The following is a 41,894-nucleotide window of genomic DNA, read 5'->3' as shown; positions in this document are numbered from 1 at the left end:
CTGACCCCATGCCGAACTCAGAAGTGAAACGCTGTAGCGCCGATGGTAGTGTGGCATTCGCCATGCGAGAGTAGGACACTGCCAGGCACCCAATTAAACGGTGATGTGAAGAATCACATGGCTGGCTGCGAGGATGACACCTCACAAACAAGCAGCAAAAGATTTAGCGAAAGCTAACCGAATGCGGAGCGGTAGTTCAGTCGGTTAGAATACCGGCCTGTCACGCCGGGGGTCGCGGGTTCGAGTCCCGTCCGCTCCGCCACTACTTAAAAAGCCCAGTCTAACGACTGGGCTTTTTTTCGTTTCCGATACCGCACTCCTTTTCCCTCTCATCAACACCGCTATCATCCGATCATCGCCCCTGAGAGAGGTTGCCGCTATAATGGCCGCCCTCAAGCAAGGTGGTGGTATGAAAGCAGAGTATCTACAGCGATTCGGGGGCATTGCCCGTCTTTATGGCCAGCGTGCCCTTGGCTCTTTCAGCCAGGCGAAAGTCTGCGTGGTCGGGATCGGTGGCGTCGGCTCCTGGGCGGCCGAGGCGCTGGCTCGGGCCGGCATCAACCAGATCACCCTGATCGACATGGATGATATCTGCATCACCAACACCAATCGCCAGATCCATGCCATGCAGGGCACCGTCGGCCGTCTCAAGACGGAGGTGATGGCCGAGCGTATCCGTGCCATCAACCCGGATTGCGAGGTGATCGAGGTGGATGACTTCGTCACCGCCGACAACCTGGGCGAGCATATCAAGCGGGAGTTTGACTATGTGGTGGATGCCATCGACTCGGTCAAGGCCAAGGTGGCGCTGATTGCCTTCTGCAAGCGCAACAAGATCCCGGTGATCGTGGCGGGCGGTGCCGGCGGGCAGATGGACCCGACCCAGATCACCGTGGCCGACCTGGCCAAGACCATTCAGGATCCGCTGGCCGCCAAGGTGCGCTCCGACCTGCGCCGACTGCACAACTTCAGCAAGAATCCGGCGCGCAAATTCGGGGTGGAGTGTGTCTTCTCAACCGAGCAGCTGAGTTATCCGGATGGCAATGGCGGCACCTGCCAGGCCAAGGCGGCCAGCGACGGCAATATGAAGATGGATTGCGCCTCCGGCTTCGGTGCCGTGACGCCGGTGACGGCCACCTTTGGCTTGGTCGCGGCTTCCCGGGTATTGAAGAAGATTGCAGAGCGGGGAGCCCGTGCCGAGAAAGAGGCCGGGAATGAAGACACAGGGTCGATTGGCGCAGCCTGATCGACCACTGGACAAGGCTGGTTAGACGGCCAGCCCCCGGATTGCCAACACGATAGCTCTGAGCCCGTTGCCCCGCGACGGGCTCAAGTGTTTCTCCAGCCCCAGTTCGGTGAAATAGTCCTCCATGTCGAAGGAGTGGATCGTCGCTGCGGGTTGGTGGTTGAGTGCGGCCAGCACGATGACAATCAGACCGCGCACGATGCGGGCATCGGAATCGCAAGCAAAGTGCCAGTTACCATCCTCACCTTTCTCCCCTTTCAACCAAGCCTGGCTCTCACACCCCTTGAGGCGAAATGCCTCCTGCTGCCATTCGCCGGGCAGTGCAGGCAGCAGTTTGCCGAGCTGTATGATGAGGCGGTACTGGTTCTCCCAGCCGTTCGCCGCCGCAAACTGCTGGCGGATGGTATCGGCATCGGGCTCAAGGCCGATCCGGGTATAGGTTGCGAGGCTGTTCATTGGATTGTCTGCCTTAGAAGAAGTCACTGAGTTTGTGCAGGGCGGCCAGCAGGGCGTCCACATCGTCCCGATTGTTGTAGCAGGCCAGCGAGGCACGCATCGTGCCGCCGATACCGAGCGATTCCATCAGCGGCATGGCGCAGTGATGGCCGACCCGCAGGGCTATGCCCTGCATGTCGAGCAGGGTGGCGGCGTCCTGCGGGTGGATATCCTCCAGCAGGAAGGAGACGGCGCCGGCGCGCTGACCGGGTTCGCCGACCAGACGCAGCCCTGGCACCTGTTGCAGTCCGGCAATCAGATAGTCGGTCAGCGCTGCTTCATGGCTGGCCAGTGAGTCCCTGTCCTGCTCCATCACAAAGCCGATGGCTGCGGCCAGGCCGATGGCGCCGGCAATATGAGGAGTACCAGCTTCAAACTTGAAGGGCAGGGTGTTGAAGGTAGTGCCGCTGAAGCTGACCTTGTCTATCATCTCGCCGCCGGCCTGCCAGGGGGGCATCCGCTCCAATAGCTCAGTGCGGCCCCACAGCACGCCGATGCCGGTCGGGCCATAGAGCTTGTGGCCGGAGAAGGCGTAGAAGTCGCAGCCGATGGCCTGCACATCTACCTCTAAGTGAGCCACTGCCTGGGCACCGTCGATGAGGGTCAGGGCACCGACTGCCTTGGCCGCTGCCACCATCTCTTTGACTGGATTGACGGTGCCAAGGGCATTGGAGACGTGAGCCACGCTCACCAGTCGGGTACGTGGTCCCAGCAGGGCCAGATAGGCAGCGATGTCGAGATCGCCCCGCTCATCGAGGGGGATGACCCGGACGACGGCACCGGTACGCTGGGCGACCAGCTGCCAGGGGACGATATTGGCGTGATGCTCCAGGGTGCTGAGCACGATTTCATCCCCCGCCCTCAGCTCGCTCATCCCCCAGCTCTGGGCCACCAGATTGATCGCCTCCGTGGTGCCACGGGTCCATATCACTTCGTGGCTGCGAGGGGCATTGATAAAGCGGGCAACCGTCTCGCGGGCATCTTCGAAGGCGCGTGTGGCCCGGCCGCTCAGGGCATGGGCGGCGCGGTGCACGTTGGCATTGTCGGCCCGATAGTAGTGATTGATCGCATCCAGCACGGCTTGCGGTTTCTGGGTGGTGGCGGCGTTGTCCAGATAGACCAGAGGGTGGCCGTTGACCTCTTGCGCCAACGCCGGAAACTGGCCGCGCAGCCGGGCGTGCTGTTGCTGATTCATGCTCCCCTCATCTCGTCTGGAAAAGTCGGTCATGATCCGGAAAATGGCGGGCAAACACAAGATGAAGTGGCGGGATCCCGTGCCCGGTTTCGGCTGCCTGCGGGATCTCTGCTACAATGCCGCCCCTCATCATAAGCCAAGAGATCCGGCCCATGAAGCTCAACCCCAATCAGAATGAAGCGGTCAAGTATGTCTCCGGCCCTTGCCTGGTGCTGGCGGGTGCCGGATCGGGCAAGACCCGCGTCATCACCAACAAGATTGCCTATCTGGTACAGCAGTGCGGCTACAACGCACGCAACATAGCGGCGGTCACCTTTACCAACAAGGCGGCTCGGGAGATGAAGGAGCGGGTCGGTCAGACCCTGGGTCGCAAGGAGGCGCGGGGGCTGATGGTCTCCACCTTCCACACTCTGGGGCTTGAGATCATCCGCCGCGAGCACAAGAGCCTGAACCTCAAGGCGAACTTCTCCCTGTTTGATGACACCGATCAGCTTGCGCTGCTGAAGGAGCTGACCGAGGCGGAGCTCGACAACGACAAGGACAAGCTCTCGGCCCTCATCAGCCAGATCTCCAACTGGAAGAACGACCTCATCCTGCCTGCCCGGGCCATGCGCATCGCCCGCGGGCCGGAAGAGGTGCTGATGGCCCAGCTCTACGAGCGTTACCACCGCCAGATGGTGGCCTACAACGCGCTGGATTTCGACGACCTCATCGTGATGCCGACCCTGCTGCTCAAGAGCAATCAGGAGGTGCGCGAGCGCTGGCAGAACAAGATCCGCTATCTGCTGGTCGACGAATACCAGGACACCAACACCAGCCAGTACGAGCTGGTGAAGCAGATCGTCGGCGAGCGGGCCCGCTTCACCGTGGTGGGGGACGACGACCAGTCCATCTACTCCTGGCGCGGGGCCAAGCCGCAGAACCTGGTGCTGCTGAACGAAGATTTCCCCAATCTGCGGCTCATCAAGCTGGAGCAGAACTACCGCTCCAAGCGGCGTATCCTCAAGTGCGCCAACATCCTGATTGCCAACAACCCCCACGTCTACGACAAGGCGCTCTTCTCCGAGCTGGACGAGGGGGTGAAGCTCAAGGTGCTGTTTGCCAAGAGCGAGGAGCACGAGGCGGAGCGTATCGCCGCCGAGCTGATGGGCCACAAGTTCATGAACCGCACCCGGTTCAAGGATTACGCGATCCTCTATCGGGGCAACCATCAGTCGCGCATTTTCGAGAAGGCGCTGATGACCAACCGCATTCCCTACCGTATCTCGGGTGGCACATCGTTTTTCTCCCGCACCGAGATCAAGGACATCATGGCCTACCTCAAGCTGCTGGTGAACCCGGACGAGGACACCGCCTTCCTGCGGGTGGTCAACCTGCCGCGCCGCGAGATAGGCCCCACCACCCTCGAAAAACTGGGCCAGTACGCCAACCAGCGTGGCAAGAGCCTGTTTGCCGCCAGTTTCGAGCTGGGGCTGGAGCAACACCTCTCCGGACGCGGTCTATCCGCCCTGCAGGCCTTCACCAACTGGCTGGTGAGGCTTGGCGATCAGGCGCTGCGCGGCAATCCGGTGGAGGCGGTACGGGACATGATCAAGGAGATCCACTACGAGGAGTGGCTCTATGAGACCTCCCCCAGTCCGAAGGCGGCGGAGATGCGGATGCAAAACGTCTCCACCCTTTATCGCTGGATCAGCGAGATGCTGGAAGGGGATGAGCTGGAGGAGTCGATGACGCTGGCTCAGGTGGTGACTCGCCTCACCCTGCGGGACATGATGGAGCGTAACGAAGGGGAGGATGAGGCGGATCAGGTGCAGCTGATGACATTGCACGCCTCCAAGGGGCTGGAGTTTCCCTATGTCTACATGGTGGGTATGGAGGAGGGGCTGCTGCCGCACCAGACCAGCATCGACGAGGACAACGTGGAGGAGGAGCGGCGCCTCGCTTATGTGGGGATCACCCGGGCCCAGACCGAGCTGACCTTTACTCTCTGCAAGGAGCGCCGCCAGTTTGGCGAGTCGGTGCGGCCGGAGCCGAGCCGCTTCCTGCTGGAGCTGCCCCAGGATGACCTGGAGTGGGAAAACCAGAAGAAGGTGACGGCCGAGGAGCGCCAGCAGAAGGGGCAGGTTGGTGTCGCCAACCTGCGGGCCCTGTTCAAGAAGGATTGAGGTCGGAAGGCTTGGTCTCTCGAGAAGCCTGACCCAGCAGGGGGGGAATATCGGCTCCCGGCAGCGGGGGCGAGATGTGGCGCCCCTGCCCGAGGGCGCAGCCAAGCTCGATGAGCTTTTGCAACTGCTGCTGATTTTCGATCCCCTCGACCACCAGGGTGAAGTCGAGGTCCTGGCAGATGTCCCGCATGGCGCGGATAAGCGCCAGATCCTTGGGTGAGTTCAACATGCGATGGGTGAAGCTATCGTCCACCTTGATGTAATCCACCGGGAAGTGAAACAGGGCGTTGAGGGAAGAGAAGCCGGTGCCGAAGTCATCCAGGCTGACCTGGATCCCTTTCGCCCTCAGTTCATGCAGGGCAGTGAGGGAGTCGGCACTCTGCCGGGAGAGCTCGCGTTCGTTGAACTCAAAGATGAAACATGCGGGGATGACACCCTCCTCCTCCATGATGGTGAGCAGTTGCATGATCTGCTCGTGGCTGGCCAGGTGCTTGCCGGAGAGGTTGATGGCTATCCTGAAACGACCGACCCCGGAGGCGGGTTGCCAAAGCTTCAGTTGCTGGCAGGTGCGCTTGAGGATCTGGCGGTCCAGATCCTGAATGAGGCCGCACTGTTCCGCCAGAGGAATGAAGTCGAATGCATCCTTGAGCTCCCCTTCCTCCGTTATCCAGCGCGCCATCACCTCCAGTCCGACCAGGCGGCTGTCACACAGCCTGATCACCGGCTGGAAGTAGGGCACAATCCGCCCTTCCCGCAAGGCTCTGAAGAGCCGCTCTTCCGGTGACCCCGCCTGTTCGGTACAGGCCTCCGAATACATGACGATGCGGCTGCGGCCGTTACGCTTGGCCTGGTACATGGCGAGGTCTGCCTGGTGCAGCAGTTCACTGACATCGGCCGTTTGCTCCGTCACGCTGGCGACCCCCAGACTGACGGTGATGGTCAGTTCGTTGCCCTGGAGCCGGAACGGATGGCCGATACGGCCAATCAGGCGATTGAGCACGGGGCTGATGTCCTCTTCCCGCTGGCTGTTGTCCAGATAGATGACGAATTCGTCCCCTCCGAGCCTCGCCACCATGTCATTTTGCCGGATGCAGCCTTGCAGCCTGCTGCCCAGCTCCTGCAGCAACTGATCGCCAGCACTGTGGCCCAGGGCGTCATTGACCTGCTTGAAGTGATCCACATCGACGAAAATCAGGGTGAAGCCGGCTGTCTGGTAACGGCGGTAGCGGGTCATGGCATGATGCAGGTGATTCATCAGCAGCGCCCGGTTTGGCAACTGGGTCAGCGGGTCGTGCAAGGCATTGAACTGGAGCCGCCGCTCCAGCTCCTGATGATGCTTGAGCCGTTTCTGCAACCTCAAGTTGGTTTGGCGCAGCTGTTGGAGTCGCTGGTTGATGGACTCCTCCGAGTTGAGCTCATCGAGTTGCTGTCGCACCCTTTTGAGCTCCAGCAACAGGGTCAGCTGATGGCGCAGGAAATCGAGGAACAGCCTGTCATCGGTTTCCAGAGGCCGGGTCATGTTGAGGATGAGGTGGGCAAAGTATTGCTGCTGCTGGCGCAGGGGCATGCTGTACCAGTAAAGCCCCTCTTCATGGCGCTCTACGCTGTTGGTGCTGTGGCACATGGCCCGAATGATGTCATCGTCGTATGTCAGGTGTGGTGGATAGAGTCGCTCCAGTCGCTGGTTTTCCAGCCGGATCAGCAACATGTCGCTGACCGAGAGCATCTGGCGCAACACAGCTTCCAACTGGGCAAACAGGGCATGCTGAGGCAGGTTGTGAGCCAGGCGCATCACTCGGCCGATCTTCTCGATTTTCTCCTGCCACTGGGGATCCCGCTGCATGAGAGGGGAGGCCTGCCCCGCCAGCTGGGTACCGGTCTGGGTTTCGTGCAGGCGTTTGGCCAGGCACTCCAGCAGCAGCCTCAGGGTGGGTGCCTGCTCCGGGGTGCTGCGTGCCAGCAACCACTGCACGTCGATATGCTCCACAGGCTGCACGCACCAGCCCTGACCTTCATCGAGCCGGGTGAGCTGTTCGGTGAGGCGAGGTTCTTCCCGTCCCAATTGTTGCTTGAACACGTCGGGAAGCTGATAGGTGTAGCGCCAGTTCAGCCCCCCGTCGGCCAGCCCCAGCATGGCGAAATGTTGCAGAGGGCAGAGTGTGTCCAGCAGACCGACCAGTCGGGAGTAATCCTCGGGGGAGGCAATGCCGGGGGCGGGAAAATCCATGATGGAGGAGACGACCGCCAGCAAGGAGTGCGAGTCTGGCGGTGTGGTGGGCTGAACTGACATGCAACACTCCCGAAAAAACTTACCTTCAAGCGTAGTCGGAAGTGATGGGATTGAAAGGGCTGCAAGAGGAGCCCTTTCAATTACTTAGAGCTTGTCGATCATGTAATGAATGGCGTTCTCGATCTCTTCGTCACTGCAGGTGGCGCAGGTCCCTCGCGGTGGCATCATGCCAGCCTTGCCGGTGAAGCCTTCGATGGCGTGTTTGCGCAAGGTGTCGAAGCCCTGGGCGATGCGTGGCTCCCAGGCGGCCTTGTCACCTCGCTTGGGGGCGCCGGCGGCACCGGTATCGTGGCAGGCGAAGCAGGCACCCTTGAACACGGTCTCGCCGTCACGGGGGCCGGAGGAGGCTGCCGCAGGCGCGGCCGCCGCGGTCGCAATGCCTTCCAGATCCTTGGCGGTATAAACCTGGCCAACCGGGGCAATACGCTCGGCGATGGCCTCTGTCGACATGTCATCGGCGGCAAGGACGGCGCCGGACAGAGTGGCGGCCGCCATCCCGGCAGCCAGCAAATAGCTCAGTTTTTTCAACACGCTCATGTACTCCCAGCAGGCTCTTATTATCCCCAGAAAACGACGGGATTATAACCGAATAGTTACAGCCATTTAAACGCTTGTGTGTGAAGTGTTAAGCAATCTGCAAACAAAGTGGTAGAGCGGGAAGGGGTGATCCCACATAAAAAAACCCGGCATGCGCCGGGTTTCGTGAGGCTGAACAAAATAGGGCGCGCTGATTGCCCAGGCGCCCCTCGCGTGTCCTCAATCCCAGTTCAGGATCACCTTGCCGGACTTGCCGGAGCCCATGGCTTCGAAGCCCTGCTGGAAGTCATCGATATGGAAATGGTGGGTGATGATGGGGCTGAGATCCAGGCCAGACTGGATGAGGCTTGCCATCTTGTACCAGGTTTCGAACATTTCGCGGCCGTAGATCCCCTTGATGAAGAGTCCCTTGAAGATCACCTTGCCCCAGTCGATGGCCATGGTGGAGGGAGGAATGCCGAGCATGGCGATTTTGCCGCCGTGGTTCATCTTGTCGATCATGTCCTGGAAGGCGCTGGGCACCCCGGACATCTCCAGCCCCACATCGAACCCTTCGGTCATGCCGAGATCTTCCATGACATCGGAGAGCTTCTCCTTGGCTACGTTGACGGCACGGGTGGCGCCCATCTTGCGGGCCAGTTCCAGCCGGTATTCGTTGACGTCGGTGATCACCACGTGACGGGCGCCAACGTGACGGCAGACGGCAGCGGCCATGATGCCGATGGGGCCTGCGCCGGTGATGAGCACGTCTTCACCCACCAGATCGAAGGAGAGGGCGGTGTGCACGGCGTTGCCGAACGGATCGAAGATGGCGGCCAGCTCATCGGGGATGTTGTCCGGCAGCTTGAAGGCGTTGAAGGCCGGGATCACCAGGTATTCGGCGAAGGAACCCGGGCGGTTCACACCCACACCAATGGTGTTGCGGCACAGGTGGGTGCGACCGGCACGGCAGTTGCGGCAGTGGCCGCAGGTGATGTGGCCTTCGCCGGAGACGCGATCGCCGATGGCGAAGCCGCGCACTTCCTGGCCGACGGCGACCACCTCTCCCACATACTCGTGCCCCACCACCATGGGGACGGGAATGGTCTTCTGGGCCCACTCGTCCCAGTTGTAGATGTGCATGTCGGTGCCGCAGATGGCGGTCTTGCGGATCTTGATGAGCAGATCGTTGTGGCCGAGCTCGGGAGCCGGGACATCAGTCATCCAGATGCCGACTTCGGATTTGAGTTTGGAGAGTGCTTTCATGACAGATTCCTCACGGCGCCATGCCGGGTACAGAGGGTAATAAAATGGGGCCCAACCTTGGCCCCCGTTTTAATCAGCCAGCCATGTGATCAAATCACACCGAGCTCGCGACCGATGCGAATGAAGGCATCGATCGCCTTGTCCAGTTGCTCCCGGGTATGGGCGGCGGACATCTGGGTCCGGATGCGCGCCTGACCCTTGGGTACCACGGGGAAGGAGAAGCCCACCACGTAGATACCGGCGTCCAGCATGCGGCTCGCCATCTCGGCGGCCAGTTTGGCATCCCCCAGCATGACCGGAATGATGGCGTGATCGGCACCGGCCAGGGTAAAGCCGGCGGCGCTCATGCGCTCGCGGAAGTAGGCACTGTTCTCCTTGAGGCGGGCACGCAGGTCGTGACCCTCGGCCAGCATGTCGATCACCTTGATGGTGGCCGAGACGATGGAGGGTGCCAGGGAGTTGGAGAAGAGGTAGGGACGGGAGCGCTGACGCAACCAGTCGATCACCTCTTTCTTGCCGGATGTGTAGCCACCGGACGCGCCACCCAGCGCCTTGCCCAGGGTACCGGTGATGATGTCGACCCGTTCCATCACCTCGCAGTATTCGTGGGTGCCGCGGCCGTTCTCACCGATGAAGCCGACGGCGTGGGAGTCATCCACCATCACCAGCGCATCGTACTTGTCGGCCAGATCGCAGATGGATTTGAGGTCGGCGATGACGCCATCCATGGAGAAGACACCGTCGGTGGCGATCAGCTTGAAGCGGGCGCCGTCGGCATCGGCCTGCTTGAGCTGGGCTTCCAGTTCGGCCATGTCGTTGTTGGCGTAGCGATAGCGCCTGGCCTTGCACAACCGCACCCCATCGATGATGGAGGCATGGTTGAGGGCGTCGGAGATGATGGCGTCTTCGGCACCGAACAGAGTCTCGAACAGACCGCCGTTGGCGTCGAAGCAGGAGGAGTAGAGGATGCTGTCTTCGGTGCCGAGGAAGGCGGACAGCTTCTGCTCCAGCGCCTTGTGCTGGTCCTGGGTACCGCAGATGAAGCGCACGGAGGCCATGCCGAAGCCGTGGCTCTCGAGCCCCTGATGGGCGGCGGCAATCAGGTCGGGGTGGTTGGCCAACCCCAGGTAGTTGTTGGCACAGAAGTTCAGTACCTGCTCGCCGCCCACCGCAATCTGGGCCTGCTGGGCCGAGGTGATGATGCGCTCCTGCTTGTATAGCCCTTCCGCCTTGACCTGTTCGAGCTGTTCGGTCAGGTGACGATAGAATCCGTTAGACATCCTCGGTCCTCATTGCTGTATCGACTGTGTTATCAGGATCCCGGGCCGTGCAACCCGCACGGTTCGGCGTCGTCACGGTCGCGACGAAACGCCGACAGACCCTAGAATGGGCAACATTTTACTGTAATCCCTGCGTATAAATTCAAATTTTTATGCTGATAATCAACAATTGTGAAACAGATCTCACCCGGCTGGTTGGGCCAGTTGGTGATAATGTTGCTCCAGTTGATGTATCTGGGGGGCCACCTGTGGCTGCACGTAGGGGCGCAGCAAAAACAGCACCCGCAAGACCCCCTGGTAGAGCAGGGGTTTGGTGATGCGGGTGGCCGGGGCCTGGGCGATCTGGAACGGGATCCAGCAGGTGACGACCATCTTGATGGTCTGGCCGAGATCCGGCAGGTCTTCATCGCTGACGGCGATGATGCCGCCTTCGCGCAGGCTTCTGAGCAGCGTCTCCACGGTGGCACGGAGCTGCTCCTGTGCCTTGAGGTATTTCTGCTGCAGCAGCTCGTCGCGACTCAGGATGTCCGGCAGGTTCGCGTAGAAGAAGCGGAACTGCCACATCAAATAGAAGATGGCATCCAGGTAGCCCATCAGATCCTCCAGCCGGATCTCGCTGCTGCGGATCGGAGTGAAGCTGTCGCTCAGGTGGCGGGCGTACTGATCGAAGATGGAGTGGATGATGTCTTCTTTGTTTCTGAAGTGGTAGTAAAGGTTGCCCGGGCTGATGCCAAGGTGTGCGGCAATGTGGTTGGTGGTGATGTTGCGCTCGCCCTGATCGTTGAACAGCTCGGTGGCGCTGTGGATGATCCTGTCTCTGGTCTTCATCGCTGGTCCCTCTGCCGGGCCCGAAGGGGAAAAGTCATCGAGGTCGAATCCCCTTGCGGCCCGTGATAAACTTTTCGGCAATTTCAAATTGGCCCACTATACACAGCTTTAACAGGCAGTCACACGGGGCCACAACGTACGCGAGGCAAACTCCATGATCGTAGTAACTGGCGGTGCTGGCTTTATCGGCAGCAATCTGGTCAAGCAGCTGAACGCTCAAGGACGGACCGATATCGTGGTCATCGATGACCTGACCGACGGCACCAAGTTCGTCAACCTGGTCGACCTCACCATCGCCGATTACATGGACAAGGACGAGTTCCAGGCGCGGATCGTCTCCGGTGACGAGTTCGAGGAGTGGGATGACGGCATCGAGGTGATCTTCCACGAAGGCGCCTGCTCCGCGACCACCGAGTGGAACGGCAAGTTCATCATGGAGGTCAACTACGAGTACTCCAAGGATCTGTTCCACTACTGCATCGAGCGGGAAATCCCCTTCATCTACGCCTCTTCCGCCGCGACCTATGGCGGGCGCAACGACAACTTCATCGAAGATCCCCGGTTCGAGCAGCCCCTCAACGTCTACGGCTACTCCAAGCAGCTGTTCGATCAGTACGTGCGTCGCTGGATGCCGGAGATCAACTCCCAGGTGGTGGGTCTCAAGTACTTCAACGTCTATGGTCCCCGCGAGCAGCACAAGGGCTCCATGGCGTCCGTGGCCTTCCACCTCAATACCCAGGTGAAGCAGGGTGACAATCCCAAGCTGTTCGAGGGCTGTGACGGCTTCCCGGATGGCGGCCAGATGCGCGACTTCATCTACGTGGACGACGTCTGCAAGGTGAACCTCTGGTTCTGGCAGAATCCGCAGCACTCCGGCATCTTCAACTGCGGCACCGGCCGGGCTGAGCCGTTCCAGAACGTGGCGGAAGCCGTGATCAGGCATCACCAGAAAGGCGCCATCGAATACATTCCCTTCCCGGATCACCTCAAGGGTCGCTACCAGAGCTTCACCCAGGCGGATCTCACCAAGTTGCGCGGCGTCGGCTATGACGGCGAGTTCAAGACTGTGGCCGAAGGCGTGGCCGATTACATGGCCTGGTTGAACCGGGCTTGATCCCCCTCTGGCGGGTGGCTCTGGCCACCCGTCGATCGGATGCGCTTGCATGAACATATTGATGGCTCTCTCCCAGCTCGAAGTGACGGGCGCGGAGGTCTATGCCACCACGGTCGGCAACGAGCTGACCCGCCGTGGCCACCAGGTTTTCTACGTCTCTGACACCCTGACCAAACCGACTCTGGGACCGGTCTTTCGGTTGCGCTTCAACAAGCGCAGCATCCTGCGCCGCTTCTGGCACGTCTTCTATCTCATCTATCTGATCCGCAAGCACAGGATCCAGCTTGTACACGCCCATTCGCGCGCCTCGGGCTGGAGCAGCTACGTCGCCTGCAAGCTGACCGGCACCCCTATGATCACCACGGTGCACGGGCGCCAGCCGGTACACGCCTCCCGCAAGGCATTCCATGCGCTGGGCTATCGGGCGGTGGCAGTGTGCGAGGATATCGCCAGCCAGATCATCGACAACCTGGGGGTGGACCCGGCCATGGTGCAGGTGCTGCGCAACGGCATCGAGACCGACAAGTTCCAGCCCGTGCCGATACCGGACAACGACAAGCCGGTGATCGCCATCATTGGTCGGCTGAGCGGTCCCAAGGGGGAGCTCTGCTACCGGTTGCTGGACGAGGTGCTGGATCTGGAAGCCTGCCGGGTGCGCATCGTCAGCGGCACCCAGGTGCCGGCGCGTTTTGCCCGTTTTCAGGACAAGGTCGACTTCGTCGGTTATGTGGACGATGTGCCCGCCCTGATGGCGGGCTGCGATCTGGTGATCGGTGCCGGTCGGGTGGCGATGGAGGCGCTGCTGTGCGGTCGTCCGGCGTTTGCCATCGGCGAAGCCAGGGCCATCGGTCTGGTGACGGAGCAGAATCTGGACGAGGCGCTTGCCAGCAACTTCGGCGACATCGGCCCCAGGGATCTGGCCATCGACTTTGCCGGGCTGAAGGCGCAGATCCCTTCGGCGCTGGCCTCCAAGGTGGTGCCAGACCCAGTGCGCCAGCGGATCCTGCAAGAGTATGACTTGCAAGGCGTCGTGACCGGGCTGGAATCCGTCTATCAGGATGCCGTGGTCGAGACTCTGCGCCGGGAGATGCCGGTCATCATGTATCACCGCTTCATCGAGCACGAGAGCGAAAAGGGAGTGCATGGCACCTGGCTCCCGGTCGCCATGTTCGAGAAGCACCTCAAGCTGATGAAGTGGCTGGGCTACGAGACGCTGACATTTGCCGACCTGGCGGAGAACGGGTTCATCCACCGGCTGCAATACGGAAAGAAGTACCTGATGATCACCGTGGACGACGGCTATCGGGACAACCTCACCCGCATGCTGCCGCTGCTGGAAAAGTATGGCTACAAGGCGGTGGTCTATGTGGTGACCGGTGAGGATCACAATCGCTGGGATGTGGAGCACCCGACCCACCCCGATACCCCGGTGACCCTGATGACCCCGGAGGAGATCAAGGCGCTGGTGGCCTCCGGTCATGTGGAGATCGGGGGCCATACCCTGACTCACCCCCGCCTGAGCACGCTCCCCCCAGAGGAGCAGGCCCACCAGATCCAGGCCAACAAGGCCTGGCTGGAGCAGTTGCTCGGCCATCCCCTGATCTCGTTTGCCTATCCTTACGGGGATCTGAACGACAGTGCAAAATCCCAGGCCGTTGCCGCCGGTTATCGCTATGCTGTGGCCACCAACAGCGGCCCCAGAGCCATGCACCGGGATCCGTTCCAGATCCGCCGGATCGCCATCTTCCCCCGCACAGACATGTTCGGTCTGTGGCGCAAGATCCGTGGCAACTATGTCTTCCGAAAAACCTGACAGGGAATACACCTTGCTCCGTATGACAGATCATGACTCATCGACGAGTGACTATTTTCTCCGCATCTTTCACGGCCAGGCGTTCGGCAACTTCATCTTCCTGAATATTCTGGGTTACACCCTGTTCAAGGATTCGATTCAGCTGATCGCCGACGTCTGCCAGACCATCATAGTGTTGGCCACCCTGATGGCCTTCTATGTGGAGAGGGCCTTCTTTACAAGGAACAGGATCTTTCAACTGCTCTGTCTGGCCCTGGTGGTACAGAGCCTGAGCTGGGTCGCATCCAGACAGTTCGTGCCCGACTATGCCCTCAAATACCCTTCTGTGAAGTCGATGGCATACCTCTTCTTCTTCCTTGGTCTCGCCTACTGGCTGAAGGGGGACCCGCGCCGCATCGTCATCACCCTACTGACCTTCTGCCTCGGTGTCATTTTCACCTTTGCCTATCACTCCTCCTTCTTCTCCATCGTCGAGACAGGTCTTGATGGGGCCAGGGTTGATTTCAATTACCGCAATGCCCAGCACGGCTCCCTGATCGCGGGTGCCTGCTTCCTGTTTTTTGTGCTCTTGTTGCTTACATCGAAATTCAGGAAGCGGGCGCTGGGCAATGCCGGGATTCTGCTTGGTATCCTGTTGTTCGGGGTCTTCTCCGTCATTCTGCAGTCCCGTCAGTCCTGGCTGGCGATCTCGGCTTCGCTGGCCATCCTCCCCTTGCTGGGGGGAGGAGAGCATTGGCCAAGGCGCAAGGTGGTGTTGACCTACGCCATCTTGCTGATGACCATGCTGGCGCTGTATCAGGTTTCGTTCATCCGGGAGCGGTTGCTGGCCGGCTTCGTGCATCAGGGGGATGTGCATGCCATCCTGACGGGTAACTGGAACGAGGTACGGGACTTCAGCATCGGGGTGCGATTGAAGACCTGGCTGGAAGCCATCCAGTGGTTCCTGGCTCACCCCTTCTTCGGGACAGGCTATGGCAGCCAGTCGTTGGTGATCACCCTCTCCAAGACGCTGCCTGACTACATTACCCGGGAGTTTCGTCACCTGCACAACTCCAACATGGAAACACTGGTGTGCTGGGGGGTAGCCGGTTTCCTGGTGTTGTATGGCACACTTTTCTCGGTGCTCCGCCAGGTGCTGTGCTGTCCGGTTTCGTCCCGTTTCATCAAGATGCTGGCCATCTCCTTCATCCTCTATTGGCTCATCATCAACAACTTCGAATCATTCTTCTACATGCGTTCCGGGCAGTGGGTATTCAGCGTCTTCATGGGCGCCATCTACTCGACCGCATTGCATTGGGAACTGAACAGGCTTGGAAAGGAAGGTCATGAAAATTTACGTCATTAGTCTGGACAGGGCCGTCGAGCGGCGCAGTCGTGTCGAGTCTGTGCTCTCTGCCAGAGGCATCCCCTTCGAATTTTTCAGCGCAGTGAACGGTTTTGAGGGGCTGCCCGAGCGGCTGCAGGCCCTGCCGGATGATCAGCACAGGATCCGGTTTCGCAGCAGACCGCTGACGCCCGGGGAAAAGGGGTGCTATGCCAGCCACTATCTGCTGTGGGAGAAGTGTGTCGAACTCGACGAGCCCATCCTCATCCTGGAAGACGATTTCCTGCCCACCCAGTATTTTGAAGAGGTGGTGGGTACCCTGCCGAAGATCCATGAACAGTACGAGTACGTGAAGGTGGAACCCCAGATCGGTACCGCCACGGCCCTGACTACAGTGGACAACATGCAGCTCATGTTCTGGCACAACAACTCGTGCTGGACCACGGGATACAGCATCTCTCCCCAAGGGGCCCGCCGGTTGCTGGCCCACAGCCAGCGGTGGCTCTGTTCGGTCGACAACTTCATCGGTGAGTCCTATCGCACCGGGCTCATCTGTACCGGCCTGATTCCCTATGCCATCTACAGTCCGCGGGACATGGGCAGCGACATCCAGAATCAGGTCGTGCTGAAGAAAGTTCCGCTGGGATTCAAGTTGACCCGTGAACTCTATCGCTTCTACCGCTTCGTCAGGATGGCCCTGTGGAACATGAAACAGGCGGGGGGCAAGGCATGAGTGCGACCAACAGAACCATTCACGCCATCTGGCTCGGCAGCCGCTTGCCTCCTCTGGCGCACGTGTGTATCGATGACTGGCGCAAGCAGGGTTACGACTACAAGCTCTGGCTGGACACGGATCCGCAGGTCAAACGCTGGATACAGGAGTGCACCTTTGCCCGGGAGTGCTACCGGCGAGGCCTGCTGGCCTTCGTGACCGATTACCTGCGGCTCAAGATCCTCGCTCAGGAAGGGGGTCTGTATCTGGATACCGATGTTACCATCAACCAGGATCCCTTCCCGCTCTTCGAGTCCGTGGCCTTTGGCGTTGGCTACGAATCCGATCGGCTGATCGGCACCGCGGTCATCTACGCCAGACAAGATTCGGCCATGCTGTCCGAACTGGTGCGCTTCTATGAACAGGAGATCATGTCCTCTCCCATGTACATGGGGCCGGAGATAATGACACACCTGGTCTCGGAGAAGCTGGCATCATCAGGGGATACCGCCCTGATCGCCCCCGAGCACTATTTCTACAACTACCAGGGGGAGGCGATTCATTTCGAGCCGGCGGCAGAGCGCTACATGACCCACTGGTTCCAGCACAGCTGGAAACGCTCATCCGGTCTTGTGTTCCTGCGTGCCAAGGCCAAAGGCTGGTCAGGGTATCTCTATGAATGGCAGAAGGAGTTCTTCCGCCTGCGCAAATGACGGCGATATGGCATCACCGTGCTAGACAGTGGGCAGGGGAGCCATGTCTCCATCTGCCTGCTTGCCGGTGACGGGTGTGACTTGACTCCAGAGCTGATCCAGCTGCATCTGTACCTCGCGCACTTCCTGCTGCGGATCCTGACGACCCGTGTCGACGAAGCGGTAACGGGGATGAGAGACGGGATTGGCAATGGCGGAGTGTCCGAGGGGAGAGACGATGGTGAGCAGAGGGATATCCAGCGCCTGCGCCATGTGCCGCGGTCCGGTGTCATTGCCGACGAAGAGCTGGCAATGGGCGAAGAGCCCCACCAGCTCCCGTACCGAGCGGGTCTGAACATGGTCAAACACGCTGGCCTGCAACGCCTCTGGCAGCAGCGGCTTCAGCCCCCGGTTGTACTCCTCTTCCCCCGGTCCGCAATAGACCAGGATCTGGGCATTGTGCTCCTCGATGAGCCACTGGGCGACCTTGGCGAAGCAGTCGATGGGCCAGCGCTTGTAATGCCCGAGTGAGTTGACTCCCATGGCGATGAGTGGCCGGGTCGGGTCGACGCCAGCGGCCAGCAGGGTCTCGCGCCCCAGTTGTCTCTCCCCGTCGCTGAGCCAGAGATAGTAGTTGCGATCCTCCCTGGCGAGGCCGAGGGGCTTGAGCAGTGAAAACCGGTCGTCCACCAGGGTGCTGTTGCCCTGATGCTCGGTGTCATGGCGAAAGCGCACGATGCGGTTGTGGCCCAGGCGCCATGGGAAGGAGTCGAAGCCGATCCGCAGGCGGGCGCCGGAGATGAGGCAGGTGAGCAGACCTATCATCTGGCCCTGGCTGTTGATCACCACATCGTAGCGCTCGCGGCGAATGCCCAGCAGCAAATCCTTCATGTAGCGCCACTCGTTGCGGCGCGCCTTCTCGATGACGATCAATCGATCGATGTTGGGGTTTCCCTCTGCCATGCCCGCGCAGTAATCCATGACCAGATAGTGAACTTCCCCGGCAGGGTCGTGCTGCTTGAGGTTGTTGCACAGTGCGGTGGAGATCAGCACATCTCCTATCTGTTTGGTTTGTACTACCAGGTATTTCATGGAAAGGGCCTCGAGCGAGGTCGGGTTGAACGTCAGCGCATCAGCATATCGCACTCCCCTGTCAGATGCTGCCGCTATGGGGTGAAAATCCGATCCAACGCACTGTGTTTGCACATATTTTCGACGTTGTTCGGGCTGGTGGGGCCCGGCTGGCAGTGCGGGAAGATGAGCGGGGGCATGGCACCGCTGGCCATGCCCCCGATGGGCAAGAGTGATCAGCGTACGATGAGGCCGAGCAGGATCCCCACCACACCGAAGTCGGCATCGCTGAAGGTGGTGTTGGCAAAGCCGAGATCCCCCAGTACCGGCAGCAGGAACACCGGCAGGAAGGTGATCAGCAGGCCGTTGGCGAAGGCACCGAGTAGAGCGCCGCGACGGCCGCCGGTGGCATTGCCGAACACCCCGGCCGCCGCGCCGACGAAGAAGTGCGGCACGACGCCTGGAATGATGACGGTGAGCCCCAGCAGGTAGAGCAGCACCATGCCCACCAGACCGGCGGCGAAGCTCGACAGGAAGCCGATCAGCACCGCATTGGGGGCATAGGGGAAGACGATGGGGCAGTCGAGCGCCGGCTTGGCGTTGGGCACCAGCTTGTCGGAGATCCCCTTGAAGGCCGGCACGATTTCGGCGATGACCATCCGCACCCCCTGCAGGATCACGTAGACACCGGCGGCGAAGGTGATGGACTGCATCAGGGAGAACATGAACCAGTGCTTGCCCTTGGCGACTTCCGATACGTAATCCGCACCGGCAAACAGGGAGGTGATAAGGAAGATGATGCCCATGGTGAAGGAGATGGCCACCGGGGTATCGCGCAGGAACAGCAGGCTCTTGGGCACCTGCACCTCTTCGCTGCTGTGGGCCTTGTTGCCGAACTTGGCGCCGATCCAGCCGGCCAGTACGTAGGAGCAGGTGGAGAAGTGGCCGAGCGCCACGTCATCGGAGCCGGTGATCTGCTTCATGTAGGGGTGAGCGAGGGCCGGGAACAGCACCATGGTCACACCGACCACCAGGCTGCCCACCGCGATCAGCGGTATGCCGCTCATGCCGCCAGCGGAGAGGATGGCCGCCACCATCATCGACATAAAGAGAGTGTGGTGGCCGGTCAGGAAGATGAATTTCCACGGGGTGAGGCGGGCGATCAGGATGTTCACCAGCATGGCGAAGAACATGATCATCGCCATCTCCTTGCCGAATGACTGCTGGGCGATGGAGACGATGGCCTCGTTGTTGGGGACGACCCCCTTGATGCCGAAGGCGTGCTGGAAGATGGTGGCGAAGTCGCCCAGCGAGTTCACCACCAGGGTGGCGCCGGCTCCCAGGATGACGAAGCCCATGATGGTCTTGACCGTGCCCTTGATGCACTCGGTCACCGGTTTCTTCTGGGCGATCAGGCCGATGAGGGCGATGAGGCCAACCAGCACGGCCGGCTCCGACAGCACGTCAAACATCAGAAAATTGAAAAATTCCATGGTCAGCTCCAAGCAGATGGAAGCGGCGGCTCACCGGCCGCCCAGACAGTTGAAAGGGGTTAGAGTGCGCCCAGCTCGCGCAGGGTGATGGCGAGTTTTTCTTTCATGGCGGCCTTGTCGACCATGTTGTCCAGCGAGACCAGCCGGCCGTTGACGCCCATGCTGACCAGCTGTTCGGCGATGTCGCGGGTGGCGACAAAGATCTCGGCGCGCTCGCTGCCGGCGGAGGCGAGATCCCGGTGATCCACCTCGGCCGTCACGGCCAGCTCCTTGAGAATGCTCTTGATGCTCATCTCCATCATCAGGCTGGTGCCCAGGCCGTGTCCGCATACAACCAGAATCTTCATGTTCTCTTCCTCTGTCGGGCGCAGGGCGCCACTCAATAACGCGCCAGGATGCGCAGGATGTCGTCTTTGCTGGTGGCCGTCATGATGGCCGCCACGTCTTCTTCATTCATGAACAGTTCGGCCAGCTGGGCGATGGTCTCCACGTGGGAGTTGCTGTCGCTGGCGGCCAGGGTGACCAGCAGCCGGACCGGGTCGTTGCCCTCGGAGCCGAAGTTGACCCCCTCTTTCAGTACGGTCAGCGCCAGTCCCAACCGGTTGACGCCGTCTTCCGGGCGGGCGTGGGGCATGGCCAGGCCCGGGCCCAGCACGTAGTAGGGGCCGAGCTCCTCGTGGGAGCGATAGAGCGCCGCCACATAGGAGGGCTCTATGGTGCCGTTGGCAAGCAGGGGGGCGGTGGCCAGCTCGATGGCGTGGCGCCAGTCGCGGGCGCCCGCTTCGATGGAAATGACCTCCTCGGTCAGCAATTGGGTCAGCATGGCAATGTCCGGGCTGGATAGGATGGCGCCAATCTAGCGATCTTGCCCCTTGATAACTGTGAGCTTGATCCCGAAAGTTAGCGCTACCAGATAGCGCTAACATTGATCTGTGATAGCGCTATCATTTCTCTCACAGGAGGGATTCATCCTGCCCCTTATCGGCCTCAAAGAAGGTAAAATCCGGTTTGATAAAATAGTCAGTGCCCCGCTTTTGCCTTAAAGTGAATGCCCGCATGCCGAGGAAGGGAAAGGATGTCAGAAGCGAAAAAACGCCGCAGCACGGGTCGGGTGACCCTCAACGACGTGGCCCAGTTGGCTGGCGTGGGAGCCATGACGGTGTCGCGCGCCCTGCGCACCCCCGAGCTGGTATCCGACAAGATGCGCGAGCGCATCGAGGCGGCGGTGGATGAACTCGGCTATATCCCCAATCGGGCGGCGGGGGCGCTGGCGTCCGCCACTTCCCAGACCATAGTGGTCATCGTCCCCAGCCTGGCGGAGCGCGCCTGCGGTGACATGATTGCCGGGCTGCAGCAGACCCTGCTCGCCGAGGGCTATCAGATCATGCTGGGGGATGCCCAGCACCTGAGGCAGCAGGAGGCCAGCCTGCTCAGCAATTTCCTGCAGCACAATCCGGCCGCCGTGGTGTTGTTTGGGGGGGATCCCGGGGAGGTCATCCGGCAGCGCCTGCAGGCGGCTCGCTTGCCGGTGGTGGAGGTGGGAGCCATGGCGCGCCATCCCATCGACATGAACGTCGGGGTCTCCAACTTCGATGCCGGTTATCAGCTGACCCGCCACCTCATCGAGCGCGGTCATCGCAACATCGGCTTTCTCTGTGCCCGCCAGGAGCAGTGGATGCTGCAGCAGCGCATGCAGGGCTGGCAGAAGGCGCTGCTGGACAACTACCTCTCCCCGGACGCCATCATCAATACCTCTGAGCTGCCGAGTTTTAGCACGGGGGCGGCCATGCTGGGGGAGTTTCTGCTGCGCTGGCCCGAACTGGATGCGCTGATCTGCGTCAACGACGAGCTGGCGGCCGGGGTGCTGTTCGAATGCCAGCGCCGCCATCTGAGCGTGCCGGGCAAGCTCGCCATCGCCGGTTTCGACGATCTGGATGTGGCGCGCGCCTGTCATCCTGCGCTGACTTCGGTCAGGATCCCCTATCACCAGATGGGCAGGGAGGCGGCGGAGCTGATCCTGCGCCAACTGGCGGGCGAGGAGGTGGCCGGCATGAGCCTCGCCCTGGATTTTCAATTGCAAAAGCGCCAGAGCACCTGACGAGCGATGCCACGACAGGGCGAGGCAAGCATGTTCAAGGCGTTGTGACCGAAGGCCAGGTCGGTGCACCGTCGCCCTGCGCGGGCACTGCCAGCCGACGTGTTCGCCCGGTCTGTCACCGGGTTGGAGCAGAGCGTGGATGCCACCGGAGCCATGACTCCAGGTGGCTGGCTGCACCCTGGTCAAGCTCTGAGCGGAACCACTGGCGAGCACCATTATTCTGGATAGACTTTGTAGGCCGGTGCACTATCCAAGGAGAATGAGCATGGGTACGCAGACGCCTGATTTCGATCTCGATGATGACTGGGAGCCGGAATCCTGGGAAGACGAGCTGGAGGAGCTGGATGACGAGAGCTGGCAGGACTATGACCCTCTCGACGATCAGTGACTCCCTGTAACGCCTGAGGGCGGGCCTGGTGCCCGCCCGATTTTTTGTGTGGCGAGGGGGGCAGCCCTTGGTGAGAACGGGGCGGGCTGGTTAGAATGAACTGCTCAAATGACGCTGTACGAGGCAGGCAGCGGCTCAACAACGATTCCAACGACGCCAAGGATGAATATGCGCTCACTCGTCATCATGTTTTGTGCCGCCCTGCTCGGGGGCTGTGTTTCCAACTCCGACGACCCTTGCGAGAAGGTGTGGAGCGACGTGGGAGAGGCGGACGGCAAGCTCGGTTTTGCTGGCGATCGGGTGGCTTTTCACCAGACCCAGTGCGGGGAAAAAGTGGACGTTGCCCTTTGGGAGCTGGGTCGCCAGAAGGGGCTGGCCTGGTATTGCCGACCCGAGCATCTCTATCTGGCAGGACGGTCGGGAGAGGAGTATCGCGGCGTCTGTCCCAACGACGTGCAGGCCCGTCGCCTGTTTGAACAGGGTCGCCATGGCTGGACTGATCAATAAATCAGCCTTCCTCTCTCTTCTGAAATATTGCGTGAACCTCTTCGTGAGAAGAGGGACCTACCCTTCTTTATGCTTCAGCCGCAGCGGCTGGCACAGGTAATCCTTGTCATTGGCGCTGCGGGCACACTTGCCACACACGAATTTGGGTTTGCGCACAATCTTGCGCAGCGTCTTGAGATCGGCGGGGATCTCGTGACGGCGCCACTCACACAGCGTCTTGTGACCCATGACGTCCTCGACAGTGAATGCAACGGGTGAGAGGGGCAGGACCCCTCCCGGTGTGGTTACTGGTACAGGTATTTGGTGAAGATGAGCTCGCGGACCGCCTTCTTGCCCGTCTCCTTGACCAGCAGTTCGTTGACCTTGGCCTCACACTCCTTGCGCAGCTCTTCCCGGTTCACCAGGGACTTGATCTGTGCGCCCGTCTTGCTGCCAATCAGCCGGATGATGGCGTCGCGGATCAGGGGGTCGTGCTGCTCCAGCAACTTGAGGTCGGCAGCGTCCGTGGCCATCAGCTCTACCGTCACCCGTACATAGCCGAGGGTTTTGCCGTCGCCAAGGTAGTTGGTGATGATGTCCGGATCCAGAGCGTGATAGGCGAATCCCGGCTGGACGGCGGAGGAGGCGGGATCGGTGGCCTCTTCCTCATTGGCGAAGGACTGTGTATTCAAGAGGGTACACCCCAGGGACAGCAGCAGAATTCTGAAGATCTTCATCTGGATGGCTCGGCAGCGACGGATGCCCCATTTTTGATGCTGCCATCGGGGCCGTCAAGCACGGATGTTCTTACAATTCGCCATTGATTTACGGATAATAAACCGGTTTTTAACCTGACAACGGAAATCTCCGGATGGTGAAGCTGTGAAGTCCGAGTTGACTGTTCCCCTCGTCCAGCTCGTCCCGTGGCGGGCGCCTGCAGAGTGCGAACCGCCCGAGGCGCTGCGTCCCTGGTTGCTGGAGGCCGATTCCATGACCCGGCGCCTGCGTCGTTACAATCATCATCTCTCGGTGCAACTGCTCGGCAATCGCGCCGTGTCGCTGACGGTGGACGAGCAGGCGCTGGTGGCGGTGTCGGCCCCCGCGGGCATGTGCCGTGAGGTGATCCTGCACGGTGATGGCGGGCCTGCCATCCTGGGTTGGACCCTGTTTGCCGAAGCGGCCTTGCAGGGGGGCGGTTTGCAGGATCTGGGAGAGCAGCCGCTGGGAGAGCGCATTTTCGGTGATGCACCGGCGCGGCGGGATCACCTGCAACTGGCCTGTTTCGAGATAGCGAGCAATCCCTGGTGTCCGGCCGCCACCGTCTGGGGGCGTCGTTCCCGCCTGTTTCTGGGGCAATGGCCACTGCTGGTCCATGAACTTTTCCTGCCCTCGCTATCGTCTCATTCGTTGCCATCGGATAAGGAGCTGGAGTGAAGCTGTTAACCAAGGAGCGGGGACTGGCCTATGCGCAGTTGGCCCGCATCGACAAGCCCATCGGTACCCTGCTGCTGCTGTGGCCGACCCTGTGGGCGCTCTGTCTGGCGGCTGGTGGCCTGCCTGACCCCTGGATCCTGACCGTGTTCGTGGTGGGCGTCTTCCTGATGCGCTCCGCCGGCTGTGTCATCAATGACTATGCGGATCGCAACTTCGACGGTCATGTGAAACGCACCGCTGGACGACCGCTGCCCATGGGGCGGGTCGCCGAGCGGGAAGTGCTGGTGCTGTTCGCCGTGCTGGCGCTTCTCTCGTTCGCCCTGGTGCTGACGTTGAACCCGCTCACCATCAGCCTGTCCTTTGCCGGCCTGCTGCTGGCGGTCTGCTACCCCTTCATGAAGCGCTTCATCCCCATCCCCCAGCTGGTGCTCGGCATGGCCTTCTCCTGGTCCATTCCCATGGCCTATGCGGCCCAGGCCAATGCCCTGCCACCGGAAGCCTGGCTGTTGTTTCTTGCCAACCTGCTGTGGACCATCGCCTATGACACCGAGTACGCCATGGTGGACAGGGATGACGACCTCAAGCTCGGCCTGAAATCGAGCGCCATCCTGTTCGGCCGTCACGACAAGCGGATCATCGGCGCGCTGCAACTGGCGACCCTGCTGATCCTGCTGGGGATCGGGCAGCTGATGGGGCTGGGATCCGGTTATTACTGGGGACTGCTGGGGGCGGCGGCGCTGTTCGTCTACCAGCAGCGACTGATCCGGGAGCGGCAGCGGGAAGCCTGCTTCCAGGCCTTCCTCAACAACAACTACGTGGGGGCGCTGGTGCTGCTCGGGGTGATGGTTCACTACCTCTAACCCGCCCCCCTTCCTGGATGAAAAAAGGCCGCATGATGCGGCCTTTTTGTTGGGTGTCGACGCCTCAGAGCCGGTTGCCCGCCTGGATGGTGCGGCGGATCTTGTTGCTGAGCAGCGGCACTATGTTGTCGGCCAATGCCTGGAAGCGGCCGAGATCCGGTTTGCAGCCCGGATCCAGATAGCCTTCGCTGCGCAGGGTGTGGATCAGGGTGCTGAACAGCTTCTGGTCGAAGAACTCGGGGGCGTTGATGCCGTGCAGGGTGCCGAGGCGCTCCGCCATCATCAGGCCGTCCGCTTCCAGTTGCTCCGCCTCGATGTGGGGTTGGGCCAGCATGCGGGTCAGCACGATGGCGTAGCGTTGCAGGGTCTCCTGGATGCTTTCGGCCAAGAGCAGCAGGCGCATCTGGTTGCCGGGGTTGACCCAGTAGCCGCCGTCGCGTGCCTCGACCAGTTGCTGGCGTAACAGCTCGGCCAGCAGGGCATCGATCAGCTCCGGCAGCTCGTCCTCTTCATAGCGCAGGAAGAGTTCGGTCTTGAGCAGGGGGTAGATGTCGACACAGCGGGCGACGATCTCGCTGCGGGAGATCCCCTCGCACCGCTCGATCAGGGCCGCCACCAGGGAGGGCATGGCGAACAGGTGCAGTATGTTGTTGCGGTAGTAGGTGAGCAGGATCGCCTGATAGCGGTCCAGGCTGATGATCTGGCCCAGCTTGTCCTCGCTCACCTCGAACTTGTTGAGCTCCATCGCCTGCTCCAGCAGGGTCCTGGCGTCCTCGTCCGGCATGGTGCTGTGCGGGCTGTAGGGCACCTGCTTGAGCAGGTCCAGATAGGTGTTGAGCTGGGCCTGGAGTTCGTCCCGGGTCAGGGCGTGGCGCTCGGCGGCCAGCAGGGCCAGGGCACTCAGGGTCAGGCCGTTGACGGCGGCGGCATCGTTGATGCGGGTCATCAGCAGCTCGGCCAACTGGTTGACGGTGGAGGCCATCCACTCGGGACGTTCCTCCCGGCCGATGCTCTCCTTCCAGGTGGGTACATGTTCGCCGAGGTAGCTGTTGAGGGTCAGCGGCTCGCCGAAATTGACGAAGCCACGGCCATAGTTGCGCAGCTTGCGCAGGATGCCGAGCACCTGCAGGAAGCTCTCCTTCTCCTTGCGGCTCCCCTTGAGTTCGTTGTGGTAGGTGTTCACCTCCATCACGTGCTCGTAGCCGAGGTAGACGGGGACCAGGGTCACCGGCCTGTCCAGCCCGCGCATCATGGCCTGCAGGGTCATGGCCAGCATGCCGGTCTTGGGGGGCAGCAGGCGACCGGTACGCGAACGCCCGCCCTCGGTGAAGAACTCCACCGAGTAGCCCTTGGCAAACAGCAGGTTGAGGTACTCCCGGAATACCGTGCTGTAGAGCGGATTGCCCTTGAAGGTGCGGCGGATGAAGAAGGCGCCGCCGTGGCGGAAGATGGGGCCCGCCGGCCAGAAGTTGAGGTTGATGCCCGCCGCGATGTGGGGCGGCACCATGCCCTGGTGGTAGATGACGTAGGAGAGCAGCAGGTAATCCATGTGGCTGCGATGGCAGGGGACGTAGACGATCTCGTGCCCTTCCTGGGCGAGCTGGCGCACCTGCTCTGCTCCGTTGACCGAGAGGCCGCGATAGAGCTTGTTCCACAGCCAGCCGAGGAAACTCTCCCCGAGGCGGATCAACCGATAGGAGAAATTGGAGGCGATCTCGTCCATGTAGCCGTGGGCACGCTTTTGCGCCTTCTCCAGGCTGATCCCTTCCCGTCTGGCCTCCTCCTCGATGGCCTGCTGGATCACGCTCGAATCCAGCAGTTGCTTGAACAGCAGGTTGCGGTTCGGCAACTTGGGTCCGGTGGCGGCCAGCTGTTGGCGGCTGAAGTGGGTGCGGGCCACCCGCGCCAGCTTGTGGGCGATGGCCTCGTCGGTGCCGTGCTTGTCCGCCATGTAGCGCAGGGAGAGGGGCGGGGAGAAGCGCACCAGGTTCTCGCGCCCTTTCAGGATCACGATCAGCGCCTTCTTCAGGCGGTTTGGCGCCAGGCTGCTGATGATGTTCCAGCCGGAGGCCTCCTCGCCTTCCCGGCCCGGGGCGCGGCCCCAGAACAGGGTGACGGGGACCACCTGGATATCCAGCGCCGGATCCTGCTTGTGCAGGTCCAGCAGCTGGTGGAACTCCTGCAGGAAGGGGAGCGGCTTGTTGCGCGTGCCGAACAGGGGAGGCGGACGATCCAGACAGACGTAGCGTGGCAGCAGTTGACCGTTCAGCTCCAGCGGCGTGAAGGGGCCGGGCAGGCCGAGATCCTCGCAGCACTGTTGCAGGGTCATCAGGTCGGTGATCGAGCTGGTCTTCAGGGCATAGACGATGGGTCTGGCCGGATCCAGCTTGAGCTCGGTGATGGGGTTTTCCGGTAGGCTCTTGTGATTGACCAAGCCGCTGACCGGCCATTGCAGGATGGCTCTGGATATCTTCTGTCCAAGGGACATGTGCGTCTGCTCTCCAAAAAAATGCGGCGTGAGCATAGCAAATCACCGGCTGCTTGTCGCCGAGAGGTACGATGAGTCGGCACTTCAGAGCAGGGGGAGGGACAAATGTGCGTCGGGTCGCGACAAATGCCAGTTGCGCCTTGCCTTGGCCCCAGCACTGTATATACTGCCAGTGTGCTGTATAAAAAGACAGGTGCCCATGCTATGAAACCCCTTACCCCTCGCCAGGCTGAAGTACTCGAGCTCATCAAGGCGAACATGAACGAGACCGGCATGCCGCCGACTCGCGCCGAGATTGCCCAGAAGCTTGGCTTCAAGTCGGCCAACGCGGCCGAAGAACATCTGAAGGCCCTGGCCAAAAAAGGGGTCATCGAGATCATGCCGGGTACGTCCCGCGGCATTCGTCTGCTGCTCGAAGAAGAGGACGTGCAGCCTGAAGAAAACGGCCTGCCACTGATTGGCAAGGTGGCGGCCGGGGAACCCATCCTGGCCCAGGAACACATCGAGAGCCACTACCAGGTGGATCCCGCCCTGTTCCACCCGCGGGCAGACTTCCTGCTGCGGGTGCAGGGCATGAGCATGAAGAACATCGGCATCATGGACGGGGACCTGCTGGCGGTACACAAGACCCAGGAGGTACGCAACGGCCAGGTCGTGGTGGCACGTCTGGACGAAGACGTCACCGTCAAGCGCTTCCAGCGCAAGGGCAGCCAGGTGTGGCTGCTGCCGGAAAACGAAGAGCTCTCCCCCATCGAGGTGGATCTCGCCAGTCAGCACCTTACCATAGAGGGCCTGGCGGTCGGCGTGATCCGCAACGCCGACTGGATGTAAGCATCCGATGCGATGAAGAGGCCTCCTGCGGGAGGCCTCTTCATTTTCATCTGCCGATGGCATCTTCCTCCCCACCTTTTCGCTTCTCCTTCCTGTGCGCACAGTCTCGCCGCACGACATGCATTTCGGATATATCCTTTGATAAGGCCCCTGTCATGGTCGGTGATCAGGGAAGGGGGAGTCGCACCGGGCAGTACGCCATGGCAGGGATGCATGATCGCCGAGTCGGTGCGCAGAAGGGAGAGTCGCCTCAGACTGGGGACTCGTACAGTCAGTACGCTGCCGTGGTTGGTTCGTCGTTGGGGACAAAGAGACCCGTCAGCGTGACCTGTTGAGCAAGGAGGACAGGTATGGCTTCAAGCTCGCCGTGGGATCCGGTGCCGGCCGCAGCGCCCGCATCTTCCATCACCCGATTCATCAAGGGCAGTCGGATGACATGGTTCTATGCGCTCTGGGTCTATCACAAGGGAGATGGTTGGACCATCTGGCTTGGGTGCCCCAAAGACAAGATTGTCCGCCTGGTTCGTCTGTTTCGCCGTCATCACGACATCGGATTGCCGGATGAGCCCTGGACTGCCCCCGTCATCCCGCTGCGCGTCCCCCTGAGACGTGCCCAGCCGCAGCACAGGCTGCGGCCCTGATCCCTCTTCCTGTACAGACAAGAGCCCCGCCAGAGCGGGGCTCTTGTTTTGGCGCCGATGCGGCTGATCCATGGCACAGACGCTTTCCCGCCGGGATGCAAGACTAGCCAGCGGCGGGGGTGGGCGGGTTACAATGACCCCTACCGGTTTTGCCCCCTGGGCTTCTAACATAAGCAAGGCTTTGTTTTATATGGTTAAACCACGTTTTTACCTGCTGCTGTTGCTGTTCATCGGCGCCATTGCTGCGACTTATTACTGGAGTCAGCCCGCGGTGCCGGAACAGGCCGATTACTACCCGGCGGGGCGAGACATCAACCCGTTTACCCTCACGGATGCGGATGCACAGCCCTTTACCCCTGCCAACCTGACGGGACACTGGAGCTTTCTGTTCATCGGCTACACCTACTGCCCGGATGTCTGTCCGACCACGCTGGCGGATCTGCGCAGCGTCTATCCGGCGTTGAAGAAGATAGCCCCCACTAGCCAGGTGGTATTCATCTCGGCGGATCCCCAGCGGGATGACAGCGCCCGCCTGAAGAGCTATACCGCCTTCTTCGAGCCCGAGTTCAAGGCGGCGACCGCACCTCACAGTGCCCTCTTTCCTCTGGTCCGCAATCTGGGGCTGGTCTATTCCATCGTGGAAGGGGATCGCAAGGACTACCTGATCGACCACTCCGCCTCCATCGTGCTGATCAACCCCGAGGGGAAGCTGGTGGCCACCTTCCGACCCAAAGTGGCACCGGGTGAGGTGCCCCACGTGGACATGCAGGCCATGGTGGCCGACTTCGCGCGCATCGTGCGGCTGGCTGGCGAGTGATCCCGGCGCGCACCATGCTGATTCCCGCCTGGCTGAAGGATCCTCGCCGCCACAGAGCCGTCTTCGCCCTGGCCCTGCCCATGGTGTTCTCCAACGTCACCACACCCTTGCTGGGGTTGGTGGACACCTGGGTGATCGGTCATCTTGGCCAGGCCTGGTTTCTCGGCGGCGTGTCGGTCGGTGCGACCTTCATCAATCTGCTGTTCTGGCTGCTTGGCTTCCTGCGCATGTCCACCACAGGGCTGACTGCCCAGGCTCAGGGTGCAGCCCATGCCGAAGGGCAGCTCGACACCCTGGCGCGGGCCCTGGGCTTGGCGATCGGACTGGGCATGGCGCTGTTGCTCCTGTTGCTGCCGTTCCTGCCTGCCATCATCGCCCTCGGTGGCGGCTCTTCCGAGGTACAGACCTATGCCGGTCAGTATGTATCGGTGCGGATCTGGAGCGCCCCGGCGGCCTTGTGCAATCTGGTCATCATGGGGTGGTTGCTGGGCATGCAGGATGCACGCAGTCCCATGCTGCTGCTGATCCTGGGCAATCTCGTCAACATGGTGCTGGACGCCTGGTTCGTGCTGGGATTGGGCTGGCAGGTGAAAGGGGTGGCCGCAGCATCCCTGCTGGCGGATTACAGCACGCTCGGGGTGGGGTTCTGGCTGGTGAGCCGGCATCTGCGCCGACTTGATCCCGGGGTGTGGCACAACGCCTGGCAGCGCTGGCGCCAGTGGCCGGCCCTGCTGCGGCTGCTCGCCCTGAACCGGGATATTTTCATCCGCTCCCTGTGCCTGCAACTCTGCTTCGTGTTCATGACTCTCCAGGGGGCCAGGCTGGGGGATGTGGCGGTGGCCGCCAATGCGGTGCTGCTCAATTTCCTGATGCTGATTTCCTACGGGCTGGATGGATTTGCCTATGCGGTGGAAGCCATGGTAGGGCGCGCCATCGGGCGGCGCGATCGGCCGCTGCTGCGAGAGGCCATCGTCCTCAATCTGGGCTGGGCGCTGCTGATCGCCCTGGCATTCACCCTCTCGTTTGCCCTGGGGGGCCACTGGCTCATCCGCCACATTACCGACATACCGGCGGTGATCGCCGAGGCGCAACGTCAGCTCCCCTGGCTGGTGGCCATGCCGCTGCTGGCGGTCTGGTGCTTCCTGCTGGACGGGGTCTTTATCGGCGCCACCCGGGCCCGGGAGATGCGCAACAGCATGCTGGTGGCGGTGTTTGCCGGCTTCTTTCCCATCTGGTGGCTCTGCCAGGGATGGGGTGTGGCGGCCCTGTGGGCCGCCATGAGTGCCCTGATGGCAGGTCGTGGCTTGACGCTGGGCTGGCTCTGCTGGCGACTGGAGCGGGGTGGACGGCTGCTGGCGGGGCAGGGGACGGCGCAGTCAGTCTGAATCCTGGCCGCCTTGCCAATATCGTCAGCGGTCAGAGCGAGCCTGAATAGTCGAACTGTCGCCAGCTCTCGTAGACGAACACCGCGACGGCGTTGGCCAGATTCATGCTGCGGCTCTGGGGCAGCATGGGAATGCGCAGCCGCTGCTCGAATGGCAGGCTCTCGATGATCTCCATGGGCAGGCCTCGGCTCTCGGGCCCGAACAGCAGGGCGTCACCGGGGGCAAACCGGGCCGCCGAGTGGGCGGTGCGTCCCTTGGTGGTGCAGGCAAAGACCCGTTGGGGGGCGACGGCCGCCAGAAACGCCTCATAGTCAGGCCAGCGCTTGACGTCGGCAAACTCGTGATAGTCGAGCCCGGCCCGCTTGACCCGTTTGTCATCCCACTCGAACCCCAGGGGCTCTATCAGGTGCAACCGGTAGCCGGTATTGGCGCAGAGGCGAATGATGTTGCCGGTGTTGGGGGGGATTTCCGGTTGGTAGAGCACGATATCGAGCATGGAAGGATCCTGGACTGGTGCGAAACGGGCGCCAGCATACCCAGCACCCGTGCCGATGAAAAGGGGGAGGTCAGGGCATGGGCAGACGGATGGTGATGACCAGTCCGGTCGGCTGATTGCTGCTGGCCCGGATGGTCCCCCCATGACGCTGGATCGCCTCGGCGGCGATGGCAAGGCCGAGACCAGTGCCCCCGGTCTTGGTGTTGCGGGCATCGTCCACCCGAAAGAAGGGCAGGAACAACCGGGGCTGCTGCTCCACCGGCACGCCAGGGCCGTCATCCCGTATGGTCATCACCCATTCCCGTCCCTCCCGGTACCAGTCCACCTTGATGAACTCGCGGGCATACTTGAGGGCGTTGCGCAGGGGATTTTCCAGGGCGCGCGCCAGCAGTTCCGGCCACATGGTGAGGGATTCGGCGGGCAGGGAAGGGAGCCTGAGCTGTTTGCCGTTCTGGTTTGCCTCGAACATGGCGTCATCCAGGATGGGCTCCAGCAGCTCCGCCAGGGGCAGCGTCACCGGCGCCTCCACATGTTGCTGCACCCGCGACAGATCCAGCAGATCCCCTATCAGCTTGTCGAGCCGGGCTATCTCCCCTTCGATGCGCGCCAGCTCGGCGCTGTCCCCCTGCTTGCGGCGGATCAGCGCCTGTGCGAGCTGGATGCGGGTCAGGGGGCTGCGCAGCTCGTGGGAGATGTCGGAGAGCAGCTGCTTCTGCTTCTGGATCATGTCCTTGAGGGTATCGACCATGCGACTGACATGTTCGGCCAGCTGGCCTATCTCGTCGCGCCGCCCCAGGTTGGGGATCTGTATTTCCAGGTTGCCCTGGGCGAGTTGGGAGACCGACTGCTGCAACTGCAGTATGGGGCGGGTCAGGCGCCAGGCGAGCAACAGACAGAGCGGGGTGCTGACCAGCATGGCGATGCCCAGGATCTGGATGGGGTGATCCAGGATCTGGATGAAGAGGAACAGGTAGGAGTTTTCGACGTTCAGACCGAAATAGACGTGATAGGTCTGGCCGTGATGGACCATCTGGAAGGGGCCGGCGATGGCGCGCTGGTGTTCGCTGCCCAGCATGGGCTTGGCCGGGTTGTCCGAGTCGAGCATGAAACGGATCACGAACTTGCTCAGCCGGGTGCTGGACTGCATCTGCCCCTTGGCATCGCGTAGATAGATGTTGTCCACCGGCAAGAGGCCCGCGGCATCGATGGCCTTGGCCAGATCGAAATCCTGCTCGGGATCCGCGCCCCGTTGCAGCGCCGCCAGGTTGTTGTTGAGACGGGTGACCTCGTGGGCCGGCAGCGGGATGATATTGCGGGGGTCCAGGGTGGGGAGGATCACCACCGCGGCCACGACCAGCAGCAGGATGAACCAGAACCAGAGGAAGATCTGGGTGGACAGGCCGTTGAAGGTGCGGGCCGATTTCATGCCTGCTCCAGCCACAGGTAGCCTCGTCCCCGCACCGTCTTGAAGCGGGGCTGGCCGTCGGCCCGCTCCGGCAGCTTCTTGCGCAGGTTGCTCAGGTGCATGTCGATGGCCCGATCGAAGGGTTCGAGCTTCTTGCCCAGCACCTGCTCGGAGAGCAGGCCCTTGCTGACGATCTGGCCCGGATTGCGCAGCAGGCACTCCAGCAGGCCGAACTCGGTGGCGGTGAGTTCCAGCAACTGATCGTCGCAGCGAGCCTGTTGCAGGCCGGGCTGCAGCACCAGATCCATGAATCTCAGCTCGTCCGGGGCTCCGCGCTGGGGAGCCTGGCTCTGGGTTCGACGCAGGATGGCGCGCACCCGGGCCAGCAGCTCCCTGTCGTCGAACGGCTTGGCGAGATAGTCGTCGGCACCGGCCTCCAGCCCGTTGACCCGATCCTGGCTGTCGCCACGGGCGGTCAGCATCAACACCGGGGTGTCGTGGGTCTTGCGCAGCCGGGTCAGCATCGCGAAACCGTTGAGTCTGGGCATCATGACGTCCAGCAGCACCAGGTCGAAAGCCTGTTCTGCCAGTCGCAGCAATCCCTCTTCCCCATCCTCGGCGACGGTGACCTCAAACCCCTCCAGGGTCAGGATTTCGGTGAGCAGCTGGGTCAGTTCGAGATCGTCGTCGACCAGGAGTATTTTGTTCATCTGGGAGTCACTCTGTTGATTTTGCACGCCAAACTGACGTCCGGGTCAGGGTATAATAAGTTTTTACGCGTCGGAGGAAAGCCGGTTTTGAGCCACCAACACTATTCCCGCTGGGTCACCCTGGCCAGCATGGCCGCTGTGACCACCGCCACCCTGCTCATCCTGGGCAAACTGATCGCCTGGCTGATGACGGATTCATCCAGCCTGCTGGCATCCCTGACCGATTCCTTCATGGACATCAGCGCCTCTCTCATCAATCTGCTGGCCATCCGTTATGCGCTGGCCCCTGCCGACGAAGAGCATCGCTTCGGCCACGGCAAGGCGGAGTCCCTGGCGGGTCTGGTGCAGTCGGCCTTCATCTCGGGGTCCGCCTTGCTGCTGGTGATGCACGGCATCTCGTCGATGCTGAATCAGGTGCCCGTGGTGCGCCTGGAGGCCGGGATCTGGGTCAGCGTCGGCTCCATCGTGCTGACCCTGCTGCTGGTGAGCTTCCAGGGCTTTGTCATCCGCAAGACCAACAGTGTGGCCATCAAGGCCGACATGCTGCACTACCGTTCCGACCTGCTGCTCAATGGCGGCGTGCTGGTGGCACTGGTGCTGGCGGGGCAGGGGTGGTACTGGGCCGACGGCCTGTTTGCCATTCTGATCGGTCTATTCCTGGTGTGGGGGGCTGTCCATATCGGCTACGAATCGGTGCAGGCCCTGCTCGATCGTCAGTTGCCAGAGGAGGAACAAGCGAGAATAATGGCCCTCTGCTGCGCCGTAGAGGGGGTGCATGGCGTACATGACCTGCGTACCCGCCAATCCGGGCCGACCCGTTTCGTGCAGTTGCATCTGGAACTCGATGATCAACTGCCTCTGGTCAGGGCCCATCAGATAGCCGACGAGGCTGAACTGGCCGTCCGCCAGGCCTTCGAGCGGATGGATGTGATCATTCACATGGACCCCATCTCGGTGCTGACAAAAGAACGACAAAGCACTCACCCTGAACAACAGTAGGCTGCAACATGGATGATCTGGTTGCCAGAACCTGGCAAAAAATTCAGCAGGAAGCGCAGAGCATGGCGGCCCAGGAGCCCATGCTGGCCAGCTTCTTTCATTCCACCATTCTCAATCACCGGGATTTGCGCTCGGCGCTGAGCTTCCAGCTCGCCAACAAGCTCGACAGCACCACCATGCCTGCCATCGCCTTGCGGGAAGTGATCGAGCTGGCCCTGCGCAGCGAGCCCGAGCTGCTGGCCGCAGTGGCCGCCGACATCTGCGCGGTGCAGGATCGCGACCCGGCGGTCGACCTCTTCTCCACCCCGCTGCTCTACCTCAAGGGATTCCATGCTCTTCAGGGGTATCGGGTGGCCAACTGGCTGTGGCGTCAGGGACGCCGTGCCCTGGCGCTCTATCTGCAAAACCAGATCTCCGTGGTGTTCGGCGTGGATGTACACCCGGCCGCCCGCATCGGCAAGGGCATCATGTTTGACCATGCCACCGGTATCGTGGTCGGCGAAACCGCCGTCATCGAGAACGACGTCTCCATCCTTCAGAGTGTGACTCTGGGGGGGACCGGCAAGGAGAGTGGCGATCGTCACCCCAAAATCCGGGAAGGGGTGATGATAGGGGCGGGGGCCAAGGTGCTCGGCAACATCGAGGTGGGCGTCGGCGCCAAGATCGGTGCCGGCAGCGTGGTGATCAACCCGGTGCCGCCTCACACCACGGTCGCTGGCGTGCCCGCCAGGATTGTGGGCCGCCCCGAGTGCGACAAACCTTCCCTGGACATGGATCAGTGCCTCTGATCCCCTGACCGAGGCCGTTGTATGGTCAAGCGCTGGTCAGGCTTTCTGATCCTGGGGATGTGGCTGCTCAACCTGCTGCACCTTTATCTGGACTTCTCCCCCTGGCCCGCCGCCATCGCGGCCTGGGCCGCCTCCCTGCTCACCTGGCCCTGGCTGGTGGGTGCCGCACGGCGCCAGGCGCTGGCCCTCTACGGCGCGGCGCTCCTGCTGCTGCTCTTTTCCTGGTGGCGGGGGGCCAGCCTCAGCCCAGGTGACTGGCTCTTGCCGAACATCAACATGCTGACCATGTTTGCCGCAGTGAGCACCCTCAATCTGGCTACCTCCGGCCTCTTGACCGGCACCGCCTCCTGGTCCGGTCGCAAGGGGCTGTGGAGCACCATGGCCAGCCTCAATCTACTGGGGGCCGTCATCAATCTTTCGGTGCTCTTCATCATCGGCGATCGGCTGGAGCGCAACGGGACGCTGGAGCGGCGTCAGGTCATGGTGCTGAGCCGGATCTTCTGTGCGGCTGCATTTTGGTCCCCCTTCTTCGTCGCCATGGCAGTGGCCCTCACCTATGCACCGGGTCTGCAATTGGGCAGCATACTGCCTTTTGGCATACTGGCGGCCTTGCTGGCCATGGGGCTGACGGCCTGGCAGGTAGAGCGGCTCGGCGTGGAGACCTTTGAAGGTTATCCGCTGCGGCTCCAGACCTTGGGGCTACCGGTGACCCTGGCACTGCTGGTGCTGGTGATCCACCGTTTCTGGCCCGGACTCAGCATTCTGGCGGTGATCGCCCTGGTGGCGCCCTTGCTGGCCTTGCTGTTCATGCCGCAAGCGGGGCGAGGGGCTGCTCTCAAGCGCCAGGTGGTTGAGCGCTTCCCGGCCATCGGTGGCCAGCTTGTGCTGTTTCTGGGGGCCGGCCTGCTGGCGGCTGGCATCAACAGCGCGCTGTCAGTACTGGACTTTGGCAGTGGCCACGGCCTGCCGCTGTTCAACCACTTCGGCTGGCTGGAAGCCTGTCTGACCCTGCTGCTGATCTTCCTGGTGGCCATAGTGGGCGTGCATCCTCTCATCAGCATCTCGGGGGTGGCGCCGCTGCTCTGGCCGCTGGCACCGGATCCCAGCCTGCTTGGCATGTGCTTCCTCATGGGGTGGGGGCTGGCGACCGGGACGAGCCCGCTCTCCGGCTCCAATCTGGCACTGGCGTCCCGCTACAACCTGAGCGCCGGGCTGCTGCTGCGCTGGAACCTGCTCTACGGCCTGTTGATGTACGCCGTGGCCTGTCTGATGATGGGGGGCTTCATCGCCTTGCATGGCTGATGGCGGCATCGGCAGGAGGGCGGGTTGTGCCACGGCGGACGCCCGGGATCGAGGTTCCTGCTGCCTGCGAGAAAAACCGACGCATATTTAAGCAATACCGGGCCGCAGGGCGCATTTTGCAACGTGCTGGCTTGTTTGTGCCGAGCGCATCAGGGTATGCTGGCTCCACGCGCTTGAATCGCCCTCTGTGGGGCATCGCAATTGAACATACAGGTATGCATATGTCACTAGAAGTCCTTGAGCAACTCGAATCCAAAGTACAATCCGCCGTCGACAACATCTCCTTGCTGAAGATGGAGCTGGACGAGCTGAAAGAGCAGAACAGCAAGCTGCAAGACGAAAACCACCAACTGCGCAACGAGCACGTTGCCTGGCAAGAGCGTCTGCGTGCCCTGCTGGGCAAGATGGACCAGATGGGCGATGCCATCTGATCCCGTCTAGACTGACCGGAATGAAAGCGGGCCGCTCCTTGAGCGGCCCGCTTGTTTTGGTCTGCCGGGCAATCAGAGTGCCAGTAGCTGTTTGACGGTCTTCTCGATGCCGTCCGCCGCCTCCACAATATTGTTGGCCAGCATGTAGGCAGGAGTGGAGATGACCTTGCGCTCCTGATCCACCACGAATTCGCTCACCGGGCAGTCGAGATGACTGCCACCCATGGCTTCGATGGCGTTGGCGGCGCCCTCGTCGTTGCCAATGGTGGCCAGGGTGCCTGCCCCATAGATGAGCGGGATCATGGCCGGTGCGATGCAGATGTAGGCGGCCGGTTTGCCGGCTCTGGCAAAGCTCTGGCAAGCCTTCAGCACATCCGGCTGGATGCGGCACTCTGCGCCCTTGATGGCGAAGTCACACAGGTTCTTGGCGGCGCCGAAGCCGCCCGGCACCAGCAGGGCGTCGAAGTCGGCTGCATCCAGTTCAGCCGCATCCCTGATCTGGCCGCGACAGATGCGGGCCGCCTCGACCAGCACGTTGCGGCTCTCTCCCTCGCTGACCTCGCCGGTCAGGTGATTGATGACATGAAGCTGAGGGACATTGGGGGCGAAGCATTGAACGGATGCTCCCTGACGGGCCAGCGCCAGCAGGCTGATGACGGCCTCGTGGATTTCAGCGCCGTCAAACACGCCACAACCACTCAAGATCACGGCCACTTTTTTCATGACAGACTCCTCGTTGTTGAAAATGTGAGCCAGGGTAGATTGTTGTACTTTTGTATGGTTATCGTTCGACCTCCGCTGGTCAAGTCATCTCCCTGTGCTAGGATTGTTTCGTTTTGGATCCTGCCTCAGCACCCCTCTTGAATTTTTTTCCACATTGATCGAGATCATGATGCGTGTGTCATGTTGAGTTTTCATGATCTCAACATAGTGTTTTAAAAGATATTTTTTGTTTTAATCCACAGATTTGTCACGGCCGTGATGCAATGGTGCCATTTTTGAGCACAGAGTTATCCACAGCAATATGCCCCACCGGTGCGCCGGGGTGATGGTGGGAGTCCCCTTGGTGTGGTGCGGGCCCTGTGGCATCCTAGCGGCTGTTTATTCTTGGCAGGACGATTTTCATGGCCTCTAGCAATCCTCTTATTCTGGTCGACGGATCTTCATATCTTTACCGCGCCTTCTTTGCCTCGCAGCAGGCCGATCTGCGCACCTCGACCGGCTTGCCTAGCGGCGCCGTCCGTGTCATGGCCAACATGATGCGCAGCCTTCGCAAGCAGTACCCCGACTGCCACGTGGCCGTGGTGTTCGACGCCAAGGGCAAGACCTTCCGCGACGACATCTATCCCGAATACAAGGCAACACGCGCCAGCATGCCGGACGATCTGCGCAGCCAGGTCGCCCCTATCCACCAGATGATCAAGGCAATGGGTTTCCCCTTCCTGATGGTCGAAGGGGTGGAGGCTGACGACGTGATCGGCACCCTGGCCCGTCAGGCGACCGAGAAACAGTTGCCTGTGCTCATCAGCACCGGTGACAAGGACATGGCGCAGCTGGTCTCCGACCATGTCACCCTGATCGACACCATGAAGGATGTGAAGACCGATCGGGAAGGGGTGATCGAGAAGTTCGGCGTACCGCCCGAGCTCATCATCGATTACCTGGCGCTGATGGGGGACAAGGTGGACAACATTCCCGGCATGACAGGTGTCGGCGAGAAGACCGCACTGGCTCTGTTGCAGGGGATAGGCAGCATCGACGAGATCGCCGCCAACCTCGACAAGGTGGCGGCGCTCGGCTTCCGTGGCTCCAAGGCGTTCGCCGACAAGTTCCGCGAGCAGGAAGAGCAGGTGCGCCTTTCCTATGTGCTGGCCACCATCAAGACCGACGTGGCGCTGGAACAGAGCCTGGAAGAGTTGCAGCTTGGCCCCATCGACAAAGAGGCTCTGCTGGCGGTCTATCGCGAGTATGAGCTGCGCAACCTGATCAAAGAGCTGGAGTCCGGTGGCGCTGAGGAGAGCGAAGCCGAAAGTGATGAGGAAGGCGCCGCCCCGGCAGCCGCCATCGAAACCGACTATCGCTGCATCCTGGATGAGGCCGAATTCGACGAGTGGCTGGCACGGTTGCAGGCGGCGCCGCTGTTTGCCTTCGACACCGAGACCACCAGTCTCGACTATATGGAAGCGCGCGTCGTTGGCGTCTCCTTTGCCATCGAGCCGGGCAAGGCGGCCTACGTGCCCTTCGGCCATGATTATCTGGGAGCGCCTGTCCAGCTGAGCGAAGCGCTGGTGCTGGGCAAGCTCAAGCCGCTGCTGGAAGATCCGGCCCGTCTCAAGGTGGGGCAGAACCTCAAGTACGATCGCAACGTGCTGCTCAACCACGGTATCGAGCTGCAGGGTATCGCCTACGACACCATGCTCGAGTCCTATGTGCTCAACTCTACCGCCAGCCGCCACGACATGGATTCCCTGGCCCGCAGGTATCTGAACGTCGAGACCATCTCGTTCGAGGACATTGCTGGCAAGGGGGTCAAGCAGCTCACCTTCAACCAGATCGAGCTGGAGCAGGCGGCCCCTTACGCGGCGGAAGATGCCGACATCACCCTGCGTCTGCATCAGACGCTGTGGGGCAAGCTCTCTGCCGAGCCGGGCCTTGCCAAGGTATTCAGCGAGATCGAATTGCCGCTGCTGCCGGTTCTGGCACGGATGGAGCGACTCGGTACCACCATCGAGCCCAAGTTGCTGCACCAGCAGAGCCAGGAGATCGAAGTGCGTCTGGCAGAGCTGGAGAAGCAGGCCCATGAGCTGGCCGGGCAGGAGTTCAATCTCTCCTCGCCCAAGCAGCTTGGGGAAATCCTCTTCACCAAGCTGGGGCTGCCGATCATCAAAAAGACCCCCAAGGGAGCGCCATCCACTGCGGAAGAGGTGCTGGCCGAGCTGGCGGAGACCTATGAGCTGCCGCAACTGCTGATGGAACACCGTGGGCTGGCCAAGCTCAAGTCCACCTACACCGACAAGCTGCCTCTGATGATCAAGCCGCAGACCGGGCGGGTGCACACCTCCTATCATCAGGCGGTGGCGGCGACCGGTCGACTGTCGTCCACCGACCCCAACCTGCAGAACATTCCGGTGCGCAACGAACAGGGGCGCCGCATTCGGCAGGCCTTCATTCCGTGCGCCGGTTACAAGCTGGTGGCGGCGGATTACTCCCAGATCGAGCTGCGCATCATGGCCCACCTCTCCGGTGACAAGGGGTTGCTGACCGCCTTCGCCGAGGGCAAGGACATCCACAAGGCGACCGCCGCCGAGGTGTTCGGCGTCGCGCTCGATGCGGTGACCAGCGACATGCGTCGCAGCGCCAAGGCGATCAACTTCGGTCTCATCTATGGCATGAGCGCCTTCGGTCTGGCCAAGCAGCTGGGTATCGGCCGTGCCGAGGCGCAGAAGTACATGGATCTCTACTTCGAGCGCTACCCGGGGGTGCTGGAGTACATGGAGCGTACCCGCCAGCAGGCGGACGCCCAGGGCTATGTCGAAACCCTGTTTGGCCGTCGCCTCTATCTGCCGGATATCAAGTCCCGCAACGCCGGTCTGCGCAAGGCGGCCGAACGGGCCGCCATCAACGCACCTATGCAGGGCACCGCTGCCGACATCATCAAGCGCGCCATGATCAACGTGGATGGCTGGATCCGGGGCATTGAAGACGAGTCGATCCGCATGTTGATGCAGGTACACGATGAACTAGTGTTCGAGATCCGCGAAGAGAAGCTGGAAGAGTACATCGCCCTCATCAAAGAGAAGATGTCGGGTGCGGCCGAACTGGATGTGCCGCTGGTCGTGGAAGCGGGTACTGGTGACAACTGGGATCAGGCCCACTGATCCTGACCACAGTGATTGGCTAGCTATAGTAAGCAGAGAAGCCCGGCATCATGCCGGGCTTCCTGTTTGTGGCTGCAGGGTCAGGCCTCTTGCAGGTATTCATCCTTGAGCAGCACATAATTGTCGGCCGAGGTCTTCAGGAAGGCGATCTCGGCCGGCTTGAGAGGGCGGGCCTGCTTGACGGGATTGCCCATATAAAGAAAGCCGGCCTCGAGCCGCTTGCCTGGTGGCACCAGGCTGCCCGCCCCGATCATCACATCGTCTTCAACGATCACCCCATCCAGCAGGATAGCACCCATGCCGACCAGTACCCGGTCGCCTATGGTGCAGCCATGCAGCATCGCCTTGTGTCCGACCGTGACATCTTCGCCGATAAGCAGCGGATAGCCGCCAGGGTTGCTGGCACTCTTGCGGGTCAGGTGCAGCACTGTACCGTCCTGAATGTTGCTGCGCGCACCGATGTGGATATGGTTGACGTCCCCTCTGGCGGCCACCATGGGCCAGATGCTCGCATCGTCGCCCAGCTGGATATCCCCCACCAGGGTGGCGCAGGGATCCACATATACCCGATTGCCCAGTTGCGGGCATTTTCCCTTGTAAGGTCTTAGTCGCAAGTCCATCTTGGCCTCCTTGTTTTCGGCCATTCTAGCAAGACGACACCGGTTTCTGTGGATAAGTTTGTATAAAAGCTGTGCTTGGATATGAATAACTAAAAAAGTGCCGATTTTTGCAATTTTATTGCATGGGAGGGGTTGCCAGAACGAATTCGCTCCCTATAATGCGCCTCCATCGACAGGGCAAGCGGCAACGCAAACAAGCCGGTCGGTAGCCTCGAAAAGCCTTTGAAAATAAGGCTTGACTCGAGAAGGCGGTTGAGTAGAATGCCACTCCCGCAGCAGCCAAAAGCTGCGTCGCTCTTTAACAATTTGAATCAAGCAATCTGTGTGGGCACTCACA

40 protein-coding genes and 1 tRNA gene are annotated in these 41,894 nt (G+C 61.4%); 22 read left to right on the top strand and 19 right to left on the bottom strand.

What is annotated here, in order from left to right:
* Window positions 1-185: 185 nt before the first annotated feature.
* Together AB5Y47_RS13120 and tcdA are read left to right on the top strand one after the other, a co-directional pair.
* Window positions 186-262: transfer RNA gene (locus AB5Y47_RS13120), tRNA-Asp, on the top strand.
* Window positions 263-409: 147 nt separating this feature from the next.
* Window positions 410-1,246, top strand: coding sequence for a tRNA cyclic N6-threonylcarbamoyladenosine(37) synthase TcdA (gene tcdA, locus AB5Y47_RS13115; protein WP_049636414.1), 837 nt, complete (start codon window positions 410-412; stop codon window positions 1,244-1,246).
* A 21-nt stretch (window positions 1,247-1,267) separates the two neighbouring features.
* Here the strand turns inward: tcdA and AB5Y47_RS13110 are convergent, their stop codons facing one another.
* Complete coding sequence (locus tag AB5Y47_RS13110) at window positions 1,268-1,702, bottom strand: SufE family protein (protein WP_049636415.1); 435 nt, start codon at window positions 1,700-1,702, stop codon at window positions 1,268-1,270.
* A 13-nt stretch (window positions 1,703-1,715) separates the two neighbouring features.
* On the bottom strand, window positions 1,716-2,936 hold the full coding sequence (locus AB5Y47_RS13105) for an aminotransferase class V-fold PLP-dependent enzyme (RefSeq protein ID WP_049636416.1): 1,221 nt from the start codon (window positions 2,934-2,936) through the stop codon (window positions 1,716-1,718).
* Window positions 2,937-3,088: 152 nt separating this feature from the next.
* On the opposite strand from AB5Y47_RS13105, the gene rep reads away from it, so the two are divergent.
* Entirely contained in the window at window positions 3,089-5,101 is a 2,013-nt protein-coding gene (gene rep, locus AB5Y47_RS13100; RefSeq protein WP_049636417.1) for a DNA helicase Rep, read from the top strand.
* Here the strand turns inward: rep and AB5Y47_RS13095 are convergent.
* From AB5Y47_RS13095 to AB5Y47_RS13075, 5 genes are all read right to left on the bottom strand, one after another.
* Window positions 5,088-7,391, bottom strand: a complete 2,304-nt coding sequence (locus AB5Y47_RS13095; protein WP_201889115.1) for a bifunctional diguanylate cyclase/phosphodiesterase — start codon at window positions 7,389-7,391, stop codon at window positions 5,088-5,090. The genes rep and AB5Y47_RS13095 overlap by 14 nt on opposite strands.
* A gap of 84 nt (window positions 7,392-7,475) precedes the next feature.
* Entirely contained in the window at window positions 7,476-7,928 is a 453-nt protein-coding gene (locus tag AB5Y47_RS13090; protein ID WP_039041132.1) for a cytochrome c5 family protein, read from the bottom strand.
* Between the two features lie 219 nt (window positions 7,929-8,147).
* Window positions 8,148-9,173, bottom strand: a complete 1,026-nt coding sequence (gene tdh, locus AB5Y47_RS13085; RefSeq protein WP_010672427.1) for an L-threonine 3-dehydrogenase — start codon at window positions 9,171-9,173, stop codon at window positions 8,148-8,150.
* Between the two features lie 89 nt (window positions 9,174-9,262).
* Window positions 9,263-10,453, bottom strand: coding sequence for a glycine C-acetyltransferase (locus tag AB5Y47_RS13080; RefSeq protein WP_049636419.1), 1,191 nt, complete (start codon window positions 10,451-10,453; stop codon window positions 9,263-9,265).
* Window positions 10,454-10,636: 183 nt separating this feature from the next.
* Entirely contained in the window at window positions 10,637-11,281 is a 645-nt protein-coding gene (locus AB5Y47_RS13075) for a TetR/AcrR family transcriptional regulator (protein WP_010672429.1), read from the bottom strand.
* A 154-nt stretch (window positions 11,282-11,435) separates the two neighbouring features.
* Here AB5Y47_RS13075 and rfaD point away from each other — a divergent pair, with 154 nt between their 5' ends.
* From rfaD to AB5Y47_RS13050, 5 genes are read left to right on the top strand one after another with little or no spacing between them, the layout of a single operon-like run.
* Window positions 11,436-12,395 carry an ADP-glyceromanno-heptose 6-epimerase gene (gene rfaD, locus AB5Y47_RS13070; RefSeq protein WP_039041134.1) on the top strand — a complete coding sequence of 320 codons (960 nt, stop codon included), beginning with the start codon at window positions 11,436-11,438 and terminating at the stop codon, window positions 12,393-12,395.
* 49 nt (window positions 12,396-12,444) lie between these two features.
* Window positions 12,445-14,208, top strand: coding sequence for a polysaccharide deacetylase family protein (locus AB5Y47_RS13065; protein ID WP_277856421.1), 1,764 nt, complete (start codon window positions 12,445-12,447; stop codon window positions 14,206-14,208).
* Between the two features lie 22 nt (window positions 14,209-14,230).
* On the top strand, window positions 14,231-15,553 hold the full coding sequence (locus AB5Y47_RS13060) for an O-antigen ligase (RefSeq protein WP_233462708.1): 1,323 nt from the start codon (window positions 14,231-14,233) through the stop codon (window positions 15,551-15,553).
* Window positions 15,534-16,265, top strand: a complete 732-nt coding sequence (locus tag AB5Y47_RS13055; RefSeq protein WP_042864640.1) for a glycosyltransferase family 25 protein — start codon at window positions 15,534-15,536, stop codon at window positions 16,263-16,265. Before AB5Y47_RS13060 ends, AB5Y47_RS13055 begins: the two co-directional genes overlap by 20 nt.
* Complete coding sequence (locus AB5Y47_RS13050; RefSeq protein ID WP_119197083.1) at window positions 16,262-16,957, top strand: glycosyltransferase family 32 protein; 696 nt, start codon at window positions 16,262-16,264, stop codon at window positions 16,955-16,957. Before AB5Y47_RS13055 ends, AB5Y47_RS13050 begins: the two co-directional genes overlap by 4 nt.
* Window positions 16,958-16,978: 21 nt before the next feature.
* On the opposite strand, the gene AB5Y47_RS13045 is transcribed toward AB5Y47_RS13050, so the two are convergent.
* The 4 genes from AB5Y47_RS13045 to AB5Y47_RS13030 all read right to left on the bottom strand — a co-directional run bounded on the left by AB5Y47_RS13045 (window position 16,979) and on the right by AB5Y47_RS13030 (window position 20,323).
* Window positions 16,979-18,028 carry a glycosyltransferase family 9 protein gene (locus AB5Y47_RS13045; protein WP_368220292.1) on the bottom strand — a complete coding sequence of 350 codons (1,050 nt, stop codon included), beginning with the start codon at window positions 18,026-18,028 and terminating at the stop codon, window positions 16,979-16,981.
* A gap of 215 nt (window positions 18,029-18,243) precedes the next feature.
* Window positions 18,244-19,500: a PTS ascorbate transporter subunit IIC gene (locus AB5Y47_RS13040; protein ID WP_010635518.1), complete on the bottom strand. Its 1,257-nt coding sequence runs from the start codon at window positions 19,498-19,500 to the stop codon at window positions 18,244-18,246.
* A gap of 59 nt (window positions 19,501-19,559) precedes the next feature.
* Complete coding sequence (locus AB5Y47_RS13035) at window positions 19,560-19,847, bottom strand: PTS sugar transporter subunit IIB (RefSeq protein ID WP_368220290.1); 288 nt, start codon at window positions 19,845-19,847, stop codon at window positions 19,560-19,562.
* 32 nt (window positions 19,848-19,879) lie between these two features.
* Window positions 19,880-20,323, bottom strand: coding sequence for a PTS sugar transporter subunit IIA (locus AB5Y47_RS13030; RefSeq protein WP_104455056.1), 444 nt, complete (start codon window positions 20,321-20,323; stop codon window positions 19,880-19,882).
* Window positions 20,324-20,575: 252 nt separating this feature from the next.
* Here AB5Y47_RS13030 and AB5Y47_RS13025 point away from each other — a divergent pair, with 252 nt between their 5' ends.
* From AB5Y47_RS13025 to AB5Y47_RS13015, 3 genes are all read left to right on the top strand, one after another.
* Window positions 20,576-21,598 (top strand): LacI family DNA-binding transcriptional regulator, encoded by a 1,023-nt coding sequence (locus AB5Y47_RS13025; protein ID WP_069651471.1) that lies wholly within the window; start codon window positions 20,576-20,578, stop codon window positions 21,596-21,598.
* 265 nt (window positions 21,599-21,863) lie between these two features.
* Entirely contained in the window at window positions 21,864-21,986 is a 123-nt protein-coding gene (locus AB5Y47_RS13020; protein ID WP_010672437.1) for a hypothetical protein, read from the top strand.
* A 168-nt stretch (window positions 21,987-22,154) separates the two neighbouring features.
* Complete coding sequence (locus AB5Y47_RS13015) at window positions 22,155-22,493, top strand: DUF2799 domain-containing protein (RefSeq protein WP_010672438.1); 339 nt, start codon at window positions 22,155-22,157, stop codon at window positions 22,491-22,493.
* 57 nt (window positions 22,494-22,550) lie between these two features.
* Here AB5Y47_RS13015 and AB5Y47_RS13010 read toward each other — a convergent pair whose 3' ends face one another.
* Together AB5Y47_RS13010 and AB5Y47_RS13005 are read right to left on the bottom strand one after the other, a co-directional pair.
* Complete coding sequence (locus tag AB5Y47_RS13010) at window positions 22,551-22,721, bottom strand: hypothetical protein (protein ID WP_010672439.1); 171 nt, start codon at window positions 22,719-22,721, stop codon at window positions 22,551-22,553.
* A gap of 56 nt (window positions 22,722-22,777) precedes the next feature.
* On the bottom strand, window positions 22,778-23,209 hold the full coding sequence (locus AB5Y47_RS13005) for a flagellar basal body-associated FliL family protein (protein WP_368220289.1): 432 nt from the start codon (window positions 23,207-23,209) through the stop codon (window positions 22,778-22,780).
* A gap of 145 nt (window positions 23,210-23,354) precedes the next feature.
* On the opposite strand from AB5Y47_RS13005, the gene AB5Y47_RS13000 reads away from it, so the two are divergent.
* Together AB5Y47_RS13000 and ubiA are read left to right on the top strand one after the other, a co-directional pair.
* Window positions 23,355-23,906 (top strand): chorismate lyase, encoded by a 552-nt coding sequence (locus AB5Y47_RS13000; RefSeq protein WP_201985752.1) that lies wholly within the window; start codon window positions 23,355-23,357, stop codon window positions 23,904-23,906.
* A complete protein-coding gene (ubiA, locus tag AB5Y47_RS12995; RefSeq protein ID WP_042864636.1) occupies window positions 23,903-24,766 on the top strand; it encodes a 4-hydroxybenzoate octaprenyltransferase in 864 nt (287 codons plus the stop codon). The genes AB5Y47_RS13000 and ubiA overlap by 4 nt, the downstream gene beginning before the upstream one ends.
* Before the next feature lie 64 nt (window positions 24,767-24,830).
* Here the strand turns inward: ubiA and plsB are convergent, their stop codons facing one another.
* On the bottom strand, window positions 24,831-27,254 hold the full coding sequence (gene plsB, locus AB5Y47_RS12990) for a glycerol-3-phosphate 1-O-acyltransferase PlsB (RefSeq protein ID WP_010672443.1): 2,424 nt from the start codon (window positions 27,252-27,254) through the stop codon (window positions 24,831-24,833).
* 204 nt (window positions 27,255-27,458) lie between these two features.
* Here plsB and lexA point away from each other — a divergent pair, with 204 nt between their 5' ends.
* The 4 genes from lexA (at window position 27,459) to dinF (ending at window position 30,928) form a co-directional block, all read left to right on the top strand.
* Entirely contained in the window at window positions 27,459-28,085 is a 627-nt protein-coding gene (gene lexA / locus AB5Y47_RS12985) for a transcriptional repressor LexA (protein WP_010672444.1), read from the top strand.
* A gap of 431 nt (window positions 28,086-28,516) precedes the next feature.
* A complete protein-coding gene (locus AB5Y47_RS12980; RefSeq protein ID WP_080560358.1) occupies window positions 28,517-28,726 on the top strand; it encodes a hypothetical protein in 210 nt (69 codons plus the stop codon).
* 190 nt (window positions 28,727-28,916) lie between these two features.
* Window positions 28,917-29,543 (top strand): SCO family protein, encoded by a 627-nt coding sequence (locus tag AB5Y47_RS12975; RefSeq protein WP_043155663.1) that lies wholly within the window; start codon window positions 28,917-28,919, stop codon window positions 29,541-29,543.
* Window positions 29,544-29,557: 14 nt separating this feature from the next.
* Window positions 29,558-30,928, top strand: a complete 1,371-nt coding sequence (gene dinF, locus AB5Y47_RS12970) for an MATE family efflux transporter DinF (RefSeq protein ID WP_049636981.1) — start codon at window positions 29,558-29,560, stop codon at window positions 30,926-30,928.
* Between the two features lie 31 nt (window positions 30,929-30,959).
* Here dinF and trmL read toward each other — a convergent pair whose 3' ends face one another.
* The 3 genes from trmL to AB5Y47_RS12955 form a co-directional block, all read right to left on the bottom strand.
* Window positions 30,960-31,424, bottom strand: a complete 465-nt coding sequence (gene trmL, locus AB5Y47_RS12965) for a tRNA (uridine(34)/cytosine(34)/5-carboxymethylaminomethyluridine(34)-2'-O)-methyltransferase TrmL (RefSeq protein WP_039041146.1) — start codon at window positions 31,422-31,424, stop codon at window positions 30,960-30,962.
* 70 nt (window positions 31,425-31,494) lie between these two features.
* Window positions 31,495-32,850: an ATP-binding protein gene (locus AB5Y47_RS12960; RefSeq protein ID WP_043155667.1), complete on the bottom strand. Its 1,356-nt coding sequence runs from the start codon at window positions 32,848-32,850 to the stop codon at window positions 31,495-31,497.
* Window positions 32,847-33,539 carry a response regulator gene (locus tag AB5Y47_RS12955; protein WP_043155668.1) on the bottom strand — a complete coding sequence of 231 codons (693 nt, stop codon included), beginning with the start codon at window positions 33,537-33,539 and terminating at the stop codon, window positions 32,847-32,849. The genes AB5Y47_RS12960 and AB5Y47_RS12955 overlap by 4 nt, the downstream gene beginning before the upstream one ends.
* Window positions 33,540-33,626: 87 nt before the next feature.
* Here AB5Y47_RS12955 and AB5Y47_RS12950 point away from each other — a divergent pair, with 87 nt between their 5' ends.
* The 4 genes from AB5Y47_RS12950 to AB5Y47_RS12935 all read left to right on the top strand — a co-directional run bounded on the left by AB5Y47_RS12950 (window position 33,627) and on the right by AB5Y47_RS12935 (window position 37,059).
* A complete protein-coding gene (locus AB5Y47_RS12950) occupies window positions 33,627-34,538 on the top strand; it encodes a cation diffusion facilitator family transporter (protein ID WP_043155671.1) in 912 nt (303 codons plus the stop codon).
* 8 nt (window positions 34,539-34,546) lie between these two features.
* A complete protein-coding gene (gene cysE, locus AB5Y47_RS12945) occupies window positions 34,547-35,326 on the top strand; it encodes a serine O-acetyltransferase (protein ID WP_010672452.1) in 780 nt (259 codons plus the stop codon).
* A 21-nt stretch (window positions 35,327-35,347) separates the two neighbouring features.
* Entirely contained in the window at window positions 35,348-36,628 is a 1,281-nt protein-coding gene (locus AB5Y47_RS12940) for a hypothetical protein (RefSeq protein WP_010672453.1), read from the top strand.
* Between the two features lie 221 nt (window positions 36,629-36,849).
* Window positions 36,850-37,059: a cell division protein ZapB gene (locus AB5Y47_RS12935; RefSeq protein ID WP_010672454.1), complete on the top strand. Its 210-nt coding sequence runs from the start codon at window positions 36,850-36,852 to the stop codon at window positions 37,057-37,059.
* A gap of 72 nt (window positions 37,060-37,131) precedes the next feature.
* Here the strand turns inward: AB5Y47_RS12935 and elbB are convergent, their stop codons facing one another.
* Window positions 37,132-37,782 carry an isoprenoid biosynthesis glyoxalase ElbB gene (gene elbB, locus AB5Y47_RS12930; RefSeq protein ID WP_124244667.1) on the bottom strand — a complete coding sequence of 217 codons (651 nt, stop codon included), beginning with the start codon at window positions 37,780-37,782 and terminating at the stop codon, window positions 37,132-37,134.
* Window positions 37,783-38,183: 401 nt separating this feature from the next.
* On the opposite strand from elbB, the gene polA reads away from it, so the two are divergent.
* The gene (gene polA / locus AB5Y47_RS12925) at window positions 38,184-40,937 is read left to right on the top strand and encodes a DNA polymerase I (protein WP_368220288.1); all 2,754 of its coding nucleotides are present in this window, start codon (window positions 38,184-38,186) and stop codon (window positions 40,935-40,937) included.
* A gap of 80 nt (window positions 40,938-41,017) precedes the next feature.
* On the opposite strand, the gene AB5Y47_RS12920 is transcribed toward polA, so the two are convergent.
* Window positions 41,018-41,557, bottom strand: a complete 540-nt coding sequence (locus tag AB5Y47_RS12920) for a gamma carbonic anhydrase family protein (RefSeq protein WP_049636982.1) — start codon at window positions 41,555-41,557, stop codon at window positions 41,018-41,020.
* Between the last annotated feature and the right edge of the window lie 337 nt (window positions 41,558-41,894).

The sequence above is a fragment of the Aeromonas sp. R7-2 genome (assembly GCF_040908105.1).
Classification (GTDB): Bacteria; Pseudomonadota; Gammaproteobacteria; order Enterobacterales; family Aeromonadaceae; genus Aeromonas; species Aeromonas caviae.
This window is presented reverse-complemented; position numbering and strand designations above follow the sequence as displayed.

Coding starts and splice junctions, on each gene's coding strand:
- AB5Y47_RS12975 (WP_043155663.1), top strand. CDS start 28,917: ATGGTTAAACCACGTTTTTACCTGCTGCTGTTGCTGTTCATCGGCGCC.
- AB5Y47_RS13015 (WP_010672438.1), top strand. CDS start 22,155: ATGCGCTCACTCGTCATCATGTTTTGTGCCGCCCTGCTCGGGGGCTGT.
- AB5Y47_RS12955 (WP_043155668.1), bottom strand. CDS start 33,539: ATGAACAAAATACTCCTGGTCGACGACGATCTCGAACTGACCCAGCTG.
- AB5Y47_RS13055 (WP_042864640.1), top strand. CDS start 15,534: ATGAAAATTTACGTCATTAGTCTGGACAGGGCCGTCGAGCGGCGCAGT.
- AB5Y47_RS13060 (WP_233462708.1), top strand. CDS start 14,231: ATGACAGATCATGACTCATCGACGAGTGACTATTTTCTCCGCATCTTT.
- AB5Y47_RS13075 (WP_010672429.1), bottom strand. CDS start 11,281: ATGAAGACCAGAGACAGGATCATCCACAGCGCCACCGAGCTGTTCAAC.
- rfaD (WP_039041134.1), top strand. CDS start 11,436: ATGATCGTAGTAACTGGCGGTGCTGGCTTTATCGGCAGCAATCTGGTC.
- AB5Y47_RS12960 (WP_043155667.1), bottom strand. CDS start 32,850: ATGAAATCGGCCCGCACCTTCAACGGCCTGTCCACCCAGATCTTCCTC.
- cysE (WP_010672452.1), top strand. CDS start 34,547: ATGGATGATCTGGTTGCCAGAACCTGGCAAAAAATTCAGCAGGAAGCG.
- AB5Y47_RS13040 (WP_010635518.1), bottom strand. CDS start 19,500: ATGGAATTTTTCAATTTTCTGATGTTTGACGTGCTGTCGGAGCCGGCC.
- plsB (WP_010672443.1), bottom strand. CDS start 27,254: ATGTCCCTTGGACAGAAGATATCCAGAGCCATCCTGCAATGGCCGGTC.
- AB5Y47_RS13080 (WP_049636419.1), bottom strand. CDS start 10,453: ATGTCTAACGGATTCTATCGTCACCTGACCGAACAGCTCGAACAGGTC.
- AB5Y47_RS13010 (WP_010672439.1), bottom strand. CDS start 22,721: ATGGGTCACAAGACGCTGTGTGAGTGGCGCCGTCACGAGATCCCCGCC.
- AB5Y47_RS12920 (WP_049636982.1), bottom strand. CDS start 41,557: ATGGACTTGCGACTAAGACCTTACAAGGGAAAATGCCCGCAACTGGGC.
- AB5Y47_RS12980 (WP_080560358.1), top strand. CDS start 28,517: ATGACATGGTTCTATGCGCTCTGGGTCTATCACAAGGGAGATGGTTGG.
- AB5Y47_RS13025 (WP_069651471.1), top strand. CDS start 20,576: ATGTCAGAAGCGAAAAAACGCCGCAGCACGGGTCGGGTGACCCTCAAC.
- AB5Y47_RS13035 (WP_368220290.1), bottom strand. CDS start 19,847: ATGAAGATTCTGGTTGTATGCGGACACGGCCTGGGCACCAGCCTGATG.
- elbB (WP_124244667.1), bottom strand. CDS start 37,782: ATGAAAAAAGTGGCCGTGATCTTGAGTGGTTGTGGCGTGTTTGACGGC.
- AB5Y47_RS12940 (WP_010672453.1), top strand. CDS start 35,348: ATGGTCAAGCGCTGGTCAGGCTTTCTGATCCTGGGGATGTGGCTGCTC.
- AB5Y47_RS13020 (WP_010672437.1), top strand. CDS start 21,864: ATGGGTACGCAGACGCCTGATTTCGATCTCGATGATGACTGGGAGCCG.
- trmL (WP_039041146.1), bottom strand. CDS start 31,424: ATGCTCGATATCGTGCTCTACCAACCGGAAATCCCCCCCAACACCGGC.
- polA (WP_368220288.1), top strand. CDS start 38,184: ATGGCCTCTAGCAATCCTCTTATTCTGGTCGACGGATCTTCATATCTT.
- AB5Y47_RS13065 (WP_277856421.1), top strand. CDS start 12,445: ATGAACATATTGATGGCTCTCTCCCAGCTCGAAGTGACGGGCGCGGAG.
- AB5Y47_RS13005 (WP_368220289.1), bottom strand. CDS start 23,209: ATGAAGATCTTCAGAATTCTGCTGCTGTCCCTGGGGTGTACCCTCTTG.
- AB5Y47_RS13105 (WP_049636416.1), bottom strand. CDS start 2,936: ATGAATCAGCAACAGCACGCCCGGCTGCGCGGCCAGTTTCCGGCGTTG.
- AB5Y47_RS12935 (WP_010672454.1), top strand. CDS start 36,850: ATGTCACTAGAAGTCCTTGAGCAACTCGAATCCAAAGTACAATCCGCC.
- dinF (WP_049636981.1), top strand. CDS start 29,558: ATGCTGATTCCCGCCTGGCTGAAGGATCCTCGCCGCCACAGAGCCGTC.
- AB5Y47_RS13090 (WP_039041132.1), bottom strand. CDS start 7,928: ATGAGCGTGTTGAAAAAACTGAGCTATTTGCTGGCTGCCGGGATGGCG.
- AB5Y47_RS13110 (WP_049636415.1), bottom strand. CDS start 1,702: ATGAACAGCCTCGCAACCTATACCCGGATCGGCCTTGAGCCCGATGCC.
- lexA (WP_010672444.1), top strand. CDS start 27,459: ATGAAACCCCTTACCCCTCGCCAGGCTGAAGTACTCGAGCTCATCAAG.
- tcdA (WP_049636414.1), top strand. CDS start 410: ATGAAAGCAGAGTATCTACAGCGATTCGGGGGCATTGCCCGTCTTTAT.
- AB5Y47_RS13095 (WP_201889115.1), bottom strand. CDS start 7,391: ATGTCAGTTCAGCCCACCACACCGCCAGACTCGCACTCCTTGCTGGCG.
- AB5Y47_RS13045 (WP_368220292.1), bottom strand. CDS start 18,028: ATGAAATACCTGGTAGTACAAACCAAACAGATAGGAGATGTGCTGATC.
- tdh (WP_010672427.1), bottom strand. CDS start 9,173: ATGAAAGCACTCTCCAAACTCAAATCCGAAGTCGGCATCTGGATGACT.
- rep (WP_049636417.1), top strand. CDS start 3,089: ATGAAGCTCAACCCCAATCAGAATGAAGCGGTCAAGTATGTCTCCGGC.
- AB5Y47_RS13030 (WP_104455056.1), bottom strand. CDS start 20,323: ATGCTGACCCAATTGCTGACCGAGGAGGTCATTTCCATCGAAGCGGGC.
- AB5Y47_RS13050 (WP_119197083.1), top strand. CDS start 16,262: ATGAGTGCGACCAACAGAACCATTCACGCCATCTGGCTCGGCAGCCGC.